Annotated in this window: 45 protein-coding genes; 23 read left to right on the top strand and 22 right to left on the bottom strand. The window is 64.4% G+C overall.

Annotated elements, in window-relative coordinates; genetic code table 11:
* Positions 1-258: 258 nt before the first annotated feature.
* From urtE to urtA, 5 genes are all read right to left on the bottom strand, one after another.
* The gene (gene urtE / locus DY468_RS13520; protein WP_164605319.1) at positions 259-954 is read right to left on the bottom strand and encodes an urea ABC transporter ATP-binding subunit UrtE; all 696 of its coding nucleotides are present in this window, start codon (positions 952-954) and stop codon (positions 259-261) included.
* Between the two features lie 219 nt (positions 955-1,173).
* Positions 1,174-1,938, bottom strand: a complete 765-nt coding sequence (urtD, locus tag DY468_RS13515) for an urea ABC transporter ATP-binding protein UrtD (RefSeq protein WP_164605318.1) — start codon at positions 1,936-1,938, stop codon at positions 1,174-1,176.
* A 4-nt stretch (positions 1,939-1,942) separates the two neighbouring features.
* Positions 1,943-3,109, bottom strand: a complete 1,167-nt coding sequence (gene urtC, locus DY468_RS13510; protein ID WP_164605317.1) for an urea ABC transporter permease subunit UrtC — start codon at positions 3,107-3,109, stop codon at positions 1,943-1,945.
* A gap of 169 nt (positions 3,110-3,278) precedes the next feature.
* Positions 3,279-4,853 carry an urea ABC transporter permease subunit UrtB gene (gene urtB / locus DY468_RS13505; protein WP_164605324.1) on the bottom strand — a complete coding sequence of 525 codons (1,575 nt, stop codon included), beginning with the start codon at positions 4,851-4,853 and terminating at the stop codon, positions 3,279-3,281.
* A 132-nt stretch (positions 4,854-4,985) separates the two neighbouring features.
* Complete coding sequence (gene urtA, locus DY468_RS13500) at positions 4,986-6,320, bottom strand: urea ABC transporter substrate-binding protein (RefSeq protein ID WP_164605316.1); 1,335 nt, start codon at positions 6,318-6,320, stop codon at positions 4,986-4,988.
* A 504-nt stretch (positions 6,321-6,824) separates the two neighbouring features.
* On the opposite strand from urtA, the gene DY468_RS13495 reads away from it, so the two are divergent.
* The 3 genes from DY468_RS13495 to DY468_RS13485 all read left to right on the top strand — a co-directional run bounded on the left by DY468_RS13495 (position 6,825) and on the right by DY468_RS13485 (position 9,049).
* A complete protein-coding gene (locus tag DY468_RS13495) occupies positions 6,825-8,249 on the top strand; it encodes a DEAD/DEAH box helicase (RefSeq protein ID WP_205512296.1) in 1,425 nt (474 codons plus the stop codon).
* Between the two features lie 24 nt (positions 8,250-8,273).
* Complete coding sequence (infA, locus tag DY468_RS13490) at positions 8,274-8,552, top strand: translation initiation factor IF-1 (protein ID WP_011159210.1); 279 nt, start codon at positions 8,274-8,276, stop codon at positions 8,550-8,552.
* Positions 8,553-8,836: 284 nt separating this feature from the next.
* Positions 8,837-9,049: a cold-shock protein gene (locus DY468_RS13485; RefSeq protein ID WP_011440687.1), complete on the top strand. Its 213-nt coding sequence runs from the start codon at positions 8,837-8,839 to the stop codon at positions 9,047-9,049.
* A 94-nt stretch (positions 9,050-9,143) separates the two neighbouring features.
* Here the strand turns inward: DY468_RS13485 and DY468_RS13480 are convergent, their stop codons facing one another.
* The 3 genes from DY468_RS13480 to DY468_RS13470 all read right to left on the bottom strand — a co-directional run bounded on the left by DY468_RS13480 (position 9,144) and on the right by DY468_RS13470 (position 10,963).
* On the bottom strand, positions 9,144-9,761 hold the full coding sequence (locus DY468_RS13480; RefSeq protein ID WP_164605323.1) for a TadE/TadG family type IV pilus assembly protein: 618 nt from the start codon (positions 9,759-9,761) through the stop codon (positions 9,144-9,146).
* Between the two features lie 11 nt (positions 9,762-9,772).
* On the bottom strand, positions 9,773-10,306 hold the full coding sequence (locus tag DY468_RS13475; RefSeq protein WP_164605314.1) for a TadE family protein: 534 nt from the start codon (positions 10,304-10,306) through the stop codon (positions 9,773-9,775).
* A gap of 162 nt (positions 10,307-10,468) precedes the next feature.
* The gene (locus DY468_RS13470; RefSeq protein ID WP_164605322.1) at positions 10,469-10,963 is read right to left on the bottom strand and encodes a pilus assembly protein N-terminal domain-containing protein; all 495 of its coding nucleotides are present in this window, start codon (positions 10,961-10,963) and stop codon (positions 10,469-10,471) included.
* Positions 10,964-11,363: 400 nt separating this feature from the next.
* On the opposite strand from DY468_RS13470, the gene DY468_RS13465 reads away from it, so the two are divergent.
* The 9 genes from DY468_RS13465 (at position 11,364) to DY468_RS13425 (ending at position 20,222) form a co-directional block, all read left to right on the top strand.
* On the top strand, positions 11,364-11,531 hold the full coding sequence (locus tag DY468_RS13465; protein WP_164605321.1) for a Flp family type IVb pilin: 168 nt from the start codon (positions 11,364-11,366) through the stop codon (positions 11,529-11,531).
* 332 nt (positions 11,532-11,863) lie between these two features.
* Entirely contained in the window at positions 11,864-12,388 is a 525-nt protein-coding gene (locus tag DY468_RS13460) for an A24 family peptidase (protein WP_164605313.1), read from the top strand.
* Between the two features lie 124 nt (positions 12,389-12,512).
* Complete coding sequence (cpaB, locus tag DY468_RS13455; protein ID WP_164605312.1) at positions 12,513-13,301, top strand: Flp pilus assembly protein CpaB; 789 nt, start codon at positions 12,513-12,515, stop codon at positions 13,299-13,301.
* A gap of 13 nt (positions 13,302-13,314) precedes the next feature.
* Positions 13,315-14,757 carry a type II and III secretion system protein family protein gene (locus tag DY468_RS13450; protein WP_164605311.1) on the top strand — a complete coding sequence of 481 codons (1,443 nt, stop codon included), beginning with the start codon at positions 13,315-13,317 and terminating at the stop codon, positions 14,755-14,757.
* A 19-nt stretch (positions 14,758-14,776) separates the two neighbouring features.
* Positions 14,777-15,505, top strand: a complete 729-nt coding sequence (locus DY468_RS13445) for a CpaD family pilus assembly protein (RefSeq protein WP_164605310.1) — start codon at positions 14,777-14,779, stop codon at positions 15,503-15,505.
* On the top strand, positions 15,502-16,773 hold the full coding sequence (locus DY468_RS13440) for a CpaE/TadZ family protein (RefSeq protein ID WP_164605309.1): 1,272 nt from the start codon (positions 15,502-15,504) through the stop codon (positions 16,771-16,773). Before DY468_RS13445 ends, DY468_RS13440 begins: the two co-directional genes overlap by 4 nt.
* 21 nt (positions 16,774-16,794) lie before the next feature.
* Complete coding sequence (locus DY468_RS13435; RefSeq protein WP_164605308.1) at positions 16,795-18,249, top strand: TadA family conjugal transfer-associated ATPase; 1,455 nt, start codon at positions 16,795-16,797, stop codon at positions 18,247-18,249.
* A 15-nt stretch (positions 18,250-18,264) separates the two neighbouring features.
* Entirely contained in the window at positions 18,265-19,239 is a 975-nt protein-coding gene (locus DY468_RS13430) for a type II secretion system F family protein (RefSeq protein WP_164605307.1), read from the top strand.
* A gap of 8 nt (positions 19,240-19,247) precedes the next feature.
* On the top strand, positions 19,248-20,222 hold the full coding sequence (locus DY468_RS13425) for a type II secretion system F family protein (RefSeq protein ID WP_164605306.1): 975 nt from the start codon (positions 19,248-19,250) through the stop codon (positions 20,220-20,222).
* 53 nt (positions 20,223-20,275) lie between these two features.
* Here the strand turns inward: DY468_RS13425 and DY468_RS13420 are convergent, their stop codons facing one another.
* Complete coding sequence (locus DY468_RS13420; protein ID WP_164605320.1) at positions 20,276-21,076, bottom strand: tetratricopeptide repeat protein; 801 nt, start codon at positions 21,074-21,076, stop codon at positions 20,276-20,278.
* Between the two features lie 117 nt (positions 21,077-21,193).
* Between DY468_RS13420 and DY468_RS13415 the strand changes: the two genes are divergently transcribed.
* Both DY468_RS13415 and DY468_RS13410 read left to right on the top strand, forming a co-directional pair.
* On the top strand, positions 21,194-22,576 hold the full coding sequence (locus DY468_RS13415; protein WP_164605305.1) for a leucyl aminopeptidase family protein: 1,383 nt from the start codon (positions 21,194-21,196) through the stop codon (positions 22,574-22,576).
* On the top strand, positions 22,569-23,426 hold the full coding sequence (locus DY468_RS13410; RefSeq protein WP_164605304.1) for a C40 family peptidase: 858 nt from the start codon (positions 22,569-22,571) through the stop codon (positions 23,424-23,426). Before DY468_RS13415 ends, DY468_RS13410 begins: the two co-directional genes overlap by 8 nt.
* Here DY468_RS13410 and DY468_RS13405 read toward each other — a convergent pair.
* From DY468_RS13405 to DY468_RS13360, 9 genes are all read right to left on the bottom strand, one after another.
* Positions 23,410-24,048, bottom strand: a complete 639-nt coding sequence (locus tag DY468_RS13405; protein WP_164605303.1) for an NUDIX domain-containing protein — start codon at positions 24,046-24,048, stop codon at positions 23,410-23,412. The genes DY468_RS13410 and DY468_RS13405 overlap by 17 nt on opposite strands.
* A 7-nt stretch (positions 24,049-24,055) precedes the next feature.
* Positions 24,056-25,693, bottom strand: coding sequence for an ABC transporter ATP-binding protein (locus tag DY468_RS13400; protein ID WP_164605302.1), 1,638 nt, complete (start codon positions 25,691-25,693; stop codon positions 24,056-24,058).
* A 70-nt stretch (positions 25,694-25,763) separates the two neighbouring features.
* Complete coding sequence (locus DY468_RS13390; protein WP_164605281.1) at positions 25,764-26,141, bottom strand: type II toxin-antitoxin system VapC family toxin; 378 nt, start codon at positions 26,139-26,141, stop codon at positions 25,764-25,766.
* Complete coding sequence (locus tag DY468_RS13385) at positions 26,141-26,356, bottom strand: hypothetical protein (protein ID WP_164605300.1); 216 nt, start codon at positions 26,354-26,356, stop codon at positions 26,141-26,143. Before DY468_RS13385 ends, DY468_RS13390 begins: the two co-directional genes overlap by 1 nt.
* A gap of 34 nt (positions 26,357-26,390) precedes the next feature.
* Positions 26,391-27,569, bottom strand: a complete 1,179-nt coding sequence (locus tag DY468_RS13380) for an ABC transporter permease (protein ID WP_164605299.1) — start codon at positions 27,567-27,569, stop codon at positions 26,391-26,393.
* Positions 27,569-28,678: a microcin C ABC transporter permease YejB gene (locus DY468_RS13375; protein ID WP_164605298.1), complete on the bottom strand. Its 1,110-nt coding sequence runs from the start codon at positions 28,676-28,678 to the stop codon at positions 27,569-27,571. The genes DY468_RS13380 and DY468_RS13375 overlap by 1 nt, the downstream gene beginning before the upstream one ends.
* 1 nt (position 28,679) lies before the next feature.
* Positions 28,680-30,548, bottom strand: coding sequence for an extracellular solute-binding protein (locus DY468_RS13370; protein WP_164605297.1), 1,869 nt, complete (start codon positions 30,546-30,548; stop codon positions 28,680-28,682).
* 14 nt (positions 30,549-30,562) lie between these two features.
* Complete coding sequence (locus tag DY468_RS13365; protein WP_164605296.1) at positions 30,563-32,458, bottom strand: extracellular solute-binding protein; 1,896 nt, start codon at positions 32,456-32,458, stop codon at positions 30,563-30,565.
* Between the two features lie 212 nt (positions 32,459-32,670).
* Entirely contained in the window at positions 32,671-33,225 is a 555-nt protein-coding gene (locus tag DY468_RS13360; RefSeq protein ID WP_164605295.1) for a c-type cytochrome, read from the bottom strand.
* Between the two features lie 205 nt (positions 33,226-33,430).
* On the opposite strand from DY468_RS13360, the gene DY468_RS13355 reads away from it, so the two are divergent.
* Positions 33,431-34,165: a 3-deoxy-manno-octulosonate cytidylyltransferase gene (locus DY468_RS13355; protein WP_164605294.1), complete on the top strand. Its 735-nt coding sequence runs from the start codon at positions 33,431-33,433 to the stop codon at positions 34,163-34,165.
* 59 nt (positions 34,166-34,224) lie between these two features.
* Positions 34,225-35,079, top strand: a complete 855-nt coding sequence (locus DY468_RS13350; protein ID WP_164605293.1) for a prephenate dehydratase — start codon at positions 34,225-34,227, stop codon at positions 35,077-35,079.
* A 151-nt stretch (positions 35,080-35,230) separates the two neighbouring features.
* On the opposite strand, the gene DY468_RS13345 is transcribed toward DY468_RS13350, so the two are convergent.
* The gene (locus DY468_RS13345; protein ID WP_164605292.1) at positions 35,231-36,247 is read right to left on the bottom strand and encodes an LLM class flavin-dependent oxidoreductase; all 1,017 of its coding nucleotides are present in this window, start codon (positions 36,245-36,247) and stop codon (positions 35,231-35,233) included.
* Positions 36,248-36,654: 407 nt separating this feature from the next.
* Here DY468_RS13345 and metF point away from each other — a divergent pair, with 407 nt between their 5' ends.
* Both metF and metH read left to right on the top strand, forming a co-directional pair.
* Positions 36,655-37,542: a methylenetetrahydrofolate reductase [NAD(P)H] gene (gene metF / locus DY468_RS13340; RefSeq protein ID WP_164605291.1), complete on the top strand. Its 888-nt coding sequence runs from the start codon at positions 36,655-36,657 to the stop codon at positions 37,540-37,542.
* 123 nt (positions 37,543-37,665) lie between these two features.
* The gene (metH, locus tag DY468_RS13335) at positions 37,666-41,547 is read left to right on the top strand and encodes a methionine synthase (RefSeq protein WP_164605290.1); all 3,882 of its coding nucleotides are present in this window, start codon (positions 37,666-37,668) and stop codon (positions 41,545-41,547) included.
* Between the two features lie 608 nt (positions 41,548-42,155).
* On the opposite strand, the gene DY468_RS13330 is transcribed toward metH, so the two are convergent.
* The 3 genes from DY468_RS13330 to glpK all read right to left on the bottom strand — a co-directional run bounded on the left by DY468_RS13330 (position 42,156) and on the right by glpK (position 47,476).
* A complete protein-coding gene (locus DY468_RS13330) occupies positions 42,156-44,210 on the bottom strand; it encodes a methyl-accepting chemotaxis protein (RefSeq protein ID WP_164605289.1) in 2,055 nt (684 codons plus the stop codon).
* Between the two features lie 44 nt (positions 44,211-44,254).
* On the bottom strand, positions 44,255-45,022 hold the full coding sequence (locus DY468_RS13325; RefSeq protein ID WP_164605288.1) for a carbonic anhydrase: 768 nt from the start codon (positions 45,020-45,022) through the stop codon (positions 44,255-44,257).
* A gap of 939 nt (positions 45,023-45,961) precedes the next feature.
* Positions 45,962-47,476: a glycerol kinase GlpK gene (gene glpK, locus DY468_RS13320; protein WP_164605287.1), complete on the bottom strand. Its 1,515-nt coding sequence runs from the start codon at positions 47,474-47,476 to the stop codon at positions 45,962-45,964.
* 196 nt (positions 47,477-47,672) lie between these two features.
* On the opposite strand from glpK, the gene DY468_RS13315 reads away from it, so the two are divergent.
* The 5 genes from DY468_RS13315 (at position 47,673) to DY468_RS13295 (ending at position 53,720) form a co-directional block, all read left to right on the top strand.
* Positions 47,673-48,257 (top strand): ANTAR domain-containing response regulator, encoded by a 585-nt coding sequence (locus tag DY468_RS13315; protein ID WP_164605286.1) that lies wholly within the window; start codon positions 47,673-47,675, stop codon positions 48,255-48,257.
* Complete coding sequence (locus DY468_RS13310; RefSeq protein ID WP_164605285.1) at positions 48,254-49,414, top strand: CmpA/NrtA family ABC transporter substrate-binding protein; 1,161 nt, start codon at positions 48,254-48,256, stop codon at positions 49,412-49,414. The genes DY468_RS13315 and DY468_RS13310 overlap by 4 nt, the downstream gene beginning before the upstream one ends.
* Before the next feature lie 455 nt (positions 49,415-49,869).
* Positions 49,870-50,292: a globin family protein gene (locus tag DY468_RS13305; protein ID WP_164605284.1), complete on the top strand. Its 423-nt coding sequence runs from the start codon at positions 49,870-49,872 to the stop codon at positions 50,290-50,292.
* Between the two features lie 39 nt (positions 50,293-50,331).
* Positions 50,332-52,104 carry a NirA family protein gene (locus DY468_RS13300; RefSeq protein ID WP_164605283.1) on the top strand — a complete coding sequence of 591 codons (1,773 nt, stop codon included), beginning with the start codon at positions 50,332-50,334 and terminating at the stop codon, positions 52,102-52,104.
* Positions 52,101-53,720 (top strand): sulfite reductase subunit alpha, encoded by a 1,620-nt coding sequence (locus DY468_RS13295; RefSeq protein WP_164605282.1) that lies wholly within the window; start codon positions 52,101-52,103, stop codon positions 53,718-53,720. Before DY468_RS13300 ends, DY468_RS13295 begins: the two co-directional genes overlap by 4 nt.
* Positions 53,721-53,858: the final 138 nt, after the last annotated feature.

The following is a 53,858-nucleotide window of genomic DNA, read 5'->3' as shown; positions in this document are numbered from 1 at the left end:
GTGATGAGGCTGGTATCGGTCGCGATCATGCCGAGTATCCGCGGCGGCGCCACAACGGCAGCGCGCCCCCTCGCCCCGCTGTTGCGGGGAGAGGGTTGGGGTGAGGGGCGACGCGGGGCGCAGGCTCTCTGCTCTGCGGAAGCGCCCCCTCACCCCATCGGCATCGCTGCGCGACGCCGATCGACCTCTCCCCGCGCGCGGGGAGAGGTGAAGAGAGGCGCGCGTGGGTATGCCGAAACTGATGAGTCAAAAGCCGTCCTACAGCGCCATCTGCCGGCTGATCTCTGCGGGGTCGAGGCTGGCGCGGTCGCAGGTGTATTTAACTGCGCCGCGATCCATCACCGCGAAATTGTCGCCGAGTTCGCAGGCGAAATCGAGATACTGTTCGACCAGCACAATGGCGATGTTGCCGAGATTGCGCAAATACGAAATCGCCCGGCCGATGTCCTTGATGATCGACGGCTGAATGCCTTCGGTCGGCTCGTCGAGCAGCAGCAGCTTCGGCCGCATCACCAGCGCGCGGCCGATCGCGAGTTGCTGCTGCTGACCGCCCGAAAGGTCTCCGCCGCGGCGGCCGAGCATCGAGTTCAGCACCGGAAACAGCGAGAACACATCGTCGGGGATCGACTTATCGGCGCGCTTCAGCGGCGCGTAGCCGGTCTTGAGATTTTCTTCCACCGTCAGCAGCGGAAAGATCTCACGCCCCTGCGGCACCAGCGAGATGCCGCGTCGCGCCCTCTCATACGGCTTCAGATGCGAGATGTCGGTGCCGTCGAAGGTGATCGCGCCGGACGCAATCGGTTGCTGTCCCACCAGCGCACGCAGCAGGCTGGTCTTGCCGACGCCGTTGCGGCCGAGCACGCAGGTCACCTTCCCCGGCTCCGCCGCGATCGACACGCCCCGGAGCGCCTGCGCCGCGCCGTAGTAGAGATTGATGTTGTCGACGGTGAGCATGGGCTCGTCCTCAATATGTAGGTTCAGCAAGAGCCGGCGTACTTTGCCCGGCCGTCATCCCGCCCACAGTCGTCATCCCCCGCGCATGCGGGGGATCCAGTACGCCGCAGCGCTGCGGTGAACACGCGGCTCCCTGGAATACTGGGTCGCCCGCCTGCGCGGGCGATGACGGTGCAGCGTGGGGAGACGGCGCGAGAAACAACCCAGCAAGAATCATCCTCACCGCCCTAGATACACTTCGACGACGCGCTCGTTCGCCGAGACGTCGTCGATCGTCCCCTCGGCCAGCACGGTGCCTTCGTGCAGGCAGGTCACCTTGACGCCGAGTTCGCGCACGAAGGTCATGTCGTGCTCGACTACCATCACGGTCTTGTCGTGGCTGTTGATCTCGCGCAGCAGCTCTGCGGTCTGCTGGGTCTCGACGTCCGTCATGCCGGCGACCGGTTCGTCGACCAGCAGCACCTTTGGGTCCTGCGCCAGCAGCATGCCGATCTCCAGCCACTGCTTCTGGCCGTGCGACAGCGAGCCGGCGAGCCGGTCGCGGGCGTCGCGCAAGCGGATGATGTCGAGCACGCGCTCGATCCGCTCGCTCTCGTCGTTGCTCCGCCGCCAGAACAGCGTGCCGCGGACGCTGTGATCGACGTTGAGCGCCAGCAACAGATTGTCCTCGATGGTCTGGCTTTCGAACACCGTCGGCTTCTGGAATTTGCGGCCGATGCCGAGCTTGGCGATCTCGGTCTCGTCGAGCTTGGTGAGGTCGACGGTGCCGTCGAACACCACCTCGCCTTTGTCCGGCTTGGTCTTGCCGGTGATGATATCCATCATCGTGGTCTTGCCGGCGCCGTTGGGGCCGATGATCGCCCGCATCTCACCGGGCTCCAGCGTCAGCGACAGGTTGTTGATGGCGTGGAAGCCGTCGAACGAGACGTGGACACCGTCGAGATACAGCATCGCCGAGGTCGAGCGGGTTTCGAGCATGCTCATGACGTCACTCCGCCGGCTTCGGTTGGATCACGCCGTCTTCCCGCGCCGCGCTGTCGGCGGCGTCGGTCGGCGGCGGCTTGTGCGAGTCCAGCCACGCATTGACGGTGCCGACGATGCCTTTCGGCAGCAGCAGCGTCACCGCCACGAACAGCGCGCCGAGCATGAACAGCCAATACGGCGCCAGCGGCCCCGAGGTGAACACGGTCTTGGCGTAGTTGACGACGATCGCACCCAGCGCGGCGCCGACCAGCGTGCCGCGGCCACCGACCGCGACCCAGATCACCGCCTCGATCGAGTTGGCCGGGGCGAATTCGCTCGGATTGATGATGCCGACCTGCGGCACGTACAGCGCGCCCGCGACGCCGGCCATGCAGGCCGACAGCGTGAACACGAACAGCTTGTAGGATTCGACCCGGTAGCCGAGGAACCGGGTGCGGCTTTCGGCATCGCGGATCGCGATCAGCACCTTGCCGAGCTTGGAGGTGACGACCGCCCGGCAGATCAGGAAGCCGATCGCCAGCGCCAGACAGCTCAGCAGGAACAGCGCCGCGCGGGTGCCGTCGGACTGGATATTGAAGCCGAGGATGTCCTTGAAGTCGGTCAGGCCGTTGTTGCCGCCGAAGCCGAAATCGTTGCGGAAGAACGCCAGCAGCAGCGCGTAGGTCATCGCTTGCGTAATGATCGACAGATACACGCCGGTGACGCGCGAACGGAACGCCAGCCAGCCGAAGCAGAAGGCGAGCAGGCCCGGCACCAGCAGCACCATCACGGCCGCGAACCAGAACATGTCGAAGCCGTACCAGTACCACGGCAGTTCCTTCCAGTTCAGGAACACCATGAAGTCCGGCAGCACCGGATTGCCATAGACGCCGCGGCTGCCGATCTGGCGCATCAGATACATGCCCATCGCGTAGCCGCCGAGCGCGAAGAACGCACCGTGGCCGAGCGAGAGGATGCCGCAATAGCCCCAGATCAGGTCGATCGACAACGCCAGGATGGCGTAGCAGACATATTTGCCGAACAGCGAGATCAGATAGGTCGGCACATGCAGCGCCGAGGATTCCGGCGTCAGCAGATTGAGCAGCGGCAGCAGGACTCCAAGCGCGGCAAGCACCACCAGAAACAGCGCCGCGCCGCGATCGAGCGAACGGGTGAGGATGTGCGGGGTCATCGGCATTCACCCCAGGTACGTGCTCCCCTCGCCCTTGCGGGGAGGGGTCGGGGGTGGGGGTCCACAAGCACTGAGCTTGTGGCAAGAGCCCTCACCCCAGCCCTCTCCCGCAAGCGGGAGAGGGAGTCAGGCTGCGACGCGCAGCAGATGCTGTGCATTCCAATCATCCTCATGCCTCCACCGCCCGGCCCTTCAGCGCAAACAGACCGCGCGGGCGCTTCTGGATGAACAGGATGATCAGCACCAGGATCGCGATCTTGCCGAGCACCGCGCCGGCGAACGGCTCCAGGAACTTGTTGGCGATGCCGAGCGAGAACGCGCCGACCAGCGTGCCCCACAGATTGCCGACGCCGCCGAACACCACCACCATGAAGCTGTCGATGATGTAGCTCTGGCCGAGGTTCGGCGAGACGTTGTCGATCTGCGACAGCGCCACGCCGGCAATGCCGGCGATGCCGGAGCCGAGGCCGAAGGTCAGGGCGTCGACCCGCGAGGTCGCGATCCCCATCGACGCCGCCATCCGGCGGTTCTGCGTCACCGCGCGCATTTCCAGGCCGAGCGAGGTGTAGCGCAGCATCGCCAGCAGCAGCGCGAACACCGCGAGCGTGAAGCACAGAATCCAGAGGCGGTTGTAGGTGATGGTGATCTGGCCGATGTCGAACGCGCCGCTCATCCAGCTCGGATTGCCGACTTCGCGGTTGTTAGCGCCGAAGATGGTGCGCACCGCCTGCTGCAGCAGCAGCGAAATGCCCCAGGTGGCAAGCAGCGTCTCCAACGGACGGCCGTAAAGAAACCGGATCACGCTGCGCTCGATCAGCACGCCGATCGCGCCGGCAACCAGGAACGCCAGCGGCACGGCGATCAGCAGCGAATAATCGAACAGCGCCGGATAATGGGTGCGGATTGCCTCCTGCACCACGAAGGTGGTGTAGGCCCCGAGCATCACCATTTCGCCGTGCGCCATGTTGATGACGCCCATCACCCCGAAGGTGATGGCGAGGCCGATCGCGGCGAGCAGCAGCACCGAACCGAGCGACAGCCCGTACCAGCCGTTCTGCACCAGCGACCAGATCGCCAGGCTCCGCTCGATCGACGCTTTGGCGCCGGCTACGGCATTGGTGACAGCGGCGCTCTGCTCTGTCGGCATCGCCGTGAGCAGAGCCAACGCGTCCTGATCGCCCCGCGCCTTCATCACCGCAATAGCGTCCAGCTTGGCCGGATCGGCGGCGTCGGACTTGAACAGCAGAATCGCGGCGCGGGCCTCGGCGAAGGCCTGCTTGGCGGCCGCGTTCTTCTCGGCCTTCAGAGCGGCCTCGACGGTCGGCAGCATGGTCTCGTCGTGGCTCTTGAACACCTGCTGCGCGGCCTGAACTCGTTTATCGAGATCGGGCGACAGCAGCGTCAGACCGGCCATCGCGGCCTCGACGGTGCGCCGCAGCTTGTTGTTGAGGCGGACCTTGCTGGCATTGTCCGGCAGCGCGGCGACCGCTTCGCCGGTGGCTGCGTTGCTGATCTTGCCATCGGCGGCCTGGATGAACACCAGCTTGGTGTCTTCGTCCTTGTAAAGGCGGCCGTCCTGCAGCGCGGTGATGATGTCCGCGGCGCGCGGATTGCCGGATGCGACCAGCTTGCCGACTGCCTCCTCGGAATCGGCGAAGGAGCCCTCGGCGAATTGCGCCACGGCGTCCTCATAGGGACCTGCGAACGCCGGCGGCGTTGCGGCGGCGACCCACGCGATCGCCATGGCGGCGAACAGCAGGCGCGACAGATGGATCAATGACACTGAATTATCCCGGCAAGGATGAACGAGGTCGTCGTCGAGGAGAACCGGGCGGCGACAGCGCCGCCCGGTCGATTGCAACTGGTGGGCAGGAGATCAGGTGCCCTGACCGCCGCACTTCTTGGTGACGGTGTTGTAGTTGCCGCACTTCAGCTTGACCCAGTCGGCTTCGAGGTCCTTCGAACCCGGCAGATAGTCGGACCAGGCGTCGCCCGGCACCAGCTTGGCCTTCTTCGGATCGTCCGGCGACACGACGTTGAACTGGCCGTCGGCCTGGATTTCGCCGATAAACACCGGCTTGGTGATGTGGTGGTTCGGCAGCATTTCCGAGGTACCGCCGGTCAGGTTGGCCTGCTTGATGCCGGGCAGCGCTTCGATCACCTTGTCCGGATCGAACGACTTGGCCTTCTCGACCGCCTTCACCCACATGTTGAAGCCGATGTAATGGGCTTCCATCGGGTCGTTGGTGGTGCGCTTCGGGTTCTTGGTGAACGCGTGCCAGTCCTTGATGAACTTCTCGTTCTCCGGGGTCTTGATCGACTCGAAGTAGTTCCAGGCGGCGAGATGGCCGACCAGCGGCTTGGTGTCGATGCCGGCGAGCTCTTCTTCACCGACCGAGAACGCCACCACCGGGATGTCGGTGGCCTTGATGCCCTGGTTGCCGAGTTCCTTGTAGAACGGCACGTTGGCGTCGCCGTTGATGGTCGAGACCACCGCCGTCTTCTTGCCGGCCGAGCCGAAGGTCTTGATCTTGGAAACTTCGGTCTGCCAGTCGGAGAACCCGAACGGGGTGTAGTTGACCATGATGTCTTCGGGGGCGACGCCCTTCGACTTCAGGTAAGCTTCGAGGATCTTGTTGGTGGTGCGGGGATAGACGTAGTCGGTGCCTTCCAGCACCCAGCGCTTCACCTTTTCTTCCTTCATCAGGTAGTCGACCGCCGGGATCGCCTGCTGGTTCGGGGCGGCGCCGGTGTAGAACACGTTGCGCTCGCTCTCCTCGCCTTCGTACTGCACCGGATAGAACAGGATCGAGTTCAACTCCTTGAATACCGGCAGCACCGACTTGCGCGACACCGAGGTCCAGCACCCGAACACCACCGAAACCTTGTCCTTGGTGATCAGCTCGCGCGCCTTCTCGGCGAACAGCGGCCAATTCGAGGCGGGGTCGACGACGACGGCCTCGAGCTTCTTGCCGAGCACGCCGCCCTTCTTGTTCTGCTCGTCGATCAGCATCAGCATCACGTCTTTGAGCGTCGTTTCGCTGATCGCCATGGTGCCCGACAGCGAATGCAGAATGCCGACCTTGATGGTGTCGTCAGCCGCCCGCGCCGGACCGAATGCCGACAGACCGAGAACCAGGCCGGCCGCCGCAGCCAGCCATTTGCGGCGGCTGATCGGCGTCGCTCCAAGACGCTTTGTTTCAATACGCATGAGGTGTCATCTCCCTGACGCAGACATGATGCGCGGCCCCAACGGCCATCTGCAGCAGGAAAGGATCGCAAGAAGCATGCCATCCAACCCGATGCTGGTAAGGCTATGATCCAACGGATTAATTCGTCATCGCCGGGGGATTGCAAATGACGCATCCGCCCACGAACAAGGCAGGCGCATTGATCGCAACGTAGCCAAATAGCCCACAACGTAGGCAAATGGGCGTTCGTTGACTAATTGTTGCACTTTTCGTCCACCGACGGAGCGATCCTGCGCAGGATCTGCAATTCGACCTTGAAAGCAGTGCAGCGATGTTCCATATGACTGAGAGAGACCTAGAGAATCATCAGGTCGTTGCGAGCCGCGTGTTCTGATCCCGCGTTCTGTCCCGAACAGCGGTTTCTGGTTCGCCTTTCATCCGATAATAGCCGACGTTCCGGACACGCGAGCGTCTCAAAGTTGCCAAGCGCTCCCGGCGGGCTCCGTCGGGCGTTTGCTTTCATGATGGAAAGAACCAACCTTTTGACCTCCTTTCAGGAATTCGGTCTCGCCGATCCCATCTCTCGCGCCCTCAAAGAAGAAAATTACCACACCCCGACGCCGATCCAGGCGCAGACCATTCCGCTGGCGCTCGCCGGGCGTGACGTCGTCGGCATCGCCCAGACCGGCACCGGCAAGACCGCATCGTTCGCGCTGCCGATCCTGCATCGCCTGCTGGAGAACCGCATCAAGCCGGCCTCCAAGACCTGCCGCGTTCTGGTGCTGAGCCCGACCCGCGAACTGTCCGGCCAGATCCTCGACAGCTTCAACGCCTATGGCCGCCACATCCACCTCAGCGCCGCGCTGGCGATCGGCGGCGTGCCGATGGGCCGGCAGGTGCGCTCGCTGATGGGCGGCGTCGACGTTCTGGTCGCCACCCCCGGCCGTCTGCTCGATCTGGTTCAGGGCAACGCGCTGAAGCTGACCCAGGTCGAATTCCTGGTGCTGGACGAAGCCGACCGCATGCTCGACATGGGCTTCATCAACGACATCCGCAAAATCGTCGCCAAGCTGCCGATCAAGCGGCAGACGCTGTTCTTCTCGGCCACCATGCCGAAGGACATTGCCGAGCTCGCCGAGCACATGCTGCGCGATCCGGCCCGGGTGGCCGTGACGCCGGTGTCGTCGACCGTCGAGCGCATCAACCAGCGGGTGATCCAGCTCGACCACTCCGCCAAGCCGGCGGTGCTCGCCCAACTCCTCAAGGACGAGAACATCAACCAGGCGCTGGTGTTCACGCGCACCAAGCACGGTGCCGACAAGGTCGTGAAGGGCCTCGCCCGCGCCGGCATTACGGCGGACGCGATTCACGGCAACAAGTCGCAGAACTATCGGGAGCGGGTGCTCGCGGCATTCCGCACCGGCGAGCTGCGCACCCTGGTCGCCACCGACATTGCCGCCCGCGGCATCGATGTCGACGGGGTGTCGCATGTGGTCAACTTCGACCTGCCGAACATCCCCGAGACTTATGTCCACCGCATCGGCCGCACCGCGCGGGCGGGTGCCGAAGGTACTGCAATCTCGTTGTGCGCCGGCGAAGAAATGGCGTATCTGCGCGACATCGAAAAGCTGATCAAGGTGTCGCTCCCGAAGGAAGATCGCCGCACGCCAGGCGCCCATGCCAACCCGACCCCGCCTCCGCATCGCGGACAGCGCTCGGCGACGCATGCACATCCGGCCCGCAATGGCGACGCTGCGCCCAGCAGCAAAGGCCCGCGCCGTCGGCGGCGTGGCCCTCCCGCTGGGCCTGCTCGCTCAGATGGCAACCGCCACGACGCAGCGCCGCGACCGCAGCACGGCGGTAACGGTGAGGGTCTGCAGGGCGTGGCGTTTCTGCAGCGCAAAAACCGTCCGGCGCAGCCGACCGCTCAGCACCGACCGCATCGCTAACGTTAAGCCGATCTGGAGATCCCAATGGCTAAAGAAGAGCTTATCCAGTTCGAAGGACTGGTGACCGAAATTCTCCCCGATGCGCGCTATCGCGTGCAGCTCGACACCGGCCACGAAATCGTCGCCTACACCGCCGGCAAGATGAAGAAGAATCGCATCAAGACCTTGGCGGGCGACCGGGTGACCGTCGAGATGTCGCCCTACGATCTGGAAAAGGGCCGGTTGATCTTCCGCCACAAGGACGAGCGCCCCGGTGGCCCGCCGCGCAGCGGCCCGCCGCGCGGCCAGTTCCGCCGCCGCTGACCGAACGCTCGGCAACGACAACGGCGCTCTACCGATCCCGGCAGAGCGCCGAAGCCACACCCGATCCGGAACTTGTGTGCCTTAAAAAATCGCGCATGCCAGGATTGTTTTGAGGGCAGGCTTCGCATAATATCTGTTAATCGATTTTCGGCCGGACGACATTAGCTATCCACCGGTACAGCCGGTTCAGAACGCTGACGACCCTTCCAAAAATTCGATCTCACCAGCCCACCTGAGACAACGTGGGTATCGACCGTGTCTATATTGAGAAGGGACTACCACCCGTGAGCATGGGAACCGTGAAGTGGTTCAACGCGACCAAAGGCTACGGCTTCATCCAGCCGGATGATGGCGGCAACGACGTGTTCGTGCACATCAGCGCTGTCGAGCGTGCCGGTCTCGGCACCCTGCGCGAGGGCCAGAAGATCAGCTACGAGATCGTTGCCGATCGCCGCTCTGGCAAGTCGTCGGCCGACAATCTGCGCGCCGCAAGCTGAGCAGATTTCGGATCTGAATCGAACGAGGCCGCGCCAACAGCGCGGCCTCGTTTTTTTGTGGCGCGTTGCCCCGCCGACGACAGAGCCGATGCCTTCAAGGACAAGCAGCAGCTTGCGGATAGCTGACGCATTTGGTCTGCCGCGGCCGCGTGTAGGACGTATCGCTCAGGGTGACCCCCGCCTTCGGCAGCAGATACGCAACTGCCGGCTGATACGGATAGCTGAACTCACTGAAAATCAGGAACGTATCCGGGACCTTGAGTCCATCCGGAATGGAAATCGTATCGCCCGCGCCGTGAGGTGAGGCTGCGAGCGAGGCTGAAGCGCTGCTTCCGCTCTGCGTCACGCTCCCCGACTTGCTCCAAAGCACCTTGGCAATCTTGTTTTTGTCGACGTAGATCTGAGTGATCGTCGCCCTCGCGCTGTTGGCCTGATATGGTGTCAGCACCCCATAGCTGGCAGCGAACACGTTCTTCATGTCGCTGTCAGTGACGCTGCTGGCCTGCGACACCAGGTCGGACAGTGTCCGCGCGACCAGTGTCACCTTGCGGTCCGCCGCTATTCCCGAAGTAATTTCCACTGTCGCAAGCAGCATCAGCAGCATCAACGGCAAGATGACCACGAACTCGGTGGCCGCCACGCCGCGCTGATCGGTGCGCAGCCGCAAGCCCAAAAGACGCAAGCGGCGCAGATACTCGGTCGAAGGATGCATCGCAGGCTCGCTCACGGCTCGTTCCGGAAGGCGGTTGTGGCCATCAGCAGGCGATTTCCATTGGCGAGGTTCGACGGATTGAACCCCAGCCCCGCGACGAACAGCGGCCATTGATAGAACACCCGCACCACGATGATGTCGCCCGGCCCGCCAATGTCGTACTTCATGTTGTCGACAAAGTTCTTGTCCTTGTCGATCGGAGTGACGAGGCTGACGCTGCTGAAATCGCTGCCGTAGTTCTCCACATCCACATAGATGCCGTCGCAACTGAACAGCGCCTTGACCCGGTTGCAGACCTCGTTCTTGAAGTCCGCCTGCTTCATCGAGCTGTCTTGCGCCTGCCTGGTCAGGATCAGTCTCGACGAGTCCTGTACGGCGGTCTCCAGGACTTGGCCCGCGAAGAAGATCAACCCCACCTCGATGATCGCGAACAGCATCGCGAAAAACATCGGAGCCACCAACGCGAATTCGACCGCGGCGGAGCCTCGCCGGTTGCGGCGAAATCTGCGCGCCAATGCCAGCGCCGGTGAGATCATGGAGGGCATAGATCCGCAGTCCTCTTCGGTCGGGCCACCTCGTAACTTCGGAAACTAATCTCAACACATTGTGGAAGTGTTTCGCTGGATCGAAACAAAATGCCGAACGCCATTAAGCGCGCGTCAACCATGTTGCGCGACGCGATGGACTCGACAGCCCCGAATTGTCGATCAATTCGTCCTGGAAGCGCCTGACACGCCGCTCGCTTGCTCGTTGAGCTTTCCGGTCTGGTCCATCGTCGATTTGAAGTAAGCCTCGGAATCGCCCAGCGTCATCCGGCGCTCGCAGATCGGTGCGCAGCTGTAAGACTCCCGGTTAGTGCCGCGATAGACGGTCACCACCTTGTCCGACGGACCTTCGACCTGAATCAGGCGATCGGTGACGACCGCTCCTTTTCGATCCATTGCAATGACGTTTGTAGCGCCATAGCCCTTCCCGGTGATGACCACCATGCCGCCGGGCTGCAGGCTGACGTCGGCAATCAGGGGATTGCCGACCACGATCGTCGCAACGTCCTGCGGCAGCTTGACCAGCTTGGCCTGGTCGACGCTGACGGAGATCGAATCTTCGGTGCCCGCGCCCGCCGGTGCGGAGCAGAGGCCGAACAACAGCGACGGAACGAACAATGTGGCGCCGATGCGGCGCGCGAAGCGAAACGACGACATACTCGACTCCGGGACGTTTACGAGCCGGCCTAAGCGATACGCAGCGGTGCCGGCGCCCGACGGCGCCAACGTGACGTCAATTGATGAACGAACCGCAAACCTGATCCCTCGCCTTCGAGCCAATCCGTCCGATTTTGAAGCAGCCGACGCGCAGCCCACCCCGCACCCCGGTATTGAAGCACTGACGTGCGATGCGAACACCGCGCAATTACTTCAAATTAACAGCGCATTTACCCTCGGCGAGAAGGTCCGCGGAAACGATCGATGCACCCGTTTTTACGCAATCGAATTAACTGCACTGCAATTTCCCGCTCATAGGTTCAACGCCATGGTCACGGTGCTGAGAACGCCGGCAAGACCAGACAGAGTTCGACAGCCACTGTGTACATGGAGCTACCCGATGAAGAACATCGTTGCGCGTTTCATCAAGGACGAATCCGGTGCCACCGCCATTGAATACGGCCTGATCGCCGCCGGCATCGCGCTGGTGATCATCACCGTCGTGCAGACGATCGGCACCACGCTGAACACGAAGTTTACGACTCTGAGCACCGACCTCGCCAAGTAAGCGCCGGGCGTGATCGACCAATCAAGGCCCCGGCGCTTCCGGGGCCTTTTTTGGTCGCGGTTGCCGGCTCTGCCGGCATGAAAGGTTACCCGCAGTGCACCAATTGAATCGAATTGGCAGAGCAGCGACAGAGAACACGGAAGTCCCATCGCGGGAGATCGCGATGCTTCAGGTCGTCTGCGCGGCGCTGGGCCTTTCGATGGTCGCCGTTATCCTGCGCATCGTCACGCTGTGGTGAGCCGTTCGAACGCGTTTTCTGATCGTTCACCTCCGGCCCGCTAGGATTGCATCCGCCGCGGTGCGAACCGCGCCCGAACCGGCAAGGCACGCTCATGATCGCTGACATTCTGCGCATCTCATTGTTTCCCGCGCTCATGGCGTTTGCTGCGGTCAGCGACATGTTGACCATGACGATTTCGAACCGGGTATCGCTCCTGCTGATCGCCGGCTTCGTGCTACTGGCGCCGTTCAGCGGATTCAGTGCCTACGACATTCTCGCGCATCTCGGCGCCGGCGCCACGGTCCTGGCGGTCGCCTTCACCTGCTTCGCAATGGGATGGATCGGCGGCGGCGACGCAAAAGTCGCTGCGGCCGCCGCGTTGTGGTTCGGGTTCGAGCATCTGCTCGACTATCTACTTTACACATCGCTGTTCGGCGGTGCGCTCACCCTCTTCATCCTGACGTTTCGGCAATGGCCGGTCCCCTATCCGCTGGTCGGACAGAGTTGGTTGCTGCGGCTCCATGATCGCGAAACGGGCATTCCGTATGGGATCGCGCTCGCCACCGGCGCACTGATGATCTATCCGCAAACCGAGTGGATCAGAGGGATCGATCTCGCCCGCCTCGCGCTGGGGTGACGGGTCAGGAACCTTCCGTTAACGCGATTTAGATACGCCTCATTAACCATGCTTTGACGAATAGCTGCTCAACTCGCCTCACTGCGGCGGGTGCGCCGCCCGTGTCATCTGGAAAGTGAAGCGTATGAATACCGCGCGCATTGTCGTCCTGACCATCGCTGTCGGTGCCGGCGGCGTCGCTGCTTACCTGGCGAGCAATTCGGGGCCGCAGCCGGCCGCCCCAGCCAAGCCGGTAGCCCAATTGCCGACCGTCGACGTCCTGGTCGCCAAGAACGACATTCCGCTCGGTCAGGCCGTCACGCCCGGCGATCTTGAATGGCAGACCTGGCCGTCGGCGACCGCGAGTTCGAAGTTCATCCGCCGAAACGAACAGCCGAACGCAACGTCCGACATCGTCGGCTCGGTTGTGCGCTCGCCGTTCATCGCCGGCGAGCCGATCCGCGAGCAGAAGCTGGTGAAGGCCAATGGCTCCGGCTTCATGGCGGCGATCCTGCCAACCGGCACGCGCGCAGTGTCGACCGAAATTTCTCCGGAAACCGGCGCGGGCGGCTTCATCCTGCCGAACGACCGGGTCGACGTGATCCTGTCCAAACGCGGCAGAAATTCAGACCAGTCGAGCAGCGATCAGGTCAGCTCTGAGATCATTCTCAGCAACATCCGTGTTCTGGCGATCGACCAGACCATCGAGGAAAAGAACGGCCAGAAGGTCGTGGTCGGCAAGACCGCGACTCTGGAATTGAAGCCGGAGCAGGCCGAGTACCTTGCGCGCGCACGCCAGAGCGGAACGCTGTCCCTGGCGCTGCGCAGCCTTGCCGATGCGAGCGAGCCGGCCTCCACCGAGACCTCCGCCAAGAGCAACACCGTCAACGTGGTTCGCTACGGCGTCACCACGCAGACGTCGTCGCAGAAATGACCCGAGGACGGACATGACCCGTGAAACCGGCCCCCGCCCGATCCGGCCTCTGAAACGCACAGCGCTGGCGCTATCTGCCGCTGCGATCATCACATTGTTTCCGAGCTTGACCGCCGTTCATGCCCGCGACTACCGCGCGGCGCCGGTGGCAGCCGCGAGCTCCGGCTTGAACGCACAGTCGATCGCGCTCGGTATCGGCAAGTCGATGGTGATCGACCTTCCGCGCGACATCAAGGACGTGCTGGTCGCAGATCCGAAGATCGCAAATGCCGTGATCCGGTCGGCGCAGCGTGCCTATATCATCGGCGCCTCGGTCGGCCAGACCAACATCGTTTTCTTCGATTCCAGCGGCCAACAGATCGCCGCCTACGACATCGCCGTGACCCGGGATCTCAACGGCATTCGCGCCGCCCTCAAGCAATCGATCGCCAACGGCGATGTTCACGTCGAGGGGCTCGGTGACGGCGTGATGCTGACCGGCTGGGTCGGTTCGCCGATCGAGGCGCAGCAGGCTTTCGATCTGGCCGCGCGTCTCGTCGGCGACGACAAGAAGGTCGTGAACAACATCGCCGTTCGCGGACGCGACCAGGTGATGCTGAAGATCACGGTCGCCGAGGTGCAGCGCGACATCGTCAAACAACTCGGCGTCGACCTCAGTGCCAACTTGGCCTACGGCACCGCCGTCGTGAATTTCAACAACACCAACCCGTTCTCCCAGTCGGGTGCTCCGCTGGTGGCCAACAACGCGCTGACGACCAAATTTGGATCGCTGCCGTCGGTCACCGCGACGTTGCGAGCGATGGAGAGCGCCGGCGTGGTGCGCACCCTCGCAGAACCGAACCTGACCGCGATCTCGGGCGAGCCGGCGACGTTCCTGGCCGGCGGCGAATTCCCGGTGCCGAGCGGCGTGACCTGCACCAACGGCGTCTGCACCCCGTCGGTTACGTTCAAGAAGTTCGGTATCCTGCTCAACTTCACCCCGGTGGTGATGACCGCGGGGCGGATCAGCCTCAAGGTGATGACCGAGGTCTCGGAAGTCTCGAGCGACAACTCGGTCGTCATCAACAGCCTCTCGGTCCCGTCGATCAAGACCCGTCGGGTCGAAAGCACGGTTGAAATCCCTTCGGGCGGCTCGCTGGCGATGGCCGGCTTGATTCAGGAGCAGACCAAGCAGGCGATCAACGGCATGCCCGGCGCATCACAAATTCCGGTGCTGGGCACGCTGTTCCGCAGCCGCGACTACATCAACCGCCAGACCGAGCTGATGGTTCTGGTGACCCCCTATGTGGTTCGCGCGGTGGCACAAAAGGATCTGTCGCGGCCCGACGATGGCTTCGCCGATGCCTCCGATCCGCAGTCGGATCTGCTCGGCAGTATCAACAAGCTCTATGGCGTCCCCGGTCGCACCGAGCCGGCGCGCACCTATCGCGGCCATTTCGGCTTCATCACCGACTAGGCGGAGCGAGGACAGGACAATGACATCCACCACATCCGCCAAAGCGGCACGCGGCCTCGGTCTCGGGGCCGCCTTGATCGGTTTTTCGCTGTCGCTGGGTGCCTGCACCCACACCAGTCGTGAAGTCGAGGTCACGCAGAGCGTCCCGACCGACTATCGGCAGCGCCATCCGATTGCAATCAGAGAGGCTGATCGCACCGTCGAGGTATTCGTCGGCAATGGCCGCGGCGGCCTGACTGCCCCCCAGCGCGCCGACGTGATGGAGCTCGGTCAGACCTGGCTGCGCGAAGGCACCGGGCCGATCATCGCCGAAGTACCGATCGACACGCCGAACGCGCGGGCGGCCGCGGATTCCATTCGGGAGATCCGCTCGCTGCTGACCGCCGGCGGCGTCCCGCCCCGCGGGCTCACCGTCAAGCACTATCGTCCGGCCGATCCGCGGACCTTTGCGACCATTCGCCTGATCTATCCGCGGGTCGCCGCGGTCGCCGGCCCCTGCGGCCTGTGGCCGGAGGATCTCGGCTCGAGCATCAAGAACAAGGGCTACTTCGAAAACCGGCAGTATTGGAACCTGGGGTGTGCCACTCAGCGCAATCTCGCGGCGATGGTCGACAACCCGGCGGATCTGGTTCAGCCGCGCCCCGAGACGCCACCCTACACGGCCCGACGCGTCGTCACCAATGACGCCTACCGGACCACCAAGCCAGACACTTCCGACAAGACCAAGTTGAGCAACGCCGGACAATGATCAGCTACTCCCGCGAGAACCAGGACGAACCGGCCACGATGGCTGTGGCTCCCGCGCCGGAAGAGCACATCGCTCCGGCGCCGCGCGTGTCCGTTCAAGCCTTCTGCGAGTCTGTCGAGACCGCCGCTGCGGTGCAGGCTGCCGGCGAAGACCGCAGGCTCGCCAAAGCCCATCTGAAAATCCAAATGGGCGGCGTCGTCGCGGCGATCGAGGCGTATCGCTCTGCACCGACTCCCAACGTGATTATTCTCGAGACCGACTCGCGCAGCGACGTGCTGGCCGGCCTCGATCAGCTCGCGACCGTATGCGATCCCGGAACCCGGGTGATCGTGATCGGCAAAGTCAACGACGTGACCTTGTATCGCGAATTGGTTCGTCGCGGCGTCAGCGATTACGCGATCGCCCCCGTCCGTCCGATCGACGTGGTGCAGTCGATCTGCAACCTGTTCTCCGCCCCGGAAGCCAAGGCCGTCGGACGGATCATCGCCGTGGTCGGCGCCAAAGGCGGCGTCGGCGCCTCGACCATCGCGCACAACGTGGCATGGGCGATCGCGCGCGATCTGGCGCTGGATTCGGTGGTCGCGGATCTCGATCTGGCATTCGGCACCGCCGGACTCGACTACAATCAGGATCCGCCGCAAGGCATCGCCGAGGCGGTGTTCTCGCCAGAGCGGGTCGATACCGCGTTCGTCGATCGACTGTTGTCGAAATGCACCGACCACCTCAGCCTGCTCGCCGCGCCGGCAACGCTGGATCGCGTCTACGATTTCGGCGTCGATGCATTCGATGCGATTTTCGATACGTTGCGCAGCACTATGCCTTGCATCGTGCTCGATGTTCCGCATCAGTGGACGGGATGGACCAAGCGGGCGCTCACCAACGCCGACGACATCCTGATCGTCGCGACGCCGGACCTCGCCAATCTGCGCAACACCAAGAACCTGATCGACCTGCTGAAGGCGGCGCGGCCGAACGACCGCCCTCCGCTGTACTGCCTGAACCAGGTCGGCGTTCCGAAGCGGCCGGAGATCTCCACCAGCGAGTTCGCCAAGGCGATCGAGAGCCAACCGATCGTTTCGATTCCGTTCGATCCGCCGATGTTCGGAGCCGCCGCCAACAACGGCCAGATGATCGCGGAGATCGCAGCCAACCACAAGACCACCGACATGTTCCTGCAGATCGCCCAGCGATTGACGGGACGCGGGGAGGCCAAGAAGGCAAAAGGCTCATTCCTTGCGCCGCTGCTGGAGAAGCTGCTGGCCAAATGAGCTTGAAGTTGGAGTATCGAGGTGTTTGGTAAGCGCGGACCGGACAACGACGTCAAGGCACCGAAGCCGCTGAGCTTTGCGCCGGAGGCGGGGGTGCGCCCGCCGGAGCCGCGGCCGGTCGTCCCCTCGCCGACGATCGCGCCGGGACGAACGCCCCCGCCGCCCGCGGCGGTGGTCGAGACGCGTCGCTCCGAAAACTACTATCAGGTCAAGGCGACCATCTTCGGGGCGCTGATCGAAGCGATCGACCTCACGCAGCTCGCCAAGCTCGACGGCGAGTCCGCCCGCGAGGAAATCCGCGACATCGTCAACGAAATCATCGCGATCAAGAACATCGTGATGTCGATCGCCGAGCAGGAGGAACTGCTCGACGACATCTGCAACGACGTGCTCGGCTACGGGCCGCTCGAACCGTTGCTGTCGCGCGACGACATCTCCGACATCATGGTCAACGGCTCCGGCACGGTTTATATCGAAGTCGGCGGCCGCATTCAGCGCACCGGCATCCGGTTTCGCGACAATCAGCAACTGCTCAACATCTGCCAGCGCATCGTCAGCCAGGTCGGCCGGCGCGTCGACGAATCCTCACCGATCTGCGACGCTCGTCTCGCCGATGGTTCGCGCGTCAATGCCATCGTGCCGCCGCTGGCGATCGACGGGCCTGCGCTCACCATCCGCAAGTTCAAGAAGGACAAGCTGACGCTCGAGCAGTTGGTCAAGTTCGGTGCGATTTCCTACGAGGGCGCCCAGATCCTGCAGATCATCGGTCGCGTCCGCTGCAACGTGCTGATTTCGGGCGGTACGGGTTCGGGCAAAACCACCCTCCTCAACTGCCTCACCAACTATATCGACGACGACGAACGCATCATCACCTGCGAGGATGCGGCCGAACTGCAACTGCAGCAGCCCCACGTTGTCCGCCTGGAAACCCGACCGCCCAACATCGAGGGAGAAGGCCAGGTCACGATGCGTGACCTCGTCCGCAACTGCCTGCGTATGCGCCCGGAACGGATCATCGTCGGCGAAGTCCGCGGCCCGGAGGCGTTCGACCTGTTGCAGGCGATGAACACCGGCCACGACGGCTCGATGGGCACGCTGCACGCGAACAACCCGCGCGAAGCGCTGTCGCGCTGCGAATCGATGATCACGATGGGAGGCTTCTCGCTGCCCTCGCGCACCATACGCGAGATGATCTGCGCCTCGATCGACGTCATCATCCAGGCGGCGCGCCTGCGCGACGGCTCGCGGCGCATCACCCACATCACCGAGGTGGTGGGGATGGAAGGCGATACGATCATCACCCAGGACATCTTCCTCTACGATATTCTCGGAGAGGACAGCAACGGCCACCTTGTCGGGCGCCACCGATCCACCGGCATCGGTCGTCCGCGGTTCTGGGAGCGCGCCCGCTACTTCGGCGAAGAGCAACGACTCGCCGCGGCGCTCGATGCCGCCGAGGCCGCGGCTTCCGCGTAACAAGGAGACCGGGCGATGGAGACGCAGACGCTCGCACTCGGCTTCTTCGCCGCCATCGCGGTCGGAGGCATCGCATGGGTCTTCGTTTATCCGCTGCTGTCCGGCGAGAACAAGGTCGAGAAGCGTTTGAGTTCGGTGGCGCGAACCACGCCGGCGACACGTCAGGTCGATCGCGCTCAAAGATCTCGGCGCGAGCAGGTCGAGGGCTCGCTCAAGGAAATCGAAACCCGTAACGCAAAGCAGAAAAACGTCCCGTTGAATGCCCGCCTGTCACAGGCCGGGCTCGATTGGACGCCGGCAAAATTCGGGACCGTCTCCGCCGTTCTCGGCGTGACGGTTCTGGCTCTTTCGATCCTGTTGGGCATCAACATGATCGCCGCCTTAGGCCTTGGGTTCGCCGCCGGCTTCGGGCTGCCGCGTTGGACCCTCGGCTTTCTCAAACGGCGCCGCGAGAAGAAGTTCATCGCCGCTCTGCCCGACGCCGTCGACGTGATCGTTCGCGGCATCAAAGCCGGCCTGCCGCTGTTCGATTCCATCAAGATGGTCGCGGCCGATGCGCCCGAGCCACTCCGAACCGAGTTCAATGCGATCATCGAGACCCAGACGATCGGCATGCCGCTGGATGAAGCCTGTGCCCGTCTGTACGACCGGATGCCGCTGCCCGAAGCGAACTTCTTAGGGATCGTGATCTCGATCCAACAGAAGTCAGGCGGCAATCTGGCGGAAGCCCTCACCAACCTCTCCAAGGTGCTCCGCGATCGTAAGAAGATGGCCGAAAAAATCCAGGCGATGTCGATGGAAGCCAAAGCGTCTGCGGCGATCATCGGATCGCTGCCGCCGATCGTCATGCTGCTGGTCTATGTGACAACGCCCGACTACATCTCGCTGCTGTGGACGCATCCGATCGGCCGCATCATGCTCGCAGGCTGCGTCGTATGGATGGCGACGGGCGTCTTCGTGATGAAGAAGATGATCAACTTCGACTTCTGAGGGCGCGCATGATCGATTTTCTGATCGAGAAACTCCAGGACACGCGCTTCATCGCGACGTTGCTCGCGGCGATTGCCGCAAGCGCAACGGTCTACACCCTGGTCAACCCGTTTCTCGCCGGACAACCGCTCACCAAGCGGATGAAGGCGGTCGGCAGCGAACGTGAGCGTATCCGTCAGCGCGAACGCGAGCGGCTGACCAAATCGGAAAAGGTGTCGCTACGACAGGCTCCGAAGAAGCTGGTCGCACGCGTCGTCGAAGACTTCAATCTCACCAAGTGGCTGGCGCAGGAGACGGCGCGCGACAAGCTGGTCATGGCCGGTTATCGCGGCCAGGCTCCTTACGTGACCTTCTTGTTCTTCCGATTGGTGATGCCGATCGCCTTCGGGATCGGCTCTGCGCTCTACATCTTTGTGATCGCCAAGTTCAATCAGCCGTTCACGATCAAGATCGGCATCTGCATCGCCGCAATCTTCTTCGGCATGCAGGCGCCGATGCTGTTTCTGAAGAACGCGATTCAGAAACGACAATTGTCGATCAAGCGCGCGTTCCCCGACGCGCTCGATCTGCTGCTGATCTGCATCGAGTCGGGCATGTCGATCGAAGCCGCGTTCCGCCGGGTGTCGCTGGAGATCGGCTCGCAATCGATCCCGCTCGCCGAGGAATTCACGTTGACGACCGCCGAGCTGTCCTACCTACAGGATCGCAAGCAGGCCTACGAAAATCTGGCTCTACGTACCGGCCTCGACGGCGTGAAGTCGGTCTGCCTGGCACTGCAGCAGGCCGAGCGTTACGGCACGCCGCTCGGGCACAGCCTGCGGGTGATGGCGCAGGAAAACCGCGACATGCGCATGACCGAGGCTGAAAAGAAGGCCGCCGCGCTGCCGCCCAAACTCACCGTGCCGATGATCCTGTTCTTCCTGCCGGTGCTGTTCGTGGTCATTCTAGGCCCGACCGGCATTCGCGTCGCGGCGATGCAGTAAACCAGCGCTTCCGACGGATCACGCCGGGATCACCCGGCGATCGAGTGCACTGATCAGCGCCCCGAGGCCATCACGCCGACTTTGCGGCTCGCGGTGCGCGTCGCATCCTGGCCGCTTACCATCTGCTTGAGATAGGCGACGTTGGCGGCGGCCTCGTCCGGAGGCAGATCGGCACGGACGATCGACTCGGCCTCGGCGAAGCGCCCCTGCAATCCGATCACCAGCGCAAGGTTTTGGCGGACCCGGGAGTCTGCCCGTCCGCTGGCATAGGCCTGCCGCAGGGCCTCCTCGGCTTTCGGCAGATCCTTCGTCAGCACATACGACATGCCGAGATTCGACAGCACCGAGGGCTCGCCGGGCGCCAGCCGCAATGCGCTGGCGTAATAGCGCCGTGCCTCTTCGTTGCGGCCCATCTGGTCGAGCACCGTGCCCTGCACCGACAGGATCCGCCAGTCCGGATTGTCCGGGCTGTGAGCCCGTGACAGCGTATCGAACGCCAGTTGGAAGTTGCCGTTGTCGGCGAGTGCACGGCCGTAGGCGGCACGTACCGCTTTGTTGCTGGGATTGGCCAGCGAGGCCTTCTCGAGAACCGCCACGGCCTGGGCACGCTGCCCGATCGCGCGCAGCGCATTGCCATAGGCGATCGCCGCGTCGGGATCACGAGGCCTCGACCGATACCGTTCGCCCGTGACCTGCTCGATGCGCTGCGGATCAGCCGGTGTTTCTGCGCGCATCCCAAGCGAACCGGTGACATCGGGCATGCCGGCGGTCTTGCAGCCGCTCAGCAGCAGCGCCAACCCGACTGAGAGTGCCGCCGACGTGGCAATTCGGACAAGACAGGGCAGCTCGCGCATGGCACCGTTACTCACAAAACCGTCCAATTCCGCTTCAGCAATAGAGCGTTAACCCTAATGTTGGGTTAATCCACTGCAGTGGCGCTGCCGCTCACGATTCGCAAAGAGCCGTATCTCATGCATCCGATCTTCCAATCCGCTCCCGATCAGTCGGCGATTCCGATCTTCTTCGTCACCAAGTCGACCTGGGACGGCGTTCGCGCCGGACTACCGGACGCGGCGCAGCGCTTTGCCGCGGCGAACGGCTACAACGGCAAGCCCGGCCAGTATCTGGCGCTGCCAACCTCGGACGGCGAGATCGGGCATGTGCTGTTCGGCCTCGACGAACCGGAAGCCAGGAGCCACGATCCGTTCCGCCCCGGCGCCCTGCCCGGCCTGCTGCCGGCCGGCGTCTATCGTTTCGCCAATGCACCGCACGATGCACGGCTCGCCGCCCTCGCCTTCGCGCTCGGCGCCTATAAGTTCGGCCGCTATCGCAAGGCCGAGCCGCCGGCCGTGCGGCTGGTCCCGCCCGATGGCGTCGACCCCGCTGCGGTCAGCCGCGCCGCGGAAGCCGCAGCGCTGGCACGCGACCTGATCAACACGCCGTCCAACGACATGGGCCCGGCCGAACTCGCCGAGGCCGCCCAAGCCCTCGCAACGCGCTTTGGTGCCACGGTGAATGTGGTGGTCGGGGACGACCTTGCGACCCAGAACTTCCCGCTGATCCATGCCGTCGGCATGGCCTCGACCCGCGCGCCGCGGCTGATCGATCTGACTTGGGGCGATGCCTCCCATCCCAAGGTGACGCTGGTCGGCAAGGGCGTGTGCTTCGACACCGGCGGCCTCGATCTGAAGCCGTCGAGTGCGATGCTGATCATGAAGAAGGACATGGGCGGCGCCGCCAACGTGCTGGCGCTGGCTTCGATGATCATGGACGCAGGGTTGAAGCTGCGGCTGCGCGTGCTGATCCCGGCGGTCGAGAACTCCGTCGCCGGCAACGCAATGCGGCCGCTTGACATCTTCCCGTCGCGCAAGGGCCCGACCGTCGAGATCGGCAACACCGATGCCGAGGGCCGACTGGTGCTGGCCGATGCCCTCGCTTATGCGGACGAGGAAGCGCCGGATCTGCTGATCGATCTCGGCACGCTGACCGGCGCTGCGCGGGTCGCGCTCGGTCCCGATCTGCCACCCTACTACACCAACGACGAAACGCTGGCGCTCGATGTCGCGCGTCATGCCAGCGCGGAGAATGATCCGCTGTGGCGGATGCCGCTGTGGGGCCCTTACGACGCGTGGCTGGATTCGAAAGTCGCGAATATCAACAACGCGCCGTCCGGCGGCTTTGCCGGCTCGATCACCTGCGCGCTGTTCCTGCAGCGCTTCGTCGAGGCCGCCAAGAGCTGGCTGCACGTCGACATCTACGGCTGGACGCCGAAGGCCAAGCCCGGTCGTCCCGAAGGCGGCGAATGCCAGGCCGCACGCGCAATCTTCGCGCTGTTGAGCGAGCGCTATGGCTGACCCAAGTTCCGATCGGAGGCTGACGCCGGCGCGGCCCGACCTCGCCGCCAAACATCTCGAAGGCCAGGTCACCGCGGCGCGGTTTGTCGAAGGTGAAGTGTTCGAAGTCAGCTACGGCGTCGCCCCGGTAAGGCGCGAACCGTTTTCCGGCGCGATGCTGGAGACTGAGGCCCTGAAAGGCGAGCGCGTCACCGTTTACGATCGCACCGAAGAAGGCTGGGCCTGGGGCCAGCTCATGACCGACGGCTATGTCGGCTGGCTGCCGGATCTCGCTTTGTACAGGCCGGCCGCAGAGCCGACCCACAAGGTGACGGCGCTCCGCACCTTCGCGTTCCACGGTCCTTCAATCAAGCTGCCGCCGGCGGAGACGCTGCCGCTCGGCGCCCGGCTGGCAATCGTCCGCGAGGATGCGAGCTTTATGGTGACGCAGGACGGCTGGCATGTGCCGCGCCAACATGTTGCGCCGCTCGCCTTTGTCGAATCCGACTTCGTCGGCGTCGCCGAGCGCTTCGTCGGCACCCCCTATCTGTGGGGCGGACGCAGCAGCCTCGGCATCGATTGCTCGGGACTTGTGCAAACCGCACTGGCCGCCTGCGGGATCGCAGCACCGCGCGACAGCGATATGCAGGAGGTCGCGCTCGGCACCTCGGTCCCGATCGCCGAGCAGGCGGCGCTGAAGCGCGGGGATCTGTTGTTCTGGAAGGGCCACGTCGCAATCGCACGCGATGGTGCCAGCATCGTGCATGCCAATGCTTACCACATGGCGACGGCGATCGAACCGACGCAGCAGGCGATCGCCCGGATCGCAGCCGCCGGAAGCGCGCTGACTGCGATCAAGCGGCTCGGCTGAAACACTCGCGCAGCCGCGCGCGATTGAGCGCCAGCCACTGCATCGCGGTGACCAGCAGCGCGTTGTTGAACGCGCCGCGGTTCAGCGCAGCCAATGCCTCATCGATCTTGACGACGAACGGCTCGGTATCTTCGTCTTCTTCCGCGAGTCCAGCGCGCTGCAGCACGGCGCTGGAATCGACGTGGCCGACAAAAAACACGATCTGCTCATCGGTGATACCAGGCGTCGGCAGCACGGTGTAGAGCTCCGCAAGCTGGGTCGGCGCCACTCCGATTTCTTCGATACATTCGCGCCGCGCCGCGTCCGCATCGGTCTCGTCGGAGTCGACACGCCCGGCGACGATTTCCACCATATCGCCGCGCCCGGTAGCGAGGTGCGCGGGCAGCCTGAACTGCCGGATCAGCACGATCGCGTCCCGCGTCAGATCGATCGGGATTACCGCCGCGACCCGGTTGGCGCGCAGCACGTCGCGCCGCTGCAGCAGCGGCGGCTCGCCGTCCCGGCGGAGCGAGACCTCGAAGCGCTGGTAGGCCATGAACCCCTGCCCGATCAACTCGGGCGCCGATACGGTCACGTCTGCCGCGCGGTCGGCGATTTGATCAGTACCGTCGCTCTCGCTCATCAACCACCTATTGGGCCGCAGCGCCATCCGGCGCGGTCTCGAGCCGGAACGCGGCGGCAAACAGCGCACGCGTATAGTCGGTCTTCGGAGACTTGAACAGCTCGGCCGCAGGGCCTTCCTCGACTACTTTGCCCTGCTTCATGACGATCAGATGACTGGCGAGGGAGGCCACCACGCGCAGATCGTGCGAAATGAACATGTAGGTCAGGTCGCGCTTGCGCTGCAGTTCGCGGAGCAGATCGACCATCTGCGCCTGAAACAGCATGTCGAGGGCGCTGGTCGGCTCGTCGAGCACGACGAAATTCGGCTCCAGCACGACCGCCCGCGCAATCGAAATCCGCTGACGCTGCCCGCCGGAGAACTCGTGCGGATACCGAAATCGCGTCGCCGGATCGAGGCCGACGTCCTGCAACGCCTTGATCACCCGCGCCTCGCTCTCGGACTCGCCGAGCTGCGGCTGATGCACGCTCAGCCCCTCGGCGATGATGTCGCCCACCGACATCCGCGGACTGAGCGCGCCGAACGGATCCTGAAACACGATCTGCATGTCGCGGCGATAGGGGCGCATCTGCCTGAACGTCAGGCCCTGGACATCGTTGCCGAGAAACACGATCGGCCCATCGGACGAGATCAACCGCAGCAGCGCCAGTCCCAGCGTGGTCTTGCCCGAACCGGACTCGCCGACGACGCCGAGCGTCTCGCCCTTGCGGATCGCGAGTGACACGCCATCGACCGCCTTGATATGGCCGACCGTCTTGCGCAGCAGGCCACGGCGGATCGGAAACCAGACCTTCAGATCGTCGGTCGAGATCACCACCGGCGCATCCGGGCACGGCGGCGCCGGATCGGGCTTCGGTTCGGCGGCGAGTAGCGCCTTCGTGTAAGGGTGCTGCGGAGCGGTGAACACCTGCTCGACCGGCCCCTGCTCGACGATCTTGCCGGTGTGCATCACGCACACCGTATCGGCGATGCGGCGGACGATACCGAGATCATGGGTGATGAACAGCATGCTCATCCCGAGCCGCGCCCGAATATCGGCGAGCAGCGCCAGGATCTGTGCCTGCACCGTGACGTCGAGCGCGGTCGTCGGCTCGTCGGCGATCAGCAGATCCGGCTCGTTCGCCAGCGCCATCGCGATCATCACGCGCTGCCGCTGCCCGCCGGACAATTGATGCGGATAGCTGGCGAGACGGGTCTCCGGCTCCGGGATGCCCACCTGGGTCAACAGCTCGATGATCCGCGCCCGCGCCTTGGCGCCGCGCACGCCGCCGTGCAGTTGCAGGATCTCGCCGATCTGCGCTTCGATCGTGTGCAGCGGATTGAGCGAGGTCATCGGCTCCTGAAACACGATCGAGATCTCGTTGCCGCGAATGCCGCGGATCTCGCGCTCGGACATTCCGAGCAGTTCGCGCCCCTTGAACCGGATCTGTCCGGACGGATGCGACGCGCTCGGATACGGCAGCAGCTTCAGGATCGACAGCGCACTGACCGACTTGCCCGAGCCGGACTCGCCGACCAGCGCGACGCACTCGCCGCGCTTGATCTGGTACGAAATATGGTCGACCGCCGTCGTTGTGCCGCTCGGCTGGTGAAACGCCACCGACAGGTCGTCGACGGAAAGCAAGGGCTGGTTGATGGCGTCCATCAGGAGAGCTCGCTGAGTTGAAGCCATGTCGGTCCGCCGGCGATCGCACGGCCCAGCCGCTGGTCTTCGGTCAAAAAATACTCACTTCCGGCCGCCCGCGCAGTCGCCACATGGATCGCATCCATCGGTTTAATCCCCAATTCGGCCTGTATATGACAGGATGACAGGATGACAGGAGGATATCTCGACTGACCGGCACAGTCAGAAGCGGGCTGAGAGGTGAGAAGAACGACTGGTACTTTTCCAAATAGTCCGGATTTTTGAACGAGATCGGCTTTGGCATGACCTCGGCGATCGTCAATTCGGAGGTGACCACTCGCACGTCATCAGCATCGACCGCACCCAAAAGTGCGCGAATTGTCTCGGCCCATTGGCTGCCTTGCTCGATCGCATAGATGATGATGTTCGAATCCAGGTAGATTGGCCGATCTTTGTAGCGCGCCCACATCAGTGATCTTCGCGCAACTCGCGGACATACCGAACGACGTCTTGGTCGCTGCCGTGCAGATTGGGAACAGAGCCTGCCAGCGGAGCGAGCATGACCCTCGGCTGCCGATCGGCCTTGGGCCTGAATTCAATCTCGACCCAACCATGCTGCGGCAGACCTTCTTGCAGGTCCGACGGCAACTTATCGACCGGGTACTCTCGAACGATCTTGTTCATCGCCTCTACTCCGGAACAAAAGTCTACCACACCCTCACCTGAACGTCTTGCGCGGGTCGAAGGCGTCGCGGACGGCTTCGCCGATGAAGATCAGCAGCGACAGCATGATCGCGACGGCGAAGAAGCCGGTGAAGCCGAGCCAGGGTGCCTGAACGTTGGCCTTGCCCTGCGCCAGCAGCTCGCCGAGCGACGGCGAGCCCGGCGGCAGGCCGAAGCCGAGGAAGTCGAGCGCGGTCAGCGTCATCACCGAGGACGAGACGATGAACGGCAGGAACGTCATGGTGGCCACCATGGCGTTCGGCAGCAGATGCCGCACCATGATCTTGAGGTTGGAGACGCCGAGGGCACGGGCCGCCATGATGTACTCGAAATTGCGCCCGCGCAGGAATTCGGCCCGCACCAGACCCACCAGCGATACCCAGCTGAACAACAGCAGGATGCCGAGCAGCACGAAGAAGCCCGGCACCAACACCGACGACAGGATCAGCAGCAGATACAGCGACGGGATTGCGGTCCACACTTCGATCAACCGCTGAAAGGTCAGATCGACCCAGCCGCCGAAATAGCCCTGGATGCCGCCGGCGGCCACGCCGACGATCGAGGAAATAATCGTCAGGCTGAGGCCGAACAGGATCGATATCCGGAAGCCATAAATCAGGCGGGCGACGACATCGCGCCCCTGATCATCGGTCCCGAGCCAATTGTATTCGAGATCGCGGCAGCTCTTGACGCCCTTCTTGGCGACCACCGCGGCACACTCCTTCTCGGTCAGCAGCCACGTCGGTTTCGATGGCGCCGGTGTCGGCAGGTCGAGATTGTGGGTGTCGTAGGAGTAGCGGATCGGCGCCCAGATCACCGTGCCGCCCTTGTCGGCGATCAGCTTCTGCAAGAACGGATCGCGATAATCCGCCGCCGTCTCGAAGTCGCCGCCGAAGGTGGTCTCGGAATAGGTCACAATTGCCGGGAAATAATAGTGGCCGTCGAGCTTGATCAGCAGCGGCCGGTCGTTGGCGATGAATTCGGCGAACAGCGAGATGCCGAACAGCACCAGAAAGATCCAGAACGACCAGTAGCCACGGCGGTTGGCCTTGAAGTTCTGCCAGCGCCGCTTGTTCAGCGGCGACAGCGAAAGCCGGTGACGTGCTGGCGGCACGGCCTCCCCGAGCGGCATCTCGGTGGTGCTTTCGATCGGTTCGCGTGAGATCAGCGTCATCAGACCTCCCGCGCCTCGAAGTCGATCCGCGGATCGATCCACATATAGGTGAGATCGGAGATCAGGTTCACCACCAGGCCGACCAGCGAAAAGATGAACAGCGTGCCGAACACCACCGGATAGTCTCGATTGAGCACGCTCTCGAACCCGAGCAGGCCAAGCCCGTCGAGCGAGAAGATGGTTTCAATCAACAGCGAGCCGGAGAAGAACGCTCCGATGAACGCGCTGGGAAACCCGGCAATGACGATCAGCATGGCGTTGCGGAACACATGCCCGTACAGCACCTGGGTCTCGCTGCAGCCCTTGGCGCGCGCGGTCATGACGTATTGTTTGCGGATTTCGTCCAGGAACGAATTCTTGGTCAGCAGCGTCATGGTGGCGAAGGCGCCGAGCGCCATCGAGATCAGCGGCAAGGTCAGGTGCCAGAAATAGTCGATGATCTTCCAATACCAGGGAAACTCGCTCCAGCCGTCGGACGTCAGCCCGCGCAGCGGAAACCAGCTGAAGAACGAACCGCCGGCGAACAGGATGATCAGCAGGATCGCGAACAGGAAGCCTGGAATCGCGAAGCCGACGATGATCACCGCCGAGGTCCAGGTGTCGAACTTCGAGCCGTCCTGCACCGCTTTGCGAATGCCGAGCGGAATCGAGATCAGATAGGTCAGCAGCGTCATCCAGATTCCGAGCGACATCGAAACCGGAAGCTTCTCCTTGATCAGTTGCAGCACGCTGACGTCGCGGAAATAGCTCTTGCCGAAATCGAACCGGGCGAAGTTCCAAAGCATCAGCGCAAAACGCTCAGGCGCCGGCTTGTCGAAGCCGAACTGCTTCTCCAGGCTCTTGACGAACTCGGGGTCGAGTCCCTGCGCACCGCGATACTTCGAGTTGACCGCATCGGCCGAACCGGCCGCTTGCGGCCGTGCTCCGAAATCGCCGCCCGATGATCCGGAGATCCGCGACGAGGCGCCGGTATCGGCGCCGGAGATCTGCGCGATCACCCGTTCGACCGGCCCGCCGGGCGCGAACTGCACCACCACGAAGGAGACGAACAGGATCCCGAGCAAGGTCGGAAACATCAACAGGACGCGGCGCGCAATATAGGCTGCCATGCTATTTGGTCCCTCGGTCGGCCGCAGCCGCCGCATCTTTCGCCCACCACAAGTCCGGAACGCCGACGCCGACATATTTCGGCAGTTTCGGTGGATGGCCGAACACGTCCCAATAGGCCAGCCGATGCGAGGCCGAGTACCATTGCGGCACCCAGTAACGGCCGGCGCGGATCAGCCGATCGAGTGCCCGAGCGGCAAACACCAGCTTGGCCCGGCTGTCGGCGGCAATCACCTGATCGATCATCGCATCGATCGCCGGATCGGCGATGCCAGCCAGATTGTTCGAACCCTTGATGGCGGCAGCCTGCGACGAGAAGTAGTTGCGGAGCGCATCTCCCGGCACGGTCGAGAATCCGTAGCGCTCGATCGTCAGGTCGAAATCGAAATCGTCGCGTCTCGCCCGCATCTGCACCGGGTCGACCATGCGCAGAGTGGCCTCGATGCCCAAAGTGCCGAGGTTCTTGATGAACGGCATATGGTGCGGCTGGAACGCAGGCTCGTCGAGCAGGAATTCCACCCGGAATGGTTCGCCCGAAGGGGTCAGGCATTTTCCGTTCTTCACCGGAAAGCCCGCCTCCTTCAGAAGCTGCGCACCTTGGCGCAGCAAAGCGCGATCCTGGCCGGAACCATCGGAAACCGGCGGCAGGAACGGTTCGCCGAACACCTCGTCCGGCACCTTGCCGCGGAACGGTTCGAGCAGTGCCAACTCTTGCGGCGACGGCACTCCCACCGCCATCAGGTCGGAGTTCTGAAACGGCGACACCGTGCGCGCGTAGGTGCCGTACATGATCGTCTTATTGGTCCATTCGAAATCGAACGCGCAGCCGAGCGCCTGACGCACCCGTGGATCCTTGAACTTGTCGCGGCGCGTGTTGATGAACCAGCCCTGCGCGCCGGACGGCGTTTCGTCCGGCAGCATCTCGCGTTTGACGCGGCCGTCATGGATCGCCGGGAAGTCGTAGCGGGTGTTCCAGATCCGCGAGGTGAACTCTTCACGGAACAAATAGCTCCGGCCGGTGAATCCCTCGAAGGCGACGTCGCGATCGCGATAGAACTCGTAACGCACGGTGTCGAAATTATTGGCGCCGATGTTGACCGGCAGCTTGGCACCCCACCAATCCTTGACCCGGTCGAATTCGATGAACCGGCCCGATTCAAGTCGCCCGACCTTGTAGGGTCCGCTGCCGAGCGGCACCTCCATGGTCGACTCCTCGAACGGCTGCTTGGCGTAGTACGTCTCCGAGAACAGCGGCAGCCCGGCGACGAACAGCGGCACGTCACGGGCGCGCTGCGGTTTGAAGGTAACGATCAGAGTCGCATCGCCGTCCGCCTTCGCCTCGATGAAATCGCGCAATTGCTGCGTGATCAGCGGATGGCCCTTGGCTTTGAGGATGTTGAGCGAGAACGCGGCGTCGCGGGCAGTCAGCTTGCTGCCGTCGTGAAACCGCGCTTCGGGCCGCATCGTGAAGCGATAGGTCAGTCCGTCGGGCGAGATCGCCACCTTGGAGGCGGCGAAGCCGTACATCGCATCCGGCTCGTCGCCGGCGCGGGCCATCAACGTCGCGAAGGTCAGCCCCATCCCCTGCGCGCCGTCGCCCTTGAGAATGTAGGCGTTGAGCGAGTTGAAGGTCAGAAACGACTGATTGAATGCGCGCACCGATGGGATCGTCGAGAACAGCCCCCCTTTCGGGGCGCGCGGATCGATATAGTCGAAATGCGCAAAATCGGCCGGATATTTCAGGTCGCCGAATGCCGAGATCCCATGCGAGACGGTCTCGCCTTCGGTTGCGGCCGCGCTGTCCCGCAGATGCGCGACCGCCAGCGCGCCGACGCCGAGAGCGAGCACGTTGCGACGATTGAGCTGCGGCATACGTGAAGCGATCCTCAAGAGCGCCTGCCGAGCGCGGCGGCCTTGCCGGCGTCGTACCACCACAGCGCCGGCAGACCTGACCGGGCGTATTTAGGCAGCGGCGCATGATTGAAACGGTCCCAACGCGCGTAGCGCATGAAGCCGTAGGTGAATTGCGGCACCACGTAGAAGTTCCACAACAGCACACGGTCGAGCGCCCGCGTCGCCGCGATCAGCGACGGGCGGTCCTTGGCATAGATCACCTTGTCGATCAGCGCATCGACGGCCGGATTCTTGATCCCGATGGTGTTCTGCGAACCCTGCTGGTCGGCCGCCTGCGATCCCCAATAGTCGCGCTGCTCGTTGCCTGGCGACAGCGACTGGCCCCACAGATCGGTGATGATGTCGAAATCGAACGCGCGAATCCGGTTCTGGTATTGCGCGTCGTCGACTACGCGGATCGAGACCGCGACGCCGAGCCGCTCCAGCGACGGCTTGTAGAACAGCGCAATCCGCTCCGATGACGGATCCTGCACCAAAATCTCCACCGCGACCGGCTTGCCGTTCGTATCGACCAGCTTGCGATCCTTGATGTCGAAGCCGGCCTCCTTCACCAGTTTCATCGCTTCGCGCAAGTTGGCGCGCACCGCTTCCGCGTTGCCGCCGACCGGATTGGTGTAGGGCTGCGTGAACAGTTCAGCCGGCACCTTGTCGCGGACGGTCTCGAGCAATGCCAGCTCCTGCCCTTCCGGCAACCCGCTGGAAGCGAGTTCGGTGCCTTCGAAGAAGCTCGCGATCCGCTTGTATTGACCGTAGAACAACTGCTTGTTCATCTCTTCGAAGTCGAACGCGTAGTTGAAGGCGCGCCGGACACGCGGATCCTTGAACATCTCGCGGCGGGTGTTCAGCACGAAGGCCTGCATCCGCCCCGAATCGTTGATCGGGAATTCCTCTTTGACGACGCGCTTGTCATTCACCGCAGGAAAGTCGTAGGCCGTCGCCCACTGCTTGGCGGAGTTCTCCATGATCCAGTCGGCCTGGTCGGCCTTGAAGGCCTCCAGCGCCACGGTGTTGTCGCGGAAGTACTCGAACCGCAGTTCGTCGAAATTGTTCTGGCCGATGCGCACCGGCAGCTTCTCGCCCCAATAATCCTTGACGCGCTCCAGCACCACCGAGCGGCCGGCGACGAATTCCTTGATCTTGTAGGGCGCAGACCCCAGCGGCGGCTCCAGCGTGGTGGCCGAGACGTCCCTCTTTCGCCCCTGAGCGTCGCTGCCTTCCCACCAGTGCTTCGGCAGCACCATCAGTTCGCCGACGATGGTCGGCAGCTCGCGATTACCGGGAGCATCGAAGGTGAAGCGGATGTCGCGTTCGCCAACCTTTTCGGCTTTGACGACGTGACGATAATACGAGGCATAGCGCGGGCTGTATTTCTTCAGCGCGTCGAAGGAGAACACGACATCGTCGGCGGTCACAGGCTTACCGTCGTGCCAACGCGCTTCTTTGCGCAAACGATAGATCACCCAGGAAAAATCGTCGGGATGCGCAGCGCCCTCGGCCAGCAGGCCGTACTCGGTGCCGACCTCGTCCTGCGACGACGTCATCAGGGTCTCATACAGATAGCCCACCGGGCCGGCGATGTTGCCCTTCACGCCGGCGACCGCAAGATTGAAATTGTCGAACGTGCCGAGTGCGATCTGCCGCGCCGCCCCGCCTTTCGGCGCCTTCGGGTCGACGTAGTCGAACTGCGTGAAGCCGGCCGGATATTTCAGCTCCCCTAACAGCGACAGACCATGCCGCCATACCGCCCCTTCGATGGCAGTGTCGGCGCGCGCCGTGCTGGCCGCGAACAGACCGGGGCTCAAGCTCAAGGCCGGGGTCGCGGCGGCCAACAAGCCGCCCTGCAAAACATGTCGTCGGGTCAAACTCACGATACGGAAATCCTTGTTCGCTGCGGTCACCGGCCCGGACCGGACATATCCGAGGATTCGTCCGATTATGGCGATTTTGACGGAGGATAACACCCCGCGCGCGGCCGACTTGCGGCGAAAGGTCCCGGTTACCGATGTTTAATTCGAACCGGCGCCCAAAACAAAACGGCCGGGAAAGCCCCGGCCGTCCGAACCCAACATTTGGATGATCGTTACTTCTCGGCCGTCGCAGGCAGCGGCTCGGGCTTGTCCGAATTCTTGTTGAGATAGGCGATCAGATCGGCCCGTTCCTTGTCGTTCGGAATACCGGCAAAGCCCATAGCAGTGCCGGGGATATAGGCCTTCGGATTGGTCAGGAACTTGTTCAGCTCGTCGAACGTCCAGGCGCCACCCTTGGCCTTCATCGCCGCGGAGAAATTGAAGCCGTTGCGACCTTCGCCCCGATGATCGCCGACAATTCCATACAGGTTCGGACCGACGCGGTTCGGGCCGTCCTTTTCGAAGGTGTGGCAGGCGGCGCACTTCTTGGAGACCTTGGCGCCCTGGTCGACCGAAGCGGTCTGAAGCAGCTTCTCGATCGGCTCGTCCGCCTTCGGCGCGGCATCCTTGCCGGGCGCCGGTTCAGCCTCTTTCACCGCAATCGCGTAGCCCTGCTTTTCCGGCTTGGTCGGAGAGAAGATGGCCTGGGCCGCGAAGTTGGACAGCAACAGGATCAGGCAGGTTCCGAAGATCGCGCCGACGATTTTGTTGAGTTCGAAAGTATCCATTGTGGCTCACGCTTTTCGAACCGGACCGTGCCCGGACCTGTTGATCGGAGGCATTCTCAACTCGACTTTAGTCGTGATGAGATATCGGTTTGCCCCAGCGCTGGCAACCCGTATAAACGCCAAACATGCGTTGTTTCCGGCAGCTTGATACCAGCTCAGTTGTATTCGCTGCAGCGCATCCTCCCGCTCCAAACGCGATCCTTCGATGTCCCAAACAACCCTGGTTCTGATCCCCGCCCGGATGGCCGCGACCCGGTTGCCCGGTAAGCCGCTGCTCGATATCGCCGGATTGCCGATGGTGGTGCAGGTGCTGCGCCGGGCGCAGGCGGCAGAAATCGGCCGGGTCGCGGTGGCCACCGATACGCCGGAGATCGCCGCCGCCGTGACCGCCCATGGCGGCGAGGTGGTGATGACCCGCTCCGACCACCCCTCGGGCTCGGACCGGATCTTCGAGGCGCTTCAGACCTTGGATCCGGAGAGCAAGATCGAGACCGTGATCAACCTGCAGGGCGATTTTCCGACCATCCGGCCCGAGCAGATCGGCGCTGTGCTGACACCGCTGTCCGACCCAGCGGTCGACATCGCCACCCTGGCGGCTGAAATCCACACCGAAGAAGAAGCGACCAATCCCAACGTGGTGAAGGTGATCGGTTCACCGCTCACCGACGACAGGTTGCGGGCGCTGTATTTCACCCGCACCACCGCGCCGTGGGGTGACGGGCCGCGCTACCATCACATCGGCCTTTACGGATACCGCCGCGCCGCTCTGGAGCGGTTCGTCGCGCTGCCCCCTTCCCCGCTCGAGCGCCGCGAGAAGCTCGAACAGCTCCGCGCGCTGGAGGCCGGGATGCGGATCGACGTCGGCATCGTCGACAGCGTGCCGCGCGGGGTGGATACACCGGCCGATCTCGAGACGGCACGGCGCGTGCTCGGCGGCTGAACCCGCCCTCTGGCGGAAACCGCTGCGGCTGCTAGAACGCGCGCCAGAGACAGGACGCAATGACAAAGACCATGAAAATCGCATTCCAGGGCGAACCCGGCGCCAATTCCCACATCGCGATCAGCGATGCCTATCCCACCGCCGAGGCGATGCCTTGCGCAACGTTCGAGGATGCGCTGAGCGCGATCTCCTCGGGAGAAGCCGATCTCGGCATGATTCCGATCGAGAATTCGGTCGCCGGCCGCGTCGCCGACATCCACCATCTGCTGCCGACCTCGAAGCTGTTCATCATCGGCGAATGGTTTCTGCCGATCCGGCATCAGCTCGTGGCGGTGCCCGGCGCCAAGCTCGAAGACATCAAGACGGTCGAAAGCCACGTCCACGCGCTCGGCCAGTGCCGCCGCATCATCCGCAAGTTCGGGCTGAGACCGATCGTCGCCGGCGACACCGCCGGCTCGGCGCGGATCATCGCCGAGCGCGGCGACAAGACCTGCGCGGCGATCTCGTCGCGGCTGGCCGCGCAGATCTACGGTCTCGACATTCTGGCCGAAGACATCGAGGACGAGGCGCACAACACCACACGCTTCGTGGTGCTGGCGCGCGAACCACGCTGGGCGCCGCAAGGCTCGGGCCAGCTCGTCACCACTTTTGTGTTCCGGGTACGCAACCTGCCGGCCGCGCTCTACAAGGCGCTCGGCGGCTTCGCCACCAACGGCGTCAACATGACCAAGCTGGAAAGCTACATGGTGGACGGCAATTTCTTCGCGACGCAGTTCTATGCCGACGTCGAAGGCCACCCCGAGGACCGGAACCTCGCTTTCGCGCTCGACGAACTGAAGTTCTTCTCCCGCGAATTCCGCATCGTCGGCGTCTATCCCGGCCACCCGTTCCGCGAGACGTTCAGCGAGCGGTAGGCCAGAGCCCTGCCACGTCATTGCGAGCGAAGCGAAGCAATCCAGCTCGGTACACTGAGCTTCTGGATTGCTTCGTCGCGGAGCCTGTGCTCGGACGGCGCGAAGCGCCGATCCGGGTGCTCCTCGCAATGACGATAGCTGCTTTGTCGACCTACGCCGCCGCGCGCTGCAGCTCGAAGGCGTCGGCCAGCAGGCTGTAGCTGCGCTTGCGCGCTTCGTGATCGTACACCGCGGTGATCACCATCAGCTCGTCGGCGTGGCTCGCGGTGATCAGCGGCTGCAAAGCCTGGCGCACCGTCGCCGGGCTGCCGACGAACAGCCGCGAGCGATTGCGCGCGATCGAAGCGCGGTCGGCCTCGGTGTAGGGATAGGCCAGCGCCTCTTCGACGCTCGGCAGCGTCACGTAACGGCCGCGGTCGCGCAACAGGCGGCTGAGATCCATCGAGCTCGCCAGCCGCTCCGCCTCCTCGTCGGTCTCGGCCACCACAACGGCCACCGCAAGAATGCCGTGCGGCGTCGACCGCCACCGCGTCGGCCGGAAGTTGCTGCGATAATGCGTCAGCGCCGCGACGGCATCGTGCGAAGCGAAGTGGTGCGCGAACGCGAAGCCCATGCCGACCTGCGCGGCGAGCTCGGAACTGTAATCGCTGGAGCCGAGCAGCCAGATCGGCGGCAACGGCGCATCGTCGGGCATCGCCACCACATTGTTGTAGGGATGGCCCGGCGGAAAGCCCCGGGTCTCCCACAGCGTCAGCTCCTGCAGCCGCTCCAGGAAATCGTCGCCTTCGCGGATGTCGAGCCGGCGGCGCAGCGCGTGCATCGTCGCCTGATCGGTGCCGGGTGCGCGGCCGATGCCGAGATCGATCCGGCCGGGGAACAGCGCTTCAAGCATCTTGAAGCGCTCGGCCACCATCAGCGGCGCGTGGTTCGGCAGCATCACGCCGCCGGAGCCGACGCGGATGCGCTCGGTCACGGCCGCGATCTGCCCAATCATGATGTCGGGCGCAGGGCTCGCGACCGAGGGCAGACTGTGGTGTTCAGCCAGCCAGTAACGCACGTAGCCGAGCGAATCCGCATGGCGCGCAAGGTCGATCGAGTTACGCAGCGCGGCCGCCGGCGGTGTGCCAGTGGTGACGACGGAGAGATCGAGGATTGAGAGCGGCAACATGCTCATAACCTAGTGCTCCTCCGAGGTCGGCGCAAAGGTATTGGGCCAAGGAGTTTGGCAACGGCAAACCACCGAGGCGAAAGTGGGCAGAATGACACCAGTTCCACCCGGTCGAGCCGCCCCTGCTCGCTCCCATTCGCTGCACCGCAAACAACCGACTGAAAAGCCGACAGATTTTCGACCACCCAGCCCGCAAGAGCTGCCCACACCGAAATCGAAAACACCGACACAAACCGATCGAATGTGACGATAATGGGCAACTTCCCAAGGTGGAATCGCCAAAAGTGGGCTGGCCGTCGGCGGCTGTTCGGCCTAATTTAACGCGGTTCGTACAGGTTTCCGGCCGTTGGGCAGCCGCGCGTGCCTCTCGAAACCGAACCGCCCTTTCAAACTGGATGACCAATCAGATGAGCGACCTGCCGCAGCAGCTTCCGGCAATTTCCTTCGAGTTCTTCCCACCGAAGACCGAGGAGATGGAGCGCAATCTGTGGCAGGCGGTCAGCCGGCTGGCGCCGCTGCATCCGAGCTTCGTATCGGTCACCTATGGGGCCGGCGGCTCGACCCGGGAGCGGACCCACGCCACCATCGCCCGCATTCTGAAAGAGACCGAGCTGACGCCGGCGGCGCATCTGACCTGTGTCGATGCGCCGTGCGCCGACGTCGACGAGGTGGTGACTCGCTATCACGACATCGGCGTCCGCCACATCGTAGCGCTGCGCGGCGATCCGACCACCGGCCTCGGCGGCACCTACGCGCCGCATCCGCAGGGCTATCGCAGCTCGGCCGATCTCGTCGCCTCGATCAAGCGCCGCTATCCCGACATCGACGTCACGGTGTCGGCCTACCCGGAGAAGCATCCGGAGAGCACCGGCTTCGATGCCGACCTCGACATCCTGAAAGCCAAGGTCGATGCGGGCGCGACCCGCGCCATCACCCAGTTCTTTTTCGACAACGACCTGTACTTCCGCTACCTCGACCGCGTCCGCGCCCGCGGGATCGACATCCCGATCGTGCCGGGCATCCTGCCGGTGCAAAACTTCAAGCAGGCCGCCGGCTTCGCCGCCCGCGCCGGCGCCAGCGTGCCGGATTGGCTGGCCAGGCAGTTCGAAGGCCTCGACGACGATCCCGACACCCGCAAGCTGGTGGCCGCGACGGTCGCGGCCGGCCAGGTGCACAAGCTCGCCAAGCACGGCGTCAGCAACTTCCACTTCTACACCATGAACCGCGCGGACCTGGTGTTCGCCATCAGCCATCTGCTGGGCTTCCGGCCGCAGGCAGCAAGGCAAGCCGCGTGAGTTTGCAACTAAACTCTCCACGCGCAGAGCACGCTCCCCGAACATCAGACCGCATGCGTTCGATCCCCCTCACCCCAGCCCTCTCCCCGACGGGAAGAGGGAGCCGCGCTGAGTAGCTTGCAAATGTCGACTCCCAAAAGCCCGATCGCCGATCGTCTTCATGCCCTCGCCGCGCAGCGCATCCTTGTGCTCGACGGTGCGATGGGGACGATGATTCAGCAGCTGCAGTTCGACGAGGCTGCGTTCCGCGGGATGCGGTTCAAGGACTTCCACCGCGACCTGCGCGGCAACAACGATCTGCTGATCCTGACCCAGCCGCAGGCGATCGAGGACATCCACGCGCAGTATCTGCGCGCCGGTGCCGATATCGTCGCGACCAACACCTTCTCCTCGACCTCGATCGCGCAGGCCGACTACGACATGTCGGATCTGGCTTACGAGATGAGCCGCGACGGCGCCCGCCTCGCCCGCAATGCTGCCACCAAGGTCGAAGCCGAAGACGGCAAGCCGCGCTTCGTCGCCGGCGCGATCGGCCCGACCAACCGCACCGCCTCGATCTCGCCCGACGTCGCCAATCCGGGCTACCGCGCTGTGACGTTCGACGATCTACGCATCGCCTATGCCGAGCAGATCAACGGCCTGCTCGACGGCGGCGCCGACATCCTGCTGCTCGAAACCATCTTCGATACGCTGAACGCCAAGGCGGCGCTGTACGCGATCGCCGAGATCACCGACGCCCGCGGCATCGACGTGCCGGTGATGATCTCCGGCACCATCACCGACAAATCCGGCCGCCTGCTGTCCGGCCAGATGCCGGAAGCGTTCTGGAATTCGGTGCGGCACGCGCGGCCGATCACCATCGGCTTCAACTGCGCGCTCGGCGCCAAGGATCTGCGCGCCCACATCGCCGATATCAGCCGCGTCGCCGATACGCTGGTCTGCGCCTATCCCAACGCCGGCCTGCCCAACGAATTCGGCCAGTACGACGAGAGCCCGGAGTACATGGCTGGTCTCGTCGGCGAGTTCGCCGAAGCCGGCCTCGTCAACATCGTCGGCGGCTGCTGCGGCACCACGCCGGCCCACATCAAGGCGATCGCCGACGCGGTCGCGCCGCATAAGCCGCGTGTGATCCCGACCATCGAGCCGCGGCTGCGGCTCTCGGGCCTCGAGCCGTTCGAGCTGACCGCAGCCATTCCGTTCGTCAATGTCGGCGAGCGCACCAACGTCACCGGCTCGGCGAAATTCCGCAAATTGATCACCGCCGGCGACTACGCCGCCGCGTTGCAGGTGGCGCGCGATCAGGTCGAGAACGGCGCCCAGATCATCGACGTCAACATGGACGAAGGGCTTCTCGATTCCGAAGCCGCGATGGTCACCTTCCTCAACCTCGTCGCCGCCGAACCGGACATCGCCAAGGTGCCGGTGATGGTCGACTCCTCGAAGTTCAATGTGATCGAGGCCGGGCTGAAGTGCCTGCAGGGCAAGCCGGTGGTGAACTCGATCTCGCTCAAGGAGGGCGAGGACAAGTTCATCCACGAGGCGAACATCGCCAAGCGTCATGGCGCCGCCGTCGTCGTCATGGCGTTCGACGAGACCGGCCAGGCCGACACCTACGCACGCAAGACCGAGATCTGCGCCCGCGCCTACGACATTCTGGTCAACCGTATCGGCTTCCCGCCGGAAGACATCATCTTCGATCCCAACATCTTCGCGATCGCCACAGGCCTCGAAGAACACAACAATTACGGCGTCGACTTCATCGAAGCGACGCGCTGGATCCGCCAGAACCTGCCGCACGCGCATGTTTCGGGCGGCGTCTCCAACCTGTCGTTCTCGTTCCGCGGCAACGAGCCGGTGCGCGAGGCGATGCACTCGGTGTTCCTGTATCACGCCATCAAGGCCGGCATGGACATGGGCATCGTCAATGCCGGGCAGATGATCGTGTATGACGACATCGATCCCGAGCTGCGCCAGGTGTGCGAGGATGTCATCCTCAACCGCGACCCGGGTGCGTCCGAGCGGCTGCTGGCGCTCGCCGACAAGTATCGCGGCCAGGGCAAGCAGCAGAAGGAACAGGACCTCGCCTGGCGTTCGTGGCCGGTCGAGCAGCGGCTCAGCCACGCGCTGGTGCACGGCATCACCGAGTTCATCGAGCTTGATACCGAGGAAGCGCGCGCCAAGGCCGAGCGGCCGCTGCACGTGATCGAAGGTCCGTTGATGGCCGGCATGAACGTGGTCGGTGACCTGTTCGGCGACGGCAAGATGTTCCTGCCGCAGGTGGTGAAATCCGCTCGCGTGATGAAGCAGGCGGTCGCCTATCTGATGCCGTTCATGGAAGCCGAGAAGGCCGCCAACCTCGCCGCGGGCAAGGACTCCGGGGAGCGCTCCTCCGCCGGCAAGATCGTGCTCGCCACCGTCAAGGGCGACGTCCACGACATCGGCAAGAACATCGTCGGCATCGTGCTCCAGTGCAACAACTTCGAGGTGATCGACCTCGGCGTGATGGTGCCGGCCGCCAAGATCATCGAGACCGCCAAGGCCGAGAACGCCGATCTGATCGGCCTGTCCGGCCTGATCACGCCGTCGCTCGACGAGATGAGCTTCCTCGCCGGCGAGCTGCAGCGCAGCGGCTTCGACGTTCCGCTGCTGATCGGCGGCGCGACGACGAGCCGCGTCCACACCGCGGTGAAGATCGACCCCGCCTACCCTGCCGGCAGCGTGGTGCACGTCAACGACGCCAGCCGTGCGGTCGGCGTCGCCTCTTCGCTGCTGTCGAAGGACAAGGGCGCCGCCTATGCGGCGGAGATTCGCGCCGACTACGCCAAGATCTCGGCCGCGCATCACCGCGCCCAGGCCGACAAGAAACGGTTGACGCTCGCCGCCGCCCGCGCCAACGCTACCAAGATCGACTGGGCCGCGACCAAGCCGGTCAAGCCCTCCTTCATCGGCACCCGGAGCTTCAGCGGCTATTCGCTCGCCGAACTGGTCGACTACATCGACTGGACGCCGTTCTTCCAGGCCTGGGAACTGGCCGGACGATTCCCCGCGATCCTCGAGGATGGCGTGGTCGGCGAAGCGGCGCGGTCGCTGTATGCCGACGCCCGCAAGATGCTGGACCGCATCGTCGCCGAGAACTGGTTCACCGCCAACGCCACGATCGGGTTCTGGCCGGCGAATGCGCAGGGCGACGATATCCTGGTCTATGCGGATGAAGCACGCACCACGCCGATCGCCACGCTGCACAGCCTGCGCCAGCAGCTCGACAAGCGCGAAGGCCGCGCCAACGCCGCGCTCAGCGACTTCATCGCGCCGGTTGCGAGCGGCGTCGCCGACTATATCGGCGGCTTCGTGGTCACCGCCGGCATCGGCGAGGACGTGATCGCCGACAAGTTCAAGGCCGAGCGCGACGACTACTCGTCGATCATGGTCAAGGCGCTGGCCGACCGCCTCGCCGAAGCCTTCGCCGAGCGGATGCACGCCCGCGTCCGCCGCGAGTTCTGGGGCTATGCGCCGGACGAGACTCAGTCGGCCGACGATCTGATCCTGGAGAAGTATCAGGGCATCCGCCCCGCGCCCGGCTATCCGGCGCAGCCCGATCATACCGAGAAGGCGACGCTGTTCGAGCTGCTCGACGCCGAAGCCTCCGCCGGCGTGACGCTGACCGAGAGCTTTGCGATGTGGCCGGGCTCGTCGGTGTCGGGGCTGTATTTCAGCCATCCGCAGAGCGCCTATTTCGGCGTCGGCAAGATCGAACGCGACCAGGTCGAAGACTACGCCGCCCGCAAGGGCTGGGACGTCGCCACCGCCGAACGTTGGCTGGCACCGGTGCTGAACTACATCCCGTCGCGCAGCACGGGCGCCACCGATGAAACCGGCATGCCGCCGCTGGCGCCGCAGGCCGACGCTCCGCTGTCGGCCGACGACGCCGCGCTGGCCTCGCACCCGCAGGGCTGCACCTGCGCGCTGCACCTCGCCTGGCGCAAGCAGAAGGTTGCAGCGAAGTAACAGCTTCGGCCTTCTTGCAGTCGTGATCGCCTGCGCGAGCCGGCGTCACCGGCTCTGCCGCTATGCCCGCTCAGTTGTCGTCCCCACCTCCGCCGTCGTCCCCCGCGCAGGCCGGGGGGCCAGTATTGCAGAGAGCGCGTGGCCAACACTGCCCGATGCAATGAACGCGCTGGGATACTGGGTCGCCCGGACGAGCCGGGCGATGAAGGCTGAGAGTGGGCGGACCACAGTTCTTATAGGAATATTGTCAAGATTCGATCTGCGGCCGCTTGAGCCGCCGCAGGCCGGCGCCCATCGCGCGATCGATCCGACGATTGAGCCGTCACGACTGATCTCAAGATGGATGCGTGGGTCAAGCCCGCTCACGACGAGGGTGAAACCCTCTCGTTCGTCATTCCGGGGCGTGCGCAACGCAAGCCCGGAATGACGATGGTGAGGGCATCGGCTCTGGCTAGCCGCCGAGGTCACTCCCCTCGTCTGTCGCCTTCGCCCAGCCTGCGCTTGCGGGCGACATCCCGATCACGCCGCGCTGCGCCGCCGGCAGCTCGCGCACGCCCCGGTCGCCGTTCCAAGTAAAGCATAGCCCGTGCAGCGGGGCGGGCGACCGGTCAGGCTGCCCGCACCGTCGACAGAAACGTCGCGACCTGCTGCTTCAGCATGTTGCTGTCGCGCGACAGCGACTGCGCGGCGCTCAGCACTTGGCCGGACGCCGAGCCGGTTTCGGTGGCGCCGTGCTGGACTTCCACGATGTTCTCCGAGACCTCCTGGGTCCCGATCGCCGCCTGCTGGATGTTGCGCGAAATCTCCTGCGTCGCGGCGCCTTGCTCCTCGATCGCTGAGGCGATCGCCGCGGCGATCTCCGACATCTTCGAGATCGTGCCGCCGATCTGCCGGATCGCGGTGACCGACTGACCGGTCGCCGCCTGGATGCCGCTGATCTGTGCGCTGATCTCGCCGGTTGCTTTCGCCGTCTGCTCGGCCAGCGCCTTGACCTCGGCGGCCACCACCGCGAAGCCGCGTCCCGCCTCGCCGGCGCGCGCCGCCTCGATCGTGGCGTTGAGCGCCAGCAGATTGGTCTGGCCGGCGATCTGATTGATCAGTTCGACCACGTCCCCGATCCGCGCTGCCGCGGCCGAGAGTTCTCCGACCTGGGCGTTGGTGCTCTGCGCCTGCGACACGGCCTCGCCGGCGATCCGCGACGATTCCTGCACCTGGCGACTGATCTCGTTGACGGACGACGCCATCTCCTCGGCCGCCGAAGCCACCGACGAGACGTTGGTCGAGGCTTCTTCAGACGCGGCGGCGACCGCCGTCGTCACCTGCTGAGCGCGCTCCGCCGTTGCGGTCAGGGTCGAAGCCGAGGCCTCGAGCTCGGTCGAGGCCGACGACACCGTGTGAACGATCTCGCCGACCGCGCCTTCGAACTGATCGGCGAGCCGGAGCATTTCCTGCTTGCGCACAGCGGCGAGCCGACGATCCTCCTCGGCCTTGGCCTCGGCCTCTGCGCGCGCCTTCTCCTCAGCCTTGATCTTGAACAGCTCGACCGCCTGCGCCATGTCGCCGACTTCATCGCCGCGGCCGAGCCCCGGCAGCACGACCGCGAAATTGCCGTCTGCGAGTTCGCGCATCCCGGCGCACAGCCCGACCACCGGCCTGGAGATCGCCCGTCCGATCAGCAAAGCGAGGACGACGCCGAGCGCGAGCGCGCCGAGCGCCAGCACCGCCACCAGGCGCTCGGTCGACGCGATCATCTCGGCGGTGTCATGCTCGATCTTCTTTTCTTCCGCCATGCCAGAGGCCTTGATGGCTTCGGCATCGGCGTTGATTTCCCGCGCCAGCTTGGTCATCTCGCTGTTGGCGAGCAGATCGATCTGTTTCGCCACTTTGGCGGCCTGACGATAGGTGTCGGCATATGTCGTCACATCGGCATCGACATCGGCGAAGACCTTGCGGACCTCGTCGTTCACGATCGCCGCCGAGAACGCCGTCATCGCCAGCTTCAGCGCCGCGAGCGCCTGCTCGGCGCCGTCCGCCGCGCTCTGCTCGTGGCGGCTGAGCAGCTTGTTGACGTTGAGGCGAAGCAGCAGCAACTGTTTCATAGCCTCACCGGCCAGCACCACGGCGTTGGAACTGCCCGTGCGGCTCGCCGCCAGCGCCTGCATCTCCTCGATATCGATCCGCGATTTCAGGCCGATCGGGTCGAGCGTCTCGCGGATCAGCTTGTCCTCGGTCTGCCGCAGCGTGATCAGCTTGTCGAACTGCCCGACATAAGCCCTGAATGCGTCGCTCAGCTCGACGATCTTCTGATGGCGCTCGGGATTCTTGGTTTCGGTCACCGCACGTTCGATCAGCTCGGTGAGCAGCGGTTGGCGCCGCTTGGCTTCCTCCATCGGAGCCGCCTCGCCCGTCAGCGAATATTCGCGCACCAGCCGGCGATAGCCGACGAAGCCGCGCTCGATATCTCTCGCCAAGCCGACGACGCCGACCCGCTGATTGAACGTCTCGAACTCGGTTTTGACATCCCCGAACCTGCGATACGATACAGTCGCAAGCGTAGCGGTGAGCGCCAGGATCAGCGCGAAACCGAGCAGGATCTTGGTGTTGATCCGCCGGTTGTTGAAGAAGCCGAGCAGGCTGGCGGGAGCGTTGGCGTTGGGCGACATCTGAAGTCCTCTGCGATCCGGCGACGGCACGGGCTGATTGCGTGTCAGGAAGCATCGATCAGGAAGCGTCGATTGCGACGCTGCACCGGCCGGGCATTGTTCGGGAACAGCGCGGCGAAGCGCTGGATCTGCGCGGGCGACAATTCGATCGGCTCCTTGAACACGGTCCAGGTCAGCCCCTCCGAGCACGGCGGCGTGGTCAACGAGCCCATGTAGCGGAAGTAACCGCCGCTCCGCGGCAGCACCGCCGCCGGATCGAGCGAACCGCCCGCGCGCAGTTCGGCGCCGGCATGCTCCAGCATCTGATCGAAGACCGCCTTCAATGCGCCGTTCTCGCTGCCGGGACGAATAAGAACGCCGGTCACCGCCAGCGCGCCGGCCGGCGATTTGTGCACGAAATGGCACTCCATCTCGAAGCGCTTGCCACCGACCAGATGTTCGCTCGGATGATGGAAGTGAAACTGCAGCAACTCGTAGCGCGTGCCGCCGACGACGCAGGCCGAGCCCGGATCGGCATTGACCTGGATGGTGTGGCCATTGTTGACGATGCGCAGCGGCATCGGCTTGTAGTCGTGCAGCACGACGCCAGGCTCACCCTTGATACCGGCGTCCAGATCGATCGGCGTCTGCTCGGTGCCGAGCTTGCACATTCTGAAGTCGGACTGGAGGTCGCCCCACTTACCCGGAGCGCCGTCGTAACTCCAGTGCGCGCCGCCGCCGTGACCCGCACCTTCGGCGAAGCTCGCGCCCGCCGCCGCGCAACAGGCGCAGGCCACGAGCCCTTTGAGAACCGACCGACGATTCGCCGACATGACACCCTCACTTTCCTTCTCCACACCGAGCGACGCTCGCGCCTGTGGAAGTCGGATACGTTTAGAGTCTCGAACGAGTTCTACTCAACGCGGTGGAGTACGAAGTCGCCCGGCCGATTGACACCAGCATTAAGCGCGCTCCGAACAATCCTGTCGAACCCCGTTCTCGATCTTCTGCCGAAATCAATCCCCCAACCGGTCGCCCCATTGCCCACCCCAGGCCCGCTGACGGCAGAGCCAACCACGAACGCTGATTACTTGTCCAAGTTCACGCCTAATAATGCGTTAGTTCGATAGCGGCACGCGCCGCTTCCACCGAAGACTTCGTAACACTACTAATCATGGAAACGCCGCAGGCAGGCCGCAGCCGATAAACTGCGTAGAATTACTTGCCCTCAAGCACGCTCGCGACACCCCACCCCGTCGTTCCGGGGCACGCCACCGACGTCCAGCCTTCGGCCGCCCCAACGACAGACTCCGCGCACGCCCGCAATTCATCACCGCCACGTTGGCGAAGGATTGACGACCGCGTTCCGCGCATCATCGTAGCCGAGAGCAAACGGCTTATGGAATTCGGACTTGCGCGCGACGGCGCGCAATCCGGAATGACGAGCGCGAGGTCTGGTGTGCAGCGGTCCGCAGCCGGGAAGCGATCGACTCGAACCTGATAGCCAGCCTCTCCGTCGTCATTCCGGGGCGCGCGAAGCGCGAGCCCGGAATCTAGAACCACCGTGTTGCTGATGGATTGAAGACCGCATTCCGCGCATCATCGTAGCCGAGAGCAAACGGCCTATGGATTCCGGACTTGCGCGCAACGGCGCGCAATCCGGAATGACGAGTGAGAGGCTTGGAGTGCGGCCACTGGAGCGTCGAGGGACCGTTTGAGCCCAGCGCCCAATCGCCTCGATCAGCGGCCAACGCTTACGTGCCCCCCTGCTTTCACTCCCCCTCGTCCGTTGCTAGCAGCCCCTTCACCGCACGCGCCCAGCCTGCGAGTTTGCGCGTGCGCGTCGCTGCGCTCATGGCGGGGCGGAAGCGGTGGTCGAGGCGCCAGTTGTCGGCGAACTTGGAAGGTTCGGGGAAGACGCCGGCGGACAGGCCGGCCAAATACGCGGCGCCGAGCGCGGTGGTTTCCTGGATCACCGGGCGGTCGACCGGGGCATCCAGGAGATCGGCGAGGCGCTGCATGGTCCAGTCCGAGGCGGTCATGCCGCCGTCGACGCGGAGCACGGTGGTGGCGGCGTCGGCGTCCGGCCAGTCGGCGCGCATGGCCGCCCACAGGTCGAAGGTCTGGTAGCACACGCTCTCCAGCGCGGCGTGGGCGAGCTCCGCCGGGCCGGTGTTGCGCGTCAGGCCGAACAGCGCGCCGCGGACGCGCGGATTCCAATACGGCGCGCCCATGCCGACGAACGCCGGCACCAGATACACGCTCTGCGCCGAGTCCGATTTGTCGGCGAGCGGGCCGGTCTCGGAGGCGTGCTTGATCACGCCGAGGCCGTCGCGCAGCCACTGCACCGCGCTGCCCGCGACGAAAATCGAGCCTTCCAGCGCGTAGGTGCGTTTGCCGTCGAGCTGATAGGCGACCGTGGTGAGCAGCTTGTTGTTCGACTTCACCGGCGTCGCGCCGGTGTTGAGCAGCGCGAAGCAGCCGGTGCCGTAGGTCGACTTGATCATGCCCGGGGTGAAGCAGGCCTGGCCGATGGTCGCAGCCTGCTGGTCGCCGGCGATGCCGCGGATGGTGATCGAGCCGCCGAACAGCTCCGGCACGCTGTCGCCGAAATGCGCCGAAGAATCCTTCACCTCCGGGAGCATCGAGCGCGGCACGCCGAGCAGCTTGAGCAGTTCGTCGTCCCAGGCGCCGTCGTGGATGTTGAACAGCAGCGTGCGCGAGGCGTTGGTGGCATCGGTGGCGTGGACCTTGCCGCCGGTCAGCCGCCACAGCAGATAGCAATCGACGGTGCCGAACTTCAGCTCGCCGCGCTCGGCGCGAGCCCGCGCGCCGGGCACGTTGTCGAGCAGCCAAGCGACCTTGGTGCCGGAGAAATACGGATCGATGATCAGCCCGGTCTTGGCGGTGACCATCGGCTCCAGGCCCTCGGCCTTCAGCCGGGTGCAGAACTCCGCGGTGCGGCGGTCCTGCCAGACGATGGCGCGGTGGATCGCCTGGCCTGAGACAGCATCCCACACCACCACGGTTTCGCGCTGGTTGGTGATGCCGATCGCGGCGATATCGGCGGCGGTCGCGCCGGCCTTGTCCATCGCGGCGCGGCAGGTGGCGATGGTCGTCGCCCAGATATCCTCGGGCTCGTGCTCGACCCAGCCGGAGGCGGGGAAATGCTGCGGGAATTCCTGCTGCGCCGAGGCTGCGATCGAGATGTCGTTCGAAGGCCCTTGGCGAAACAGAATCGCCCGCGACGAGGTGGTGCCCTGATCGATGGCCATGACGAAAGGCATCAGCGTTCTTCCCAAAGATGAGTGACGAACCGGTTTTGCCCACCCCACCCGATCGCGGTTTCGCCGTCAATATCGCCCGGCGGACGCGTTCGGCTTGAATCTCGGGCGGCCTGCGCTGCACAATCAATCTGCTTCAATTGCCGACCCGGATATGGTTTGTGCTGCCATCCGCCATCCACAGGTACCGCCGCTCGTGATGGACCGCTCGCTGAACATCGTCATCGTCGATGAGAACCCGGTGCGCGCCGCGATTCTGAGCGAGGGCCTGCGCGAAGCCGGGATGACCGCCATCACCCAGCTCGAAGGCACCACCAACCTGTTGGCGCGGATCTACCAGATCGATCCGGACGTGATCCTGATCGATCTCGAGAACCCCAGCCGAGACATGTTGGAGCAGATGTTCCAGGTCAGCCGGATCGTGAAGCGGCCGATCGCGATGTTCGTCGACCAGAGCGACAGCGCTTCGATCCAGGCTTCGGTCGATGCCGGCGTCTCAGCCTATATCGTCGACGGGCTGAAGAAGGAGCGGATGAAGCACATCCTCGATCTGTGCATCTCCCGCTTCAACGCCTTCACCCGGCTGGAGACCGAACTGCACAACGCCCGCTCCGCGCTGGAGGACCGCAAGGTGATCGATCGCGCCAAGGGCATCCTGATGAAGGCCAAGGGCCTCACCGAGGAGCAGGCCTACGTGCTGCTGCGGACCGCCGCGATGAACGAGAAGAAGAAAATCGCCGAGATCGCCCAGTCGGTGATCACGGCTTCGGAGATGTTGAAATGAGCGAACGGCTGCGCATCGGATTCATCCCGCTGGTCGACGCTGCGGCGCTGATCGTCGCCGTCGACAAAGGCTTCTGCGCCGCCGAGGGACTGGACGTCGAGCTGGTCCGCGAAATCTCATGGGCCAACGTCCGCGACAAATTCAACATCGGGATGTTCGACGCCGCGCATCTGCTCGCACCGCTGGCTGTCGCCTCCAGCCTCGGCATCGGCCACGTCAAGGTGCCAGTGATTTCCGGGTTCGGCCTCGGCGTCAACGGCAATGCCATCACGGTGTCGCCGGATCTCCATGCCGCGATCGTTGCGACGGCCGATGGCGATGTCGCCGATCCGGTGGTCTCGGCGCGCGCGCTGGCGCGGGTCGTCGCCGACCGCAAGGCCAAGGGTCAGGATCCGTTGACCTTCGGCATGACCTTCCCATTCTCCAGCCACAATTACGATCTGCGGTTCTGGATGGGCGCCGGCGGCGTCGATCCGGACGAGGACGTGCGGCTGGTGGTGCTGCCGCCGCCGTTCATGGTGGAGAGTCTCGCCAGCAAACATCTCGACGGCTTTTGCGTCGGCGCGCCGTGGAATTCGGTGGCGATCGATCTCGGCATCGGCACCATCCTGCATTTCGCCAGCGAACTATTCCAGCGCGCCGCCGAGAAACTGCTCGCGGTGCGCGCGAGCTGGGCCGCCGCGCAGCCGGAGGTTCTGCTGGCGTTGATCCGCGCCCACGCCCGCGCTGCCGACTACATCGAGGACACGGCCAACCGCGACGAAGTCTGCACGCTTCTCAGCACGCCGGGGCGGATCGAGGTGACGCCGGAGCTGATCCGCCGCACGCTCGACGGCCGGCTCAAGGTCGCGGCAGACGGCACGGTGCGCGGCAGCGACCGCTATCTGCTGGTCGGACGCGAAGCGGCGGCCCGCCCCGACCCGGTGCAGGGCGCCTGGAACTACGCGCAAATGGTGCGCTGGGGACAGGCGCCGCTGTCGGCCGATCTGCTCGGCGCCGCCAAGGCGGTGTTCCGCCCGGACCTCTACGACGCCGCGGTCGGAGGGACGCCTGACTTGCCGAGCACGCCGGCCGACGGCATCGGCGAGTGCACCGGCGGCGCGTTCGATCCCGACGACATCGCCGGCTATCTGCAGAAGCTGCAGATCAAACGCTGACAAGCGACCAGATTAGTCATTCCGCGACGCGCGGCAGCGCGAACCGGAAGCTCGCTGCCGCGAGCGCACCGGAATGACATTGCGTGGGACAGCCGATTCCCGCTGCGCTGCACATTTGATCGCCACGCTGCTCAGCCGGGCAGCGGTTCGCGGCTCCGCCGGCCGGGTCCGGGTGGGTACGGCCAGACGCATTAAACCGTTGACGAGGCAACACATTCCACCTCCTGCGAGGAGTTGGCACGAATTTCGCTAATCCTGTGCTGACAGGGTGCCGGTGGGGTGTCCTGGCGTCATCGAAACTCCGACAGCACCGCCGCTGTCCTGGCCTCGCTCCGCGAGCAACCAGGCAGCGGCGTTTTTTTGCGCGGGTCGGGACGTCGGTCGCAAAGAGGATTGGTCGATGCAGCGCTTCGTGTACGGATGTCGGCGAAACCACATCGCAAGCAAGGATCGTGATGACGCCGCAGGCGATCGCATTGGTGCAGCAGAGTTTCGCGCGGCTGACGCCGATCTCGGACGAGACCGCGACGCTGTTCTACGAGCGGCTGTTCGCGACCGCGCCGGAGTTGCGAGCGCTGTTTCACGGCGACATGCGCCGGCAGGGCAAGAAGCTGATGAGCACGCTGAACGTGGTGGTGACCGGGCTGACCGATCTCGCCACCATCCTGCCGGCCACGGGACGGCTGGCGCGGCTGCACGTCGCTTTTGGCGTCAGCGCCGCGCACTACACGCCATTCGGCGCGGCACTGCTGTGGACGCTGGAGCGGGAATTCGGTGCCGACTGGACGCCGGAGCTGGCGGCTGCGTGGCGCGACGCCTACGCGATGCTGTCCGAGACGATGCTGGCGGCGGCCTACAGCGACACCACGCCGAGTTGATCGCCCCGCCCCTCTCCGTGCAAGCGGCGTGAGGCGGCGATGAGCACCGAGTTCTCGATCGACCAGAAGCGCTATCTCGAAGGCTTCGCCATCGGCGTCACCGCGGCCCGAGCCGCGCGCGGCAGCCTGCCGGCCGGCGGCGGCGCGTCACCGAGCGGGCCGGACGCGATCCACATCGCTGCGCAGGACCGCGTCACCGCCTCGGGCAAGAAGCTCAACGACCAGGAGAAGTGGAAGCGCGAGCAGCATCCGTTCGACGCCTACGGGCGGCTGAAGCAGCAGGCATGCGACAATGCCGCACCAAAGCCGCCGGACAATTTCCGCTGGCGCTATTACGGCTTGTTCTACGTCGCGCCGGCGCAGACTTCGTATATGTGCCGTCTGCGCATTCCGAACGGCATTCTGACGGCGTGGCAGATGCGAGGGCTCGCCGAGCTCGCCGACACCCTTGCCGGCGGCTATGCGCATGTCACGACGCGCGCCAATCTGCAGATGCGCGAGATCGCGCCGAAGCATGCAGTGAAGCTGCTGCAGGGGATCGAGAGCCTCGGTCTGTGGGCGCGCGGCTCGGGAGCCGACAACATCCGCAACGTGACCGGCTCGGCGACCGCCGGCATCGACCCGCAGGAACTGATCGATACGCGGCCTTACGCCCGCGACTGGCACTTCCACATCCTCAACGAACGTGCGCTGTTCGGGCTGCCGCGCAAATTCAACGTCGCGTTCGACGGCGGCGGATTGATCCCGACGCTGGAAGACACCAACGACATCGCGTTCCAGGCGGTGACGATCGCAGACGGCCACGGCGTCGCGCCCGGCGTGTACTTCCGGCTCGCGCTCGGCGGCATCACTGGCCATAAGGACTTCGCGCGCGATACCGGCGTGATCGTGGCAGCCGACGAGGCGACCGAGGTCGCGGACGCGATCGTGCGGGTGTTCATCGAGCACGGCGATCGCACCGACCGCAACAAGGCGCGGCTGAAATACGTGCTCGATGCGTTCGGCTTCGACAAGTACTTGGGTCTCGTCGAAGACAAGCTCGGCCGCAAGCTGATCCGTGTGCCGACCGAAGCAGCAGCGCCGCGGCCTGCGCAGGACCGCACCGCGCATCTCGGCGTGCATGCGCAGCAGCAGGCCGGACTGAACTGGATCGGCGTCCGGCTCGCGACCGGCCACCTGACTTCGGCGCAGATGCGCGGACTCGCCGACATCGCCCACGGCTTCGGCGACGGCGATCTGCGGCTGACGGTGTGGCAAAATCTGCTGATCTCCGGCGTGCCGGATGCGCGCGTGGGCGAGGCTGTTGCCGCGATCGAGGCGCTCGGGCTGGCGACCTCCGCCTCTCCGATCCGCGCCGGGCTCGTCGCCTGTACCGGAGCTACCGGCTGCCGCTTCGCCGCCGCGCATACCAAGGAAACTGCGGAAGCAATCGCACAGCATTGCGAGCCACGCGTCGCGCTCGACAGTCCGATCAATATTCACCTGACCGGCTGCCATAACTCCTGCGCCCAGCACTTCATCAGCGACATCGGCCTGATCGGCGCCAAGGTGCCGATCTCCGATGAAGACAGCGTCGAAGGCTTTCACGTCCATGTCGGCGGCGGTTTCGGCCCCGATGCGGCGATCGGCACCGAGGTGCTGCGCGACGTCAAGCAGGACGATGCACCGCGCGTGATCGAGCACATGCTGCAGACGTACTTGGCCCATCGCGCCTCGCCGGCGGAGAGCTTCCTCGCTTTCGTCCGCCGCCATGAGGCGCCGGCGCTGCAGCAACTGTTCGCCTACAGGCAATCACCGGAGACCGTGGCATGAGCCCGAACCTGCCGCCGCCGATTCCGTCGCTGATCCCCGACACCGCGCCGTTCTCGGAGGAGCAGCGCGCCTGGCTCAACGGCTTCTTCGCCGGGCTGGTGTCGCTCGATGGCAACGGTGTCACCGCGCTGTCCACCGACCAAGCGGCCGCGCTGCTCGCAGGTGGCGCCACGCCTGCGGCCGAAGACGACGACGGCGGCGCGCCGTGGCACGACCAGAGCCTGCCGATCGGCGAACGGATGCAGCTCGCGGAGGGCAAGCCGCTGCGCTGGAAGCTGATGGCCGCGATGGCGCAGCAGGATTGCGGTCAGTGCGGCTACGACTGCCGCAACTACTCGGGCGCGATCTTCGACGGCAAGGAGACGCGGCTCAATCTGTGCGCCCCCGGCGGCAAGGACACCGCGCGGATGGTGAAGACGCTGGCCGAACAGATCGGCGCGACGCCGACGCTCGACAACGCCCCGTCGCTCGCCGCCGACGCCGTACCCGTGGCTGCGCTGCCGCCGCGCGGCACTTCGCGCGACAACCCGGCGACCGCCAAGGTGTTGTCGCGGACCCGGCTCAACAAGCCCGGCTCGGAGAAGGAGACGTGGCACGTCGAGTTCGAACTGGAGGATTGCCTGAGCTACGAGGTCGGCGATTCGTTCGGGTTGTTTCCGACCAACGATCCGGCGCTGGTCGATTCGATCATCGCGGCGCTCGGCGCGCCGGCGGAGTTGCCGATCGGCCAACGCACCTTGCGCGAAACGCTGATCGACAGCGTGTCGCTGGCACCGGCGCCCGACATGCTGTTTCAATTGATCAGCTACATCACCGGCGGCGACAAACGGAAGAAGGCCCGTGCGCTCGCCAGCGGCGAAGATCCGGACGGCGACGCCGCGACACTCGACGTCCTGGCTGCCCTCGAGAAATTCCCCGGCCTCCGCCCCGATCCCGAAGCCTTCATCGAAGCGCTCGAACCGTTGCAGCCGCGGCTGTACTCGATCTCGTCGTCGCCGAAGACAGCACCGGGGCGGCTGACGCTGACGGTCGATTGCGTGCGCTACAAAATCGGCAAGCGGCAGCGGCTCGGCGTCTGCTCCACCGGGCTTGCCGAGCGGGTGCAGCCGGGCGAGACGCTGCGCGCCTATGTGCAGAAGGCGCACAATTTCGCGCTGCCGTCCGATTCCAGCCGGCCGATCATCATGATTGGTCCGGGCACCGGCGTTGCGCCGTTCCGCGCCTTTCTGCACGAGCGCCGCGCGATCAAAGCTCCCGGCAAGAACTGGCTGTTCTTCGGCCACCAGCGTTCGGCTTCGGACTTCTTCTACGAGGACGAATTGAAGGCGATGAAGAACGCGGGCCATTTGACCCGGCTGACGCTGGCGTGGTCGCGCGACAGCGGCGAGAAGATCTACGTCCAGGACCGGATGCGCGAGGTCGGCCGCGACCTATGGGGCTGGCTCACCGAAGGCGCCAGTCTCTATGTCTGCGGCGACGCCAAGCGGATGGCCAAGGACGTCGAACGCGCGCTCGTCGATATCGTCGCCCAACACGGCGCACGCTCGGCCGCAGACGCGACCGCGTTCGTGTCCGAACTCAAGAAGCAGGGGCGCTATCAGCAGGATGTGTATTGAGGGGAGTCGCAAACGCAAAAAACGCCGCCTCTTTTGGAGGCGGCGTTTTGTGTGTTTGCTTGTCATCGTGATTTGAGGATTTCTTGTACTTTGCAGGCCTGGCAGCGACCTACTCTCCCGCGTCTTGAGACGAAGTAC

Source organism: Rhodopseudomonas sp. BR0M22 (assembly GCF_010907035.1).
In the GTDB taxonomy this organism is placed as follows: domain Bacteria; phylum Pseudomonadota; class Alphaproteobacteria; order Rhizobiales; family Xanthobacteraceae; genus Rhodopseudomonas.
The sequence above is the reverse complement of the archived record's forward strand: the minus strand, read 5'-3'. Positions and strand labels throughout refer to the sequence as shown.

What these genes read in the sequence shown, in the direction of transcription:
- urtE (WP_164605319.1), bottom strand. Translation starts at nt 954, where the DNA reads ATGCTCACCGTCGACAACATCAATCTCTACTACGGCGCGGCGCAGGCG.
- urtD (WP_164605318.1), bottom strand. Translation starts at nt 1,938, where the DNA reads ATGAGCATGCTCGAAACCCGCTCGACCTCGGCGATGCTGTATCTCGAC.
- urtC (WP_164605317.1), bottom strand. Translation starts at nt 3,109, where the DNA reads ATGACCCCGCACATCCTCACCCGTTCGCTCGATCGCGGCGCGGCGCTG.
- urtB (WP_164605324.1), bottom strand. Translation starts at nt 4,853, where the DNA reads ATGGCGATCGCGTGGGTCGCCGCCGCAACGCCGCCGGCGTTCGCAGGT.
- urtA (WP_164605316.1), bottom strand. Translation starts at nt 6,320, where the DNA reads ATGCGTATTGAAACAAAGCGTCTTGGAGCGACGCCGATCAGCCGCCGC.
- DY468_RS13495 (WP_205512296.1), top strand. Translation starts at nt 6,825, where the DNA reads ATGGAAAGAACCAACCTTTTGACCTCCTTTCAGGAATTCGGTCTCGCC.
- infA (WP_011159210.1), top strand. Translation starts at nt 8,274, where the DNA reads ATGGCTAAAGAAGAGCTTATCCAGTTCGAAGGACTGGTGACCGAAATT.
- DY468_RS13480 (WP_164605323.1), bottom strand. Translation starts at nt 9,761, where the DNA reads ATGCATCCTTCGACCGAGTATCTGCGCCGCTTGCGTCTTTTGGGCTTG.
- DY468_RS13475 (WP_164605314.1), bottom strand. Translation starts at nt 10,306, where the DNA reads ATGCCCTCCATGATCTCACCGGCGCTGGCATTGGCGCGCAGATTTCGC.
- DY468_RS13470 (WP_164605322.1), bottom strand. Translation starts at nt 10,963, where the DNA reads ATGTCGTCGTTTCGCTTCGCGCGCCGCATCGGCGCCACATTGTTCGTT.
- DY468_RS13465 (WP_164605321.1), top strand. Translation starts at nt 11,364, where the DNA reads ATGAAGAACATCGTTGCGCGTTTCATCAAGGACGAATCCGGTGCCACC.
- DY468_RS13460 (WP_164605313.1), top strand. Translation starts at nt 11,864, where the DNA reads ATGATCGCTGACATTCTGCGCATCTCATTGTTTCCCGCGCTCATGGCG.
- cpaB (WP_164605312.1), top strand. Translation starts at nt 12,513, where the DNA reads ATGAATACCGCGCGCATTGTCGTCCTGACCATCGCTGTCGGTGCCGGC.
- DY468_RS13450 (WP_164605311.1), top strand. Translation starts at nt 13,315, where the DNA reads ATGACCCGTGAAACCGGCCCCCGCCCGATCCGGCCTCTGAAACGCACA.
- DY468_RS13445 (WP_164605310.1), top strand. Translation starts at nt 14,777, where the DNA reads ATGACATCCACCACATCCGCCAAAGCGGCACGCGGCCTCGGTCTCGGG.
- DY468_RS13440 (WP_164605309.1), top strand. Translation starts at nt 15,502, where the DNA reads ATGATCAGCTACTCCCGCGAGAACCAGGACGAACCGGCCACGATGGCT.
- DY468_RS13430 (WP_164605307.1), top strand. Translation starts at nt 18,265, where the DNA reads ATGGAGACGCAGACGCTCGCACTCGGCTTCTTCGCCGCCATCGCGGTC.
- DY468_RS13425 (WP_164605306.1), top strand. Translation starts at nt 19,248, where the DNA reads ATGATCGATTTTCTGATCGAGAAACTCCAGGACACGCGCTTCATCGCG.
- DY468_RS13420 (WP_164605320.1), bottom strand. Translation starts at nt 21,076, where the DNA reads ATGCGCGAGCTGCCCTGTCTTGTCCGAATTGCCACGTCGGCGGCACTC.
- DY468_RS13415 (WP_164605305.1), top strand. Translation starts at nt 21,194, where the DNA reads ATGCATCCGATCTTCCAATCCGCTCCCGATCAGTCGGCGATTCCGATC.
- DY468_RS13410 (WP_164605304.1), top strand. Translation starts at nt 22,569, where the DNA reads ATGGCTGACCCAAGTTCCGATCGGAGGCTGACGCCGGCGCGGCCCGAC.
- DY468_RS13405 (WP_164605303.1), bottom strand. Translation starts at nt 24,048, where the DNA reads ATGAGCGAGAGCGACGGTACTGATCAAATCGCCGACCGCGCGGCAGAC.
- DY468_RS13400 (WP_164605302.1), bottom strand. Translation starts at nt 25,693, where the DNA reads ATGGACGCCATCAACCAGCCCTTGCTTTCCGTCGACGACCTGTCGGTG.
- DY468_RS13390 (WP_164605281.1), bottom strand. Translation starts at nt 26,141, where the DNA reads ATGTGGGCGCGCTACAAAGATCGGCCAATCTACCTGGATTCGAACATC.
- DY468_RS13385 (WP_164605300.1), bottom strand. Translation starts at nt 26,356, where the DNA reads ATGAACAAGATCGTTCGAGAGTACCCGGTCGATAAGTTGCCGTCGGAC.
- DY468_RS13380 (WP_164605299.1), bottom strand. Translation starts at nt 27,569, where the DNA reads ATGACGCTGATCTCACGCGAACCGATCGAAAGCACCACCGAGATGCCG.
- DY468_RS13375 (WP_164605298.1), bottom strand. Translation starts at nt 28,678, where the DNA reads ATGGCAGCCTATATTGCGCGCCGCGTCCTGTTGATGTTTCCGACCTTG.
- DY468_RS13370 (WP_164605297.1), bottom strand. Translation starts at nt 30,548, where the DNA reads ATGCCGCAGCTCAATCGTCGCAACGTGCTCGCTCTCGGCGTCGGCGCG.
- DY468_RS13360 (WP_164605295.1), bottom strand. Translation starts at nt 33,225, where the DNA reads ATGGATACTTTCGAACTCAACAAAATCGTCGGCGCGATCTTCGGAACC.
- DY468_RS13355 (WP_164605294.1), top strand. Translation starts at nt 33,431, where the DNA reads ATGTCCCAAACAACCCTGGTTCTGATCCCCGCCCGGATGGCCGCGACC.
- DY468_RS13350 (WP_164605293.1), top strand. Translation starts at nt 34,225, where the DNA reads ATGACAAAGACCATGAAAATCGCATTCCAGGGCGAACCCGGCGCCAAT.
- DY468_RS13345 (WP_164605292.1), bottom strand. Translation starts at nt 36,247, where the DNA reads ATGTTGCCGCTCTCAATCCTCGATCTCTCCGTCGTCACCACTGGCACA.
- metF (WP_164605291.1), top strand. Translation starts at nt 36,655, where the DNA reads ATGAGCGACCTGCCGCAGCAGCTTCCGGCAATTTCCTTCGAGTTCTTC.
- metH (WP_164605290.1), top strand. Translation starts at nt 37,666, where the DNA reads ATGTCGACTCCCAAAAGCCCGATCGCCGATCGTCTTCATGCCCTCGCC.
- DY468_RS13330 (WP_164605289.1), bottom strand. Translation starts at nt 44,210, where the DNA reads ATGTCGCCCAACGCCAACGCTCCCGCCAGCCTGCTCGGCTTCTTCAAC.
- DY468_RS13325 (WP_164605288.1), bottom strand. Translation starts at nt 45,022, where the DNA reads ATGTCGGCGAATCGTCGGTCGGTTCTCAAAGGGCTCGTGGCCTGCGCC.
- glpK (WP_164605287.1), bottom strand. Translation starts at nt 47,476, where the DNA reads ATGCCTTTCGTCATGGCCATCGATCAGGGCACCACCTCGTCGCGGGCG.
- DY468_RS13315 (WP_164605286.1), top strand. Translation starts at nt 47,673, where the DNA reads ATGGACCGCTCGCTGAACATCGTCATCGTCGATGAGAACCCGGTGCGC.
- DY468_RS13310 (WP_164605285.1), top strand. Translation starts at nt 48,254, where the DNA reads ATGAGCGAACGGCTGCGCATCGGATTCATCCCGCTGGTCGACGCTGCG.
- DY468_RS13305 (WP_164605284.1), top strand. Translation starts at nt 49,870, where the DNA reads ATGACGCCGCAGGCGATCGCATTGGTGCAGCAGAGTTTCGCGCGGCTG.
- DY468_RS13300 (WP_164605283.1), top strand. Translation starts at nt 50,332, where the DNA reads ATGAGCACCGAGTTCTCGATCGACCAGAAGCGCTATCTCGAAGGCTTC.
- DY468_RS13295 (WP_164605282.1), top strand. Translation starts at nt 52,101, where the DNA reads ATGAGCCCGAACCTGCCGCCGCCGATTCCGTCGCTGATCCCCGACACC.